Source organism: Isoptericola cucumis (assembly GCF_014635665.1).
Taxonomy (GTDB): domain Bacteria; phylum Actinomycetota; class Actinomycetes; order Actinomycetales; family Cellulomonadaceae; genus Isoptericola; species Isoptericola cucumis.
Window position 1 is genome coordinate 1 of record NZ_BMDG01000009.1, and the last position, 57,671, is coordinate 57,671.

General features: G+C 74.5%; 50 protein-coding genes (1 of these 50 running past the window's edge). 29 read left to right on the forward strand and 21 right to left on the reverse strand.

The features are described 5' to 3' along the window. From IEW03_RS13350 to IEW03_RS13380, 7 genes are all read right to left on the reverse strand, one after another. Positions 1-365: helix-turn-helix domain-containing protein (locus IEW03_RS13350; RefSeq protein WP_229738011.1), on the reverse strand; the 365-nt coding region annotated here is incomplete at its 3' end. 312 nt (positions 366-677) lie between these two features. Then, positions 678-1,460: a DUF3800 domain-containing protein gene (locus IEW03_RS13355; RefSeq protein WP_188524199.1), complete on the reverse strand. Its 783-nt coding sequence runs from the start codon at positions 1,458-1,460 to the stop codon at positions 678-680. 279 nt (positions 1,461-1,739) lie between these two features. After that, positions 1,740-2,666, reverse strand: coding sequence for a glycosyltransferase family 2 protein (locus tag IEW03_RS13360; protein WP_268236093.1), 927 nt, complete (start codon positions 2,664-2,666; stop codon positions 1,740-1,742). Then, positions 2,666-3,490 (reverse strand): ABC transporter permease, encoded by an 825-nt coding sequence (locus IEW03_RS13365; protein WP_188524201.1) that lies wholly within the window; start codon positions 3,488-3,490, stop codon positions 2,666-2,668. Before IEW03_RS13365 ends, IEW03_RS13360 begins: the two co-directional genes overlap by 1 nt. Before the next feature lie 5 nt (positions 3,491-3,495). Further along, positions 3,496-4,719: an ABC transporter ATP-binding protein gene (locus IEW03_RS13370; protein ID WP_188524202.1), complete on the reverse strand. Its 1,224-nt coding sequence runs from the start codon at positions 4,717-4,719 to the stop codon at positions 3,496-3,498. 31 nt (positions 4,720-4,750) lie between these two features. Beyond that, positions 4,751-5,836: a glycosyltransferase family 2 protein gene (locus tag IEW03_RS13375; protein ID WP_188524203.1), complete on the reverse strand. Its 1,086-nt coding sequence runs from the start codon at positions 5,834-5,836 to the stop codon at positions 4,751-4,753. Next, positions 5,829-6,740 (reverse strand): glycosyltransferase family protein, encoded by a 912-nt coding sequence (locus tag IEW03_RS13380; protein WP_188524204.1) that lies wholly within the window; start codon positions 6,738-6,740, stop codon positions 5,829-5,831. Before IEW03_RS13380 ends, IEW03_RS13375 begins: the two co-directional genes overlap by 8 nt. Before the next feature lie 212 nt (positions 6,741-6,952). Between IEW03_RS13380 and IEW03_RS13385 the strand changes: the two genes are divergently transcribed. Then, the gene (locus tag IEW03_RS13385; RefSeq protein WP_188524205.1) at positions 6,953-8,071 is read left to right on the forward strand and encodes a glycosyltransferase WbsX family protein; all 1,119 of its coding nucleotides are present in this window, start codon (positions 6,953-6,955) and stop codon (positions 8,069-8,071) included. Further along, positions 8,068-9,123 (forward strand): glycosyltransferase family 4 protein, encoded by a 1,056-nt coding sequence (locus IEW03_RS13390; protein WP_188524206.1) that lies wholly within the window; start codon positions 8,068-8,070, stop codon positions 9,121-9,123. The genes IEW03_RS13385 and IEW03_RS13390 overlap by 4 nt, the downstream gene beginning before the upstream one ends. On the opposite strand, the gene IEW03_RS13395 is transcribed toward IEW03_RS13390, so the two are convergent. Then, positions 9,086-9,784 (reverse strand): phosphatase PAP2 family protein, encoded by a 699-nt coding sequence (locus IEW03_RS13395; protein WP_188524207.1) that lies wholly within the window; start codon positions 9,782-9,784, stop codon positions 9,086-9,088. The two genes, IEW03_RS13390 and IEW03_RS13395, sit on opposite strands and share 38 nt — an antisense overlap. A gap of 228 nt (positions 9,785-10,012) precedes the next feature. Here IEW03_RS13395 and IEW03_RS13400 point away from each other — a divergent pair, with 228 nt between their 5' ends. Further along, the gene (locus tag IEW03_RS13400) at positions 10,013-13,336 is read left to right on the forward strand and encodes a hypothetical protein (RefSeq protein ID WP_188524208.1); all 3,324 of its coding nucleotides are present in this window, start codon (positions 10,013-10,015) and stop codon (positions 13,334-13,336) included. Positions 13,337-13,372: 36 nt separating this feature from the next. On the opposite strand, the gene IEW03_RS13405 is transcribed toward IEW03_RS13400, so the two are convergent. Then, positions 13,373-13,630, reverse strand: a complete 258-nt coding sequence (locus IEW03_RS13405) for a PqqD family protein (protein ID WP_188524209.1) — start codon at positions 13,628-13,630, stop codon at positions 13,373-13,375. 219 nt (positions 13,631-13,849) lie between these two features. Between IEW03_RS13405 and IEW03_RS13410 the strand changes: the two genes are divergently transcribed. The 3 genes from IEW03_RS13410 to IEW03_RS13420 all read left to right on the forward strand — a co-directional run bounded on the left by IEW03_RS13410 (position 13,850) and on the right by IEW03_RS13420 (position 15,631). Continuing rightward, positions 13,850-13,963: a lasso RiPP family leader peptide-containing protein gene (locus IEW03_RS13410; RefSeq protein WP_188524210.1), complete on the forward strand. Its 114-nt coding sequence runs from the start codon at positions 13,850-13,852 to the stop codon at positions 13,961-13,963. A gap of 73 nt (positions 13,964-14,036) precedes the next feature. Next, positions 14,037-15,194 (forward strand): asparagine synthase-related protein, encoded by a 1,158-nt coding sequence (locus IEW03_RS13415; RefSeq protein WP_188524211.1) that lies wholly within the window; start codon positions 14,037-14,039, stop codon positions 15,192-15,194. Then, positions 15,191-15,631 carry a lasso peptide biosynthesis protein gene (locus IEW03_RS13420; RefSeq protein WP_188524212.1) on the forward strand — a complete coding sequence of 147 codons (441 nt, stop codon included), beginning with the start codon at positions 15,191-15,193 and terminating at the stop codon, positions 15,629-15,631. Before IEW03_RS13415 ends, IEW03_RS13420 begins: the two co-directional genes overlap by 4 nt. A gap of 829 nt (positions 15,632-16,460) precedes the next feature. Here IEW03_RS13420 and IEW03_RS13430 read toward each other — a convergent pair. Continuing rightward, on the reverse strand, positions 16,461-18,440 hold the full coding sequence (locus IEW03_RS13430) for an ABC transporter ATP-binding protein (RefSeq protein WP_229738013.1): 1,980 nt from the start codon (positions 18,438-18,440) through the stop codon (positions 16,461-16,463). Between the two features lie 160 nt (positions 18,441-18,600). Between IEW03_RS13430 and IEW03_RS13435 the strand changes: the two genes are divergently transcribed. Beyond that, the gene (locus IEW03_RS13435; RefSeq protein WP_188524214.1) at positions 18,601-19,749 is read left to right on the forward strand and encodes a nucleotidyltransferase domain-containing protein; all 1,149 of its coding nucleotides are present in this window, start codon (positions 18,601-18,603) and stop codon (positions 19,747-19,749) included. Positions 19,750-19,764: 15 nt separating this feature from the next. Here the strand turns inward: IEW03_RS13435 and lhgD are convergent, their stop codons facing one another. Then, positions 19,765-20,982 (reverse strand): L-2-hydroxyglutarate dehydrogenase, encoded by a 1,218-nt coding sequence (lhgD, locus tag IEW03_RS13440; protein WP_229738015.1) that lies wholly within the window; start codon positions 20,980-20,982, stop codon positions 19,765-19,767. A 253-nt stretch (positions 20,983-21,235) separates the two neighbouring features. On the opposite strand from lhgD, the gene IEW03_RS13445 reads away from it, so the two are divergent. From IEW03_RS13445 to mfd, 5 genes are all read left to right on the forward strand, one after another. After that, positions 21,236-21,925 carry a DUF4190 domain-containing protein gene (locus IEW03_RS13445; RefSeq protein ID WP_188524215.1) on the forward strand — a complete coding sequence of 230 codons (690 nt, stop codon included), beginning with the start codon at positions 21,236-21,238 and terminating at the stop codon, positions 21,923-21,925. Between the two features lie 129 nt (positions 21,926-22,054). After that, positions 22,055-22,711 carry a DUF4190 domain-containing protein gene (locus IEW03_RS13450; protein ID WP_188524216.1) on the forward strand — a complete coding sequence of 219 codons (657 nt, stop codon included), beginning with the start codon at positions 22,055-22,057 and terminating at the stop codon, positions 22,709-22,711. A 17-nt stretch (positions 22,712-22,728) separates the two neighbouring features. Continuing rightward, entirely contained in the window at positions 22,729-23,292 is a 564-nt protein-coding gene (locus tag IEW03_RS13455; protein ID WP_188524217.1) for a GrpB family protein, read from the forward strand. A 139-nt stretch (positions 23,293-23,431) separates the two neighbouring features. Further along, positions 23,432-24,427: a DUF4190 domain-containing protein gene (locus tag IEW03_RS13460; protein WP_188524218.1), complete on the forward strand. Its 996-nt coding sequence runs from the start codon at positions 23,432-23,434 to the stop codon at positions 24,425-24,427. Positions 24,428-24,754: 327 nt separating this feature from the next. Continuing rightward, the gene (gene mfd / locus IEW03_RS13465) at positions 24,755-28,375 is read left to right on the forward strand and encodes a transcription-repair coupling factor (RefSeq protein ID WP_188524219.1); all 3,621 of its coding nucleotides are present in this window, start codon (positions 24,755-24,757) and stop codon (positions 28,373-28,375) included. Positions 28,376-28,407: 32 nt separating this feature from the next. On the opposite strand, the gene IEW03_RS13470 is transcribed toward mfd, so the two are convergent. After that, entirely contained in the window at positions 28,408-28,827 is a 420-nt protein-coding gene (locus IEW03_RS13470; protein WP_188524220.1) for a TIGR03618 family F420-dependent PPOX class oxidoreductase, read from the reverse strand. A gap of 154 nt (positions 28,828-28,981) precedes the next feature. Between IEW03_RS13470 and IEW03_RS13475 the strand changes: the two genes are divergently transcribed. Continuing rightward, on the forward strand, positions 28,982-31,348 hold the full coding sequence (locus IEW03_RS13475) for an arylsulfatase (RefSeq protein WP_188524221.1): 2,367 nt from the start codon (positions 28,982-28,984) through the stop codon (positions 31,346-31,348). Positions 31,349-31,357: 9 nt separating this feature from the next. After that, entirely contained in the window at positions 31,358-31,891 is a 534-nt protein-coding gene (locus IEW03_RS13480; RefSeq protein ID WP_188524222.1) for a hypothetical protein, read from the forward strand. A gap of 16 nt (positions 31,892-31,907) precedes the next feature. Here IEW03_RS13480 and IEW03_RS13485 read toward each other — a convergent pair whose 3' ends face one another. Then, a complete protein-coding gene (locus IEW03_RS13485) occupies positions 31,908-32,195 on the reverse strand; it encodes an SHOCT domain-containing protein (protein ID WP_188524223.1) in 288 nt (95 codons plus the stop codon). 28 nt (positions 32,196-32,223) lie between these two features. Next, the gene (locus tag IEW03_RS13490; RefSeq protein ID WP_188524224.1) at positions 32,224-32,670 is read right to left on the reverse strand and encodes a DUF6325 family protein; all 447 of its coding nucleotides are present in this window, start codon (positions 32,668-32,670) and stop codon (positions 32,224-32,226) included. Between the two features lie 179 nt (positions 32,671-32,849). Here IEW03_RS13490 and IEW03_RS13495 point away from each other — a divergent pair, with 179 nt between their 5' ends. Next, positions 32,850-35,561, forward strand: a complete 2,712-nt coding sequence (locus IEW03_RS13495) for a cation-translocating P-type ATPase (RefSeq protein WP_188524225.1) — start codon at positions 32,850-32,852, stop codon at positions 35,559-35,561. 105 nt (positions 35,562-35,666) lie between these two features. On the opposite strand, the gene IEW03_RS13500 is transcribed toward IEW03_RS13495, so the two are convergent. Next, positions 35,667-37,295: an MFS transporter gene (locus IEW03_RS13500; protein ID WP_188524226.1), complete on the reverse strand. Its 1,629-nt coding sequence runs from the start codon at positions 37,293-37,295 to the stop codon at positions 35,667-35,669. A gap of 122 nt (positions 37,296-37,417) precedes the next feature. Here IEW03_RS13500 and IEW03_RS13505 point away from each other — a divergent pair, with 122 nt between their 5' ends. Then, complete coding sequence (locus tag IEW03_RS13505) at positions 37,418-38,044, forward strand: SHOCT domain-containing protein (RefSeq protein WP_188524227.1); 627 nt, start codon at positions 37,418-37,420, stop codon at positions 38,042-38,044. Here IEW03_RS13505 and IEW03_RS13510 read toward each other — a convergent pair. Beyond that, positions 38,017-40,731, reverse strand: coding sequence for a winged helix-turn-helix domain-containing protein (locus IEW03_RS13510; RefSeq protein ID WP_188524228.1), 2,715 nt, complete (start codon positions 40,729-40,731; stop codon positions 38,017-38,019). The genes IEW03_RS13505 and IEW03_RS13510 overlap by 28 nt on opposite strands. Before the next feature lie 141 nt (positions 40,732-40,872). Here IEW03_RS13510 and IEW03_RS13515 point away from each other — a divergent pair, with 141 nt between their 5' ends. Beyond that, positions 40,873-42,312, forward strand: a complete 1,440-nt coding sequence (locus tag IEW03_RS13515; RefSeq protein WP_188524229.1) for a hypothetical protein — start codon at positions 40,873-40,875, stop codon at positions 42,310-42,312. On the opposite strand, the gene IEW03_RS13520 is transcribed toward IEW03_RS13515, so the two are convergent. After that, a complete protein-coding gene (locus IEW03_RS13520; RefSeq protein WP_188524230.1) occupies positions 42,290-42,670 on the reverse strand; it encodes an SHOCT domain-containing protein in 381 nt (126 codons plus the stop codon). The genes IEW03_RS13515 and IEW03_RS13520 overlap by 23 nt on opposite strands. 206 nt (positions 42,671-42,876) lie before the next feature. Between IEW03_RS13520 and IEW03_RS13525 the strand changes: the two genes are divergently transcribed. Next, positions 42,877-43,197, forward strand: a complete 321-nt coding sequence (locus IEW03_RS13525; protein ID WP_188524231.1) for a carboxymuconolactone decarboxylase family protein — start codon at positions 42,877-42,879, stop codon at positions 43,195-43,197. A gap of 41 nt (positions 43,198-43,238) precedes the next feature. Here IEW03_RS13525 and IEW03_RS13530 read toward each other — a convergent pair whose 3' ends face one another. Continuing rightward, complete coding sequence (locus tag IEW03_RS13530) at positions 43,239-45,488, reverse strand: helix-turn-helix transcriptional regulator (protein ID WP_188524232.1); 2,250 nt, start codon at positions 45,486-45,488, stop codon at positions 43,239-43,241. A gap of 204 nt (positions 45,489-45,692) precedes the next feature. Here IEW03_RS13530 and thpD point away from each other — a divergent pair, with 204 nt between their 5' ends. Further along, a complete protein-coding gene (gene thpD / locus IEW03_RS13535; RefSeq protein WP_188524233.1) occupies positions 45,693-46,601 on the forward strand; it encodes an ectoine hydroxylase in 909 nt (302 codons plus the stop codon). Positions 46,602-46,750: 149 nt separating this feature from the next. Then, a complete protein-coding gene (locus tag IEW03_RS13540) occupies positions 46,751-47,419 on the forward strand; it encodes a DNA alkylation repair protein (protein WP_188524234.1) in 669 nt (222 codons plus the stop codon). A gap of 45 nt (positions 47,420-47,464) precedes the next feature. On the opposite strand, the gene IEW03_RS13545 is transcribed toward IEW03_RS13540, so the two are convergent. Beyond that, positions 47,465-48,181, reverse strand: coding sequence for a hypothetical protein (locus tag IEW03_RS13545; RefSeq protein ID WP_188524235.1), 717 nt, complete (start codon positions 48,179-48,181; stop codon positions 47,465-47,467). Between the two features lie 169 nt (positions 48,182-48,350). On the opposite strand from IEW03_RS13545, the gene eno reads away from it, so the two are divergent. Further along, positions 48,351-49,634, forward strand: a complete 1,284-nt coding sequence (gene eno / locus IEW03_RS13550; protein ID WP_188524236.1) for a phosphopyruvate hydratase — start codon at positions 48,351-48,353, stop codon at positions 49,632-49,634. A gap of 135 nt (positions 49,635-49,769) precedes the next feature. Here the strand turns inward: eno and IEW03_RS13555 are convergent, their stop codons facing one another. After that, positions 49,770-50,030 (reverse strand): hypothetical protein, encoded by a 261-nt coding sequence (locus IEW03_RS13555; RefSeq protein WP_188524237.1) that lies wholly within the window; start codon positions 50,028-50,030, stop codon positions 49,770-49,772. Between the two features lie 91 nt (positions 50,031-50,121). Here IEW03_RS13555 and IEW03_RS13560 point away from each other — a divergent pair, with 91 nt between their 5' ends. Then, complete coding sequence (locus IEW03_RS13560; protein ID WP_188524238.1) at positions 50,122-50,538, forward strand: FtsB family cell division protein; 417 nt, start codon at positions 50,122-50,124, stop codon at positions 50,536-50,538. A 6-nt stretch (positions 50,539-50,544) separates the two neighbouring features. On the opposite strand, the gene IEW03_RS13565 is transcribed toward IEW03_RS13560, so the two are convergent. Further along, the gene (locus tag IEW03_RS13565; protein ID WP_188524239.1) at positions 50,545-51,327 is read right to left on the reverse strand and encodes an IclR family transcriptional regulator; all 783 of its coding nucleotides are present in this window, start codon (positions 51,325-51,327) and stop codon (positions 50,545-50,547) included. Between the two features lie 70 nt (positions 51,328-51,397). On the opposite strand from IEW03_RS13565, the gene IEW03_RS13570 reads away from it, so the two are divergent. The 7 genes from IEW03_RS13570 to IEW03_RS13600 all read left to right on the forward strand — a co-directional run. After that, positions 51,398-52,420: a 2-dehydro-3-deoxygalactonokinase gene (locus IEW03_RS13570; protein WP_188524240.1), complete on the forward strand. Its 1,023-nt coding sequence runs from the start codon at positions 51,398-51,400 to the stop codon at positions 52,418-52,420. Then, on the forward strand, positions 52,417-53,049 hold the full coding sequence (locus IEW03_RS13575; protein ID WP_188524241.1) for a 2-dehydro-3-deoxy-6-phosphogalactonate aldolase: 633 nt from the start codon (positions 52,417-52,419) through the stop codon (positions 53,047-53,049). The genes IEW03_RS13570 and IEW03_RS13575 overlap by 4 nt, the downstream gene beginning before the upstream one ends. A gap of 63 nt (positions 53,050-53,112) precedes the next feature. Then, complete coding sequence (gene dgoD, locus IEW03_RS13580; protein WP_443093550.1) at positions 53,113-54,246, forward strand: galactonate dehydratase; 1,134 nt, start codon at positions 53,113-53,115, stop codon at positions 54,244-54,246. 5 nt (positions 54,247-54,251) lie between these two features. Beyond that, complete coding sequence (locus IEW03_RS13585; protein ID WP_188524243.1) at positions 54,252-55,601, forward strand: MFS transporter; 1,350 nt, start codon at positions 54,252-54,254, stop codon at positions 55,599-55,601. Between the two features lie 64 nt (positions 55,602-55,665). Continuing rightward, positions 55,666-56,214, forward strand: a complete 549-nt coding sequence (locus IEW03_RS13590) for a DUF501 domain-containing protein (protein WP_229738017.1) — start codon at positions 55,666-55,668, stop codon at positions 56,212-56,214. 81 nt (positions 56,215-56,295) lie between these two features. Further along, positions 56,296-57,267, forward strand: a complete 972-nt coding sequence (locus IEW03_RS13595; protein WP_188524244.1) for a Ppx/GppA phosphatase family protein — start codon at positions 56,296-56,298, stop codon at positions 57,265-57,267. Between the two features lie 62 nt (positions 57,268-57,329). After that, positions 57,330-57,671 carry the 5' portion of an NAD(P)/FAD-dependent oxidoreductase gene (locus tag IEW03_RS13600; protein WP_188524245.1) on the forward strand. It continues 1,122 nt past the right edge of the window, so the window shows 342 of its 1,464 coding nt (coding positions 1-342); its start codon is at positions 57,330-57,332; its stop codon lies off the right edge, out of view.

Genomic DNA, 57,671 nt, shown 5'->3' on the forward strand with positions numbered 1-57,671 from the left:
TCGGTGCAGCCATGACTCTCATCCTTCCGTGGAATGAGAGCCTCCATCAGACCCGGGGCGGGACAGGTCGAGGGCGCGACCCCGGTCAACGCTGCCAGTTGGACCGGACCCAGCCGCTTACGCAGCCGCAACGACACGATCCGCCGCGTGGTAGCCGGGCTGGTCTTGGCCGGCATCCGTCGCGGCCGGCTGGAGCGGTCTGCCATCGGCTCACCCGCGGCGTACCGATCGGCCCACCGCTTGACCGTCGGCCACGAGCACTGGAATCGGGCCGCGACCTCCGCGATCGGAACGTGCTGATCGATCACGAGCCGGGCGACCGTGAGCCGAGCCCGGGGAGTCAGAGCAGCGTTAGCGTGGGACACGAGGGCCTCCTGTGAGCAGAGCGGATACCTAGGCAGTTCCACTCCACCGCGGGAGGCCCTCGTGCGCCATCAGTCAGATCAGCGCGTCACACTCTCTCGACCAACGTGCCCGGTCAGTACAACTAGCCGTCCCTCGCAGTCGGGCGCGACACGGGGAAGCTGTCCACGCTAGCCCAGCCCGGCCGGCACCTTCACAACTCCACCCCCGCTCCAGGAAGATCCACTACTCGGATCCTGTTAGCCTCTATGTCTGCAAGGCCCTATGTGATCTTCGTGGTCACTCAGAGGGTCTTGCACCTCGCGGACCCCCGGCTACGCCGGGGGTTCTTGCGTTGTGGGATCAAGCCACACGATTCCCTTCTCGGCGCCCGGAACCCACCGGTCGTGGGTGCGCATGTATGCCCGGATCGCATCGGCCTGGACGCGGTTCTTCGTGCCCCAGATCTCCGGGTGGTCTTGCCTGTGCAGGTGGTACGCGCCGTAGGCAATCAGGTCGACAGCCTGGATCAACTGGCTGTACTGGCTGTCCTGCATGATCACGTCCTCGACGACGCGACGTGTGCTGAGGTCGAGGTCGCGGTGGGCTCGCCTGTACGGGGTGGCGTTGCGCACTGCGGTCTTCCAGAGTTCGCTGAGTTCCTCCGGAGAGGGGTCTGTCGCCCCGTGGTGCAGGCCTTGCTGTCCGTCGTAGAACACCATCAGATGGGCATCCAGGCGTTCAGCCCAGTCCTCGAGCCATGCGATGAACTTGGCGTAAACGGTGGGCGTGGTAGTCAGCGGGCTCGCGACGGTCACCACCTGAAAGTGCTCGAAGCGCGAGAGGTGACTGAGCATGATGCGCCCGGTCGCTGCTCGCTGGGATGTCCCGAACGACCGTTCCTGCTCGGACGTCTCGCAGTACTTGCCACGCCCCTTGTAGAGCTGGTTGGCGTGGAGCTCCGCATGCTTGCGGACGCCGAACGTGCGGTGGATCTCGCGGCGCCCGGTAAGCCAGGCATCCAGCAAGCCACTCCAGTGCTGGGCCTCGACGATGAGCGCGCTGAGCGTTGTCCCGCGCCGGGAATCGCCAGAGTCGTCGACGTAGCAGAGGTACACGGCTACGAGCGTCCCAGCAGCCACGGGATACTCGGCGAGCGAGTCGCTGACATCGACGCGTGATCCAGCGCAACAGGAGGTGCCCACCCACTGCTGGCCCGGCTGGCACCTCGGTGTTCGCCGCGCGCCGCGCGGAACTGTGTCGCGCGCACCCGCATCTTCAGCTTGGCCAACGGTTGCCCGCCTGGATCCGACACGTTGCCCGACGACGTCATGCGCGACATCCTGCCGTATCCCGCCCACGGGGCTCAGATAGTGGGTTGATGCGATGGGCCGGCTTCAGGCGCGGCCGAGGCGGTGCCGCACCCGGTGCGTCGCCTCCCGCGCCGCGGCGCGCGCGTCGAGCCGCACCGCCCGGCCGAGCATGCGAGCCGCTCCGGGCAGGTGCCCGTGCCGCAGGCGGTCGAGGCCCTCGCCCACGGAGTCCGCGGCGTCGCGGGCGTCGAGCGCGGCGAGGTTCGCGCGGACGTCGGCGAGCACGTGGGGGTCCCGGTGGTGCTCCGCCCCCCACAGCTGCATGCCGATCATGCGGCGGGCCCAGTCGTGCACCAGGGTCGGGTTGCCGTGAGTCGTGTTGGAGCCGTGCCGCCGGTAGAGCGTCAGCACCGCCGGGACGCCGACGAGGCGTGAGTACTGCAGCAGCCGGAAGGTGAGATCGGTGTCCTCGGCATAGGCGAGAGCGGGGTTGAACCCGCCCACGCGGAGCAGAGCCGTACGGCGGTAGAGGAAGGCGACGACGTTGGGGAAGGGCACGCGACCTGACAGCAGGTCACGGGCAGATTCGCCGGACACCACGTAGTGCGGGCCCTGACGCGCGCCCTGGGCGTCGATCGTGTCGATCGACGAGTACGCGGCGCCCGCGCCAGGGTCCGCATCGAGCGCGTCGACCAGCACCTGGAGCCGGTCGGGCAGCCACACGTCGTCGTCGTCCAGGAACGTCACGTACTCGCCCCGGGCGAGCGCCGCCCCGTGGTTGAGCGGTACCGACACGACGTGCCCCGCCTCGCGGACGACGACGGCACCCGGGACGGCGGACGCGGCCTCCCGCACGCCGTCGGGGTCGGGCGAGCCGTTGTCCATGACGACCAGCCGCCAGTCGGTGAACGACTGTTCCTTGACGCTCCGCAGCGCCTCGGCGAGGTACGGGGAGACGCGGTTGGTCGACATGACCACCGTCACGCGGGGTCGGTCGGTCGGCGCGCCCATCAGATCAGGTCCGCGAACTCGCGCTCGCGCCGCTGGAACACCAGCAGCCCGCCGACCACCGCCACCGCCGACGCCCCCAGCAGCCCGGCCACCTGCCACGCCGGTGGCGCGGCGGTGCCGAGCATCGACCAGCGGAAGCACTCCATGAGCCAGGTCAGCGGGTTCGCCTCGAACCACCACGACAGCCCCGCGGGGACGGCGTCCAGCGAGTATGCCACCGGCGTCGCGTACATCAGCACCTGCACGAGCCACGGGAGCACGTACTGGACGTCGCGGTACTTGACCATGATCGCGGAGGCGGCGAGGCCGATCCCGGACCCGAGCGCGAGGGCGCAGAGCGTCCACAGCGGCAGGGCGAGCACCGCCCAGCCGGGATTGACGCCGTTGACGGCGAGCAGCACCGCGAACAGCGCGAGCGAGACGACGAAGTCGAGCAGCACCGACATGACGACAGACAGCGGCACCACGACGCGGGGGAAGAACACCTTCGACACGAGCGCCTGGTTGGCCACGAGCGAGGGCGCGGCCCGCGTGAGCACGCCCGAGAACACCGTCCACGCCGCCGTGCCGGCGAAGGCGAACAGGAAGTAGGGCACGCCGCCCGTGGGCAGGCCCGCCACCCGGCCGAAGACGATCGCGAAGATCGCCGCCGTGACGAGCGGCTGCAGCACCACCCAGGCGACGCCGATCGCCGTCTGCCGGTAGCGCAGCACGATGTCGCGGACGCCGAAGCTGTAGAAGATCTCCCGCGCCTCCCACACCTCACGCCACCGGGGCACGTTCAGCCGCCGGGGCGGCGTGATGACGATCCTGGCCGTCGTCATGGGGCTCACCACGCCTCGTAGTCGAAGTCGCACAGCACGGCGCCGAAGATGCCGTCCTCGATGACGACCTCCGGGTACGGCAGGTGGGGGAGCACTTCGAACGTGGCCGCAGCCTGCCACTCGTCGAACACGCCGGCCTGGCACAGGTACATGTCGACGGTGTAGAGCCCGGGCTGCAGCCAGAGGTCCTTGATGCGGACCTCGCCGCCGTGGGGCTCGGACGGGTCGAACCACTGGCTCACGAGCCGGGAGTCGCACTGCGTGACGATGACGCCCCGCTGGTCGCGGACGTGGCAGGTGACGAAGTACTTCCCGACGATCTCCGGGTTGGCGCCGACCTCGAACGTGATCACCGTGTCGTCGACGGGTTCACGCACCTCGGGCGTCGTGACCCGCGCGAAGCGGATCAGCCCGCTCCCTGGCCGCCGCCGGACGTCCTCCTGGCTCTCGCGGAAGCTGGTGAAGCTGTCGCGGTAGGCGGCCATGACGTCGTCCACGGTGCCGTGGTGCACCAGGCGGCCGCGGTCGAGGAACATCGCCGACGTGCACAGCGTCGTCACCGTCTGCATCTGGTGGCTGACGTAGAGGACCGCCCGGCCGTCCTTCGCGACGTCGCGCATCTTGTCCAGCGACTTGCGCTGGAACTCGGCGTCGCCCACCGCGAGCACCTCGTCGATGGCGAGGATCTCGGTCTCGAGGTGGGCGGCGACGGAGAACGCCAGCCGCACGTACATGCCGGAGGAGTAGCGCTTGACCGGGGTGTCGAGGAACTTCTCGACGCCGGAGAACCGCACGATGTCGTCGAACCGCCGCTTGATCTCGCTGCGGCCCATGCCCAGCAGGGAGCCGTTGAGGTAGATGTTCTCGCGGCCGGTGAGCTCGGGGTGGAAGCCCGTGCCGACCTCGAGCAGGCTGCCCACCCGTCCGCCGAGCTCCACCCGGCCGCCGCTCGGGGCCGTGATCCGCGTGAGGATCTTCAGCAGCGTGCTCTTGCCGGCGCCGTTGCGCCCGACGATGCCCACGGCCTCGCCCCACGGGATGTCGAACGAGAGGTCGTGCAGCGCGTCGAACGTCTCGAACTCGCGGCGGTGGAACGGGCGCCGGACCCGCGCGACGAGCGCCTCGGACAGGCGGTCGTGCGAGCGCCCGGACGTCGCGATGCGGTACGACTTCGCCAGCCCGCGGCTGGAGATCGCGGTGTCCGGGGGGCTGCTGGTGGTGGCGCTCATGCGGTTCCCTCGAGGTAGGAGTGCGGTCACGCTAGTCCGGCGGGGAGGGCGCGCCGAGGGGTTCGAGGGCGTTTTCACCCCGGTCAGGGGTGGATTCCACCCGGCCCTCGCCGGCCGCCGGCTCGGCTGCCTGGTCGGCCTGGTCGGCCCGCTGGCGGGCGCGGGCGGCCCAGGTGGCGGCGAGGGCCTCGAGGGCGCGCGGGGCCCTGCCGTGGGCGCCCACGACGTGGGCGGCCAGGGCGGTGGCGACGACGACCGCGGTGCGCAGGCCCTCCCGCGGCCCGTGGTCCCGCCAGGTGCGCACGGGCCGGGGGAGCACCCGGTGCCGCAGCACCCCCCAGCGGCGGACGCCGGACGCGTGCCAGCGCCCCGCGAGCAGCAGCGCGTTGCGCGCGTAGTAGAACGTGCCGAGGTACGACGCCGGCCCGGTGAACGACGCCGAGACCCGGTGCCGCACCACGGCGCCGGGGTCGACGACGAGCCGCACGCCGCGCTGCCGCGCGCGCAGGCTCCAGTCGGAGTCCTCGAAGTCGAGGAAGTACCGGGCGTCGAAGCCCCCGACGCGGCGCCACGTGGCGGCCGTGGCGCACACGCAGCAGCCCGTGAGCAGGTCGGCGCCGAACGGCTCGCCGGCGGCGAGCTCGGCGGCCGCCTCCGCCGCGCTCCGGTGTCGGGGGAGCCCGTCGACGTCGTCGAGCACGGCGCCCGCGAACCAGAGGTCGCCGTCGCCCGCCCCGCCGGGGCCGGCGCCGAGCCGCACGATCCGGGGGCTCGCGGCGACGGCGCCCGCGGTCGCCAGGGCGGCCAGGCGGTCGAGGGCCCCGGGGTCCACGAGCGTGTCGTTGTTGAGGACGGTGAGCAGGCCGTAGCCCCGCTCGAGCCCCCACGCCAGCCCGCGGTCCATGCCGCCCGCGAAGCCGAGGTTGTCGCCGGTCTGCAGGGTCGCGACGTGCGGCCAGCGTTCGGTCACCGCGTCGAGGACACCGTCGTCGGAACCGTTGTCCACCACGAGCACGTCCGTGGCCGGCGACCCGGCGACGAGGGAGTCGACGCAGCGGAGCGTGTCGTGGCGGCCGTGCCAGCTGAGGACCACCACCAGGTGCTCCCGCTCAGGCACGGGGGGCCTCCGTCCCGGCCAGGGCCGTCGGGTCGCCGGGAGGCGCCTCCTGCCGGGCGGGGAGCACCTCGGCCTCCGCGACCGGGCGCAGGCGCGGCCAGACGGCGCCGAACAGCGGGTGCACGTCGCGCTGCACGCGCCACGCCACCGGGGACGGCCACCAGACGAGCCACAGGTACCGCCCGGCCGCGAAGTCGCGGGCGTGCCCCCACCCGCGGACCTTCGCGCGGACGTGCCCCAGCGTCCGGGCCCACGAGTTGTGCACGATCGCGTCCTGCGGCCGCGCGCCGAGCACCCGCACCTCGCCCGGCTCGGCGGGCCGCCGGACCGCCGGCGACGCGGTGTCGCCGTGCACGAGCACCCGCAGGTGCCGGCCGTCGGTGCGGCGGGCGGACGCGAGCCGCGTGCCGCGGCGCACGGCGACCGGCCCCGGGTACTCGTACGCGGGGGTGCCGGCCGCCGTCGTGACCTCGAGGTAGCCACGGCGGGTGCGCCGGTACAGCACGCGCATCGGCCACTCGACGGCGTCGCAGCCGTGCACCTGCGCCGTGCGGAGCGCGGCCAGCAGCGCCTCCGGGCGGGGGAGCAGCTCGTCGCCGTCGAGCTGCAGCACCCAGTCGACGTCTCCGGAGAACGCGTCGAGCGCGGCCTGCCGCTGCGCGGTCTCGCCCCGCAAGGGGTCGGCGACGTCCCGCCAGGTGCCGGGCACCACGCGCAGCACGCCGCGGGTGTCGACCGCCCGGACCACCTCGAGGCACTCCCGGGCGGGCACCGGCCGGCCGTTCCACCCCAGCCCGTCCTCCGGGTAGGGCACCACGAGCTCGTCCACCGCCGGGTAGGAGGCGCGCAGCGTGGCCTCGAGCCACGTCAGGTCGCCGGGCAGGACGTACGCGCCGATCCTCATGACCCTCCCCGTCGGTCGTCGTCGGGAGGCCAGCTCGGCCACGTGCGGGCTCGCCTCCTACGGCGAGGCTAGGCGGGTGCGGGCCGTCCGCCGGGGTGAAGTTGGGCCCCCGGAGCCCGCCGCCGGGGTGAAATACCGCCACCGTCGTTGAGCCGGACCGGATCGCTGCACAGACTCGGGACGACCGACGACGACGGCGAGGGGAGGCGACGATGGCGACGGCGCGCGCGGTGGCGTTCTACCTGCCGCAGTTCCACCCGATCCCCGAGAACGACGCGTGGTGGGGGCCCGGGTTCACCGAGTGGACCAACGTGGCGCGGGCGCGCCGGCTGTACCCCGGGCACGCCCAGCCCGACCTGCCCGCCGACCTGGGCTTCTACGACCTGCGCCTGCCGGAGGCACGGGCCGCGCAGGCGGAGCTCGCGCAGCAGCACGGCGTGGAGGCGTTCGCGTACTGGCACTACTGGTTCGGCGACGGGCGCCGCATCCTCGAGCGCCCGTTCACGGAGGTGCTCGCCACGGGGGAGCCCGGCATCTCGTTCTGCCTCGCGTGGGCCAACCAGACGTGGAGCGGCATCTGGCACGGGGACGCCGACCGGGTGCTGATGGAGCAGCGCTACCCCGGCCGGGCGGACCACGTGGCGCACTTCGAGGCGGTGCTGCCCGCGTTCCGCGACCCGCGCTACCTGCGCGTCGGCGGGCGGCCGGTGTTCTACGTCTTCCGGCCCGAGGAGCTGCCGGACGCGGCGGGGTTCGTCGACCTGTGGCAGTCGCTCGCCCGCCGCGCCGGCCTGGAGGGCCTCTACCTGGTGGCGGAGATGAGCGACCTCGTGGGCCGCGGGGTGCGGTACGACCGGGTCAAGGAGGACGGGTTCGACGCCGGGGTGTACATGCGGATGCCGGCCGGGACGTCGCGGGCGGACGTGCTGCGCATGCGCGCCGTCCGCAAGCTCGCCGGCGGGCCGGAGATCCACCCGTACACGACGACGTGGGCCCGGCAGAACCGCACCGGCGACCTCGTGCAGCCGTGCGTCTACCCGAACTGGGACAACACGCCCCGCTCCGGGCGGCGCGGCATCGTGCTGCGCGGGGCGACGCCCGACGGCTTCCGCGAGAACGTCCGCCAGGCGGCCGCGTCCGTGGCCCACCGGCCCGCCGACGAGCGCCTGCTGTGGGTCAAGTCGTGGAACGAGTGGGCCGAGGGCAACCACCTCGAGCCCGACCAGCGCTTCGGCCGCGGCTGGCTCGAGGCGCTGCGCGACGGGCTGAGCGACGGTGCGGGCGAGGGTGCGGGCGAGGGTGCGGGCCACGAGCCGGAGGGGGCGCCGTGAGGATCGCGATGGTCTCCTACTACCTGCCCAGCGCCAGCAAGCAGGGCATCGGCTACCAGGTGCACGAGCTGGCCACCGAGCTGGTGCGGCGCGGCCACCACGTCGACGTGATCAGCGAGTGCCCGCCCGTGCCCGGCGCCGTCTACGGGCACCGGCACGTGGAGCTGTCCGGCGCGCTGCGCACGTTCCGGTTCGCGACCGCGGTGCGACGGCTCGGCCTGTCCGGCTACGACGTGCTGCACGCGCACGGCGACGACTACTGGCTGTGGCGCCGCCGGGTGCCGCGACACGTGCGCACCCTGCACGGCTCGTGCTTCGAGGAGGCGCGCCGCATCCGGGGCGCCAAGGAGCGCCTGCGGATGGTGCTGCTCGGGTGCTCCGAGCTGCTGGCGAGCGTGGTCGCGGACCGCACCGTCGTCGTCTTGCCCGCCACGCGGCGCTGGTACCCGTGGGTGCACGACGTGGTGCCGAACGGGGTCGACACGTCCCGCTTCGCTCCCGGCGCCGCCGGCGCCCGCGCCGGCCACCCGGTCGTGCTGTTCGTCGGCGCGTGGCACGGCCGCAAGAACGGCGCCGAGCTCGCGCGCCAGTTCGTCCGCGACGTGCGCCCGCGGCATCCCGACGCGGAGCTGTGGATGGTCTCGCGCGACGTGCCCGACGACGCCGGCCCCGGGGTGCGGGCCCTCGGGGCGCTCGACGACGCGGCGCTCGCGGACGCCTACCGGCGGGCCTGGGCGTTCTGCCTGCCGTCCGACTACGAGGGCTTCGGCATCCCGTACGTGGAGGCGATGGCCAGCGGGCTGCCGGTCGTGACGACGCCGAACGTCGGCGCGCGCTACGTGACCGACGAGGGCCGGGCCGCGGTCGTCGCCCCCCTGGAGTCGGTCGGGGGAGCGCTCGCCGACCTGCTCGCCGACGGCCCCCGCCGGGCGGCGTTGGCCGACGCCGGCCTCGCGCGCTCCCGGGACTTCTCCCTGCCGCGGGTCGTGGACCGGTACGAGGAGCTGTACCGGCCTACGGCGCCCGCACGGGCGGCCGCCGCCGCACGCTGACCGGCGGGACGTCCCCGAGGCGCAGCGCCCACCAGGTCGCGCCGGTCACCGCGCCGACCAGCAGCAGCGAGCCCAGGACGTCGGCCGGCCGGTGCGCGAACGACACGACGTTCGCCGCCCCGGCCACGAGCGCGACGACGGACCAGCCGGCGACGACGGCGCGCGACGCGCCGCCCGGCCACAGCAGCACGACGGCGACGCACAGCGCCGTCACCGCCGCCACGTGCCCGCTGGGGTAGGAGTTCTCGGGGATGGCCTGGTGGCCCAGGTCGGGCCGGTCGAGCAGCACGTGCTTGAGGAGCTGCGACCCGAGGGCCGAGACGCCCACGACCAGCGCCGCCGCCGCGAGCCGCCGCCACGCTCGCGCTCCCACGGCGCGCGCCAGCGGCACGAGCACCACCGCGGCCAGCAGCAGCGGGAGGGCGGCCCGCACGAGGCGGGTCACCGGGACGGCGGCGTCCCACAGGCTCGCCGTCGCGGCGAGCGCCTCGTCGTCCAGCCGCTGGCCCGCGTCGGTGCGGACCGCGAGCAGGTACAGCGCGGCGAAGGCGAGCCCCAGCACGACGCCCACGAGGGCGGGCGTGCCCGAGGCGTGACCCGGGGTCGCCGCCGTCTCGCCGTGCTCCACGACGCGACCGTCCGCGGGGGCGTCGTCGCGCATCGTCACTCCTCGGTCTCGTCCCGTCTCGTCCCGCGGTCTCGTCGGGCCGGCGCCGGGGCAGGCGGGCGACGGCAGACGTCCTGGACAGTGTTTCGGGCACCCGGCGCGCCTGTCCCCGTGCGGCCCGGGTGAAACGGTCCCGGCCACGGGTGAACTGCCCTCGCGGCCCCGTCGCCCGTGCCCTGCGGTGCCTAGCCTGGCCGGACGCACGCGTTCCCGGGAGGACCAGTGTCGCGACGAGTGGTGGTGACGGCGTCGGCGCTCGCGGCGTGCCTCGTCGTCGTGCTCGTCGTCGCGCTCGGCGTCGCCCCGGCGCTGCTCCGGGGGAAGGACGAGGGAGGCGCCGCACCGGCCCCGTCCGCCGCTCCGGCCGTGGCGGTCACCGGTGACGTCCCCGTCTGCGGGGTCCCCGACCTGGCGCGGGTGGTCGACGACGGCCTCGACCACGCCGCGTCGGGCGGGGTGCGCACCGTGGTCGACGACGTCCGGCCGACGACGGGGGAGGTGATCACCGCCCGGGTCTCCGGCGGGACGGCGTACGTCCTGTCCCGGGTCGACGCGACGTACACGGTGGCGAGGTTCGCGCTCGCCGACGGCGAGGCCGAGGGCGAGACGGTCGTCGAGCTCGACCGGGACGGGGCGGCCGAGACCTTCGGCACGGATTCCTTCGAGGTGGCCGCGGACGGCTCGGTGTACCTGCTCGACACCTTGATGGGACGCCGTGACCTCGTCAAGGTGGCGCCGGACGGCACCGAGACGTGGCGCACGACGCTGCCCGAGGGACCGCAGACCACCGGCGCCGTCCTCGACCTGGAGGGGACCGTCCGGTGGGACGACGCCGGGCAGGAGGACGCCGGGCACCGCGAGGTCGTGGGGGTGGCCGACGCCGGGGCGGTGCTGCACCGCGTGGGCGGGGACGGCGCCCTCCTCGACCCGTTGGCGATCGACGGGGCCGTGCTCGGGCAGCTCGCCGGCGGCGCCGCCGTCCTCGCCGCCGCGCGGCCGGCCGCGGGCGGCGACCGGACCGACCTGCGGATGACGGTGGTGGGGCCGGACGGCGGGGTGCGGGCGCGCCTCGGGTCGTCGGCCCCGGCGGGGCCGACTTTCGGCGTGCCGACGCTGCCGTGGACGGACGCGACCGGTGCGGGGGCGGCCCCCGGCGGCGGGCTGCTGCTCGCCGAGCCGGGCACCGGGCTGCGCCGGTACGGCACCGACGGCGTGCTGCTCGGGACGTGGCCCGACGCCAGCATGGACGCGGAGCAGCCGTTCACCCTGGCCGCCCGCACCCCGGTGCTCCAGGACGGCGACACCTCCTACGTGCTCACGGACGGCACGGACGGCGCGCTGTCGCTGACGGCGATCTCCGCGGACCGGATGGCCGCGGGACTGCGCGCGCCGATCACGCTCACCGCCGACAGCGAGAGCCTGGTCGCGGACCTGGGCCTGGGGGCGGGCCTGCTCGTCGACCGCCCGTACGGGGTGTTCGCCGCCGACGAGGAGCCCCGGGTGGTCGCGGCGTTCGACGAGGCGTGGGGCGCGCACGCGGACCGCTACCGCCTGCGCTACCAGGTGCGCGGCGACCCGCGGGTGCCGGACCCCGTCGTCGGCGAGGAGCACCTGGCCGAGCTTCCCGCGGACGGCGGCAGGATCGAGCTCGACCTCCCGCCGTCGCGCCCGGGCGTCTACGAGGTCGACGCGGCGCTGGTGGACGACGACGGGACCGCGGTGTCCGGGGACTGCCTGCGCTACACCGTGACCCCGGCGGGCAGCGCGCTCGACCCGGCGTCGCTCGCGGACGGCGCCGACTGGGGCGGCGCCCAGCCGCTGCGCGGCGCGCAGCTCGCCGACCAGCTCGGTGTCGGGTCGCACCGCGTGCAGCTCGACTTCGCCGCGCTCGTGCCGGACCCCACGGCCGACCCCGGCCCGGCCGGGGTCGCGTGGGAAGGGCTGCCCGGCGCCACCGTGGGCGCCGACGGCGCGGCGGACGGCGAGCCGGAGGAGACGACCGACCCGTTCGCCGACCTCGCCGCCGCGGCGCGGGAGGCCGAGCGCACCGGGGTGCGGCTCGTCGTGCAGGTGGGCCAGGGCGGCGACGCCGAGCGCGCCGCCGCGGAGGCGGGCACCTGGGAGGGCTGGGTGCGGCAGGTCGTCGCCGGCCTGCGGGACCGCGCGCCGGGGATCGTGCACTGGTCGCCGTGGAACGAGCCGAACGGCACGGGTTACGACGACCCCGCCCGGTACGAGCGCGAGGTCGGCGCGCCCTTCGCCCGCGGCGTCCGCGCGGCCGACCCGGACGCCGTCGTCGTCGGGGGCAACACGCTGGGGTTCGCGCTCGACTGGTGGGAGGGTCTCGTCGCCGCGGGCGGCTGCGAGTCGCTGGACGTCGTCGGCATCCACCCGTACACGGGGCACAACAGGTCGTGGGAGGAGGAGGGGTTCTCGGCCGACGGCGCCGAGCTGGACCAGCTCCGGGAGATCCTCCGCCCGTGCGGCGACCGGCCGGTGTGGGACACGGAGACCGGATGGTGGTCCGACGGCGTCGTGAGCTTCTGGGCGTCCGGCTGGGACGTGGCGCGCAAGCTGTGGTGGTACGCCCTCGAGGACGTCGAGGAGTGGACGTACTTCTTCAGCGAGGGCGGCTTCGGCGAGGCGGGCAACTCCTGGTCGCTGCTGCAGTACGACGCCTACGTGAAACCGGCCGGCGCGGCGATGGCGGCGACGGCCCCCGTCCTGGCGGGGCTCGACGACGTCGCCGCCGTGGGCACCGGGACGCCCGGGGTGCACGCGATGCAGGGGCGCGCGGACGACGGCACCACGGTCCTGGCGCTGTGGTCGGAGGAGCTGTCGACGTCGGTCGTGGTGGCGCCGCGCGGCGGGCGGGAGGTCGAGGTCACCCGCCGCGACGTCTACGGGGCCGAGCAGGACCTGACCCTCGCGGCCCGGGGCACCGAGGTGCCCGTGACGGGCAGCCCGGTGCTGCTGCGCGTCCCGGCGGGCGCCCGGCTCCAGGTGCGTGCCACCGAGCCGTTCGGCGAGGACGTGCTCGCGGGACGCCCCGTGACCGTGTCGTCCACCCACCCGGACGCGGGCGAGGCGGCCACGATCACGTCGGGCACCTTCGACGTGCGCGAGCCGTGGCGCTCCGGCCGGCTCGCGGACGGCTCGGTCGACCCGGCCCCGACCGTGGAGATCGAGACCGGCGGCCCGGTCACGGTCGACCGGATCGCCGTGGCCACGGCGGGCATCAGGTGCTGCACCGCCGGCCTGCGGGACTACACGGTGGCGGTGCGCGTCGCGGACGGCGGCTGGCGCACCGTGGCGGCGCCCTCCGACCAGCTGTGGGACCGGGTGGCGCTCCTCGAGGTCGACCCGGTGGAGATCACCGCCGTGCGCGTCTCGGTGCCGTGGACCGAGATCCGCGGCACGCGGGTGCTCGACGTCAACTACTCCGGCGTTCTGGGCGGCCCGCCGACGCCGTTCATGCCGCTGGTCACCGAGAGCGACTGGCTGGTCGCCGTCAGCGCCGTGCGGGCGTGGGAACCTGCCGGCTGACCAGGCTTCGGCTCAGGCCCCGGCTCAGGATTCGACTCAGGCCTCGACCAGCAGCTCGCGCCGGCGCAGCTCGGCGAGGAACGCCTCCGTGTCGCGGGCGGCGACCGCACGATCGACCCCGTACTCGGCGACGAGCGCCGCGGTCAGGTCCTCGGCGGACCGCTCCGCCTGGAGGAGCTTGGCGACGAGCGCGCCGCTGCCGTTCGTCGTGAGATATGTCGACGACGCGAGGTCGAGGATGACCAGCTCGCCGTCGATCTCCTGCCAGGTGACGCCGTCCTCGCGCAGCCGCATCGTCGTGCCTCTCGTCGTCGGCGGGTCCGGCCTCGCGCCGGACGTCGAGTCGAGGATAGGCAGCCGACGGGCCGCTCGACGGTGCGGGGCCGCGGTTTCACCCGGCGCCGGGTGAAAGGCCGCGGGCCAGCGGGTGACATCGCCGCGGAGCGCTTGACCGGCCGTGCGGGCCGGGCGACGTTGAACGCGTCCTGCACGCACGAGAGGAAGGAGCCTCCCATGTACGAGGCACCGCGCATCACCGAGGTGGGTTCGGTCAAGGACGTCACGCTGGAGCAGCAGTGGGCCTTCGACTTCGACGGCGACCTGTTCCACAAGGGCAACGCGTCCTGACCCCAGGCGCGGTGCCGGCCCTCCGACGGTGGAGGGACCGGCGCCGTGTCGTCTCGACAACATCGGCTGGGACATGACGACCTTTTACCGTCCGACGGCGTTCGAGACCGCGGCGTGCTGGCTGCCGGGGCTGGTCGAGCCCGCCGCCCCCGCCGGCGCGGTCAGGCGCGACCCGCTCGACGAGCTCAAGGACGCGGTCCGGCGGTCGAGCGACGGACGGCCCGTCGCCGTCACCTTCTCGGGCGGCCGCGACTCCTCCGCCGTGCTCGCCGTGGCCACCGCGGTCTCGCGCGAGGACGGGCTCCCGGACCCGGTGCCCGTGACGTTCTGCTACCCGGGCGTCGCGGAGGCGGACGAGACCGACTGGCAGGAACGCGTCGTCGCGCACCTGGGCCTGTCGACGTGGCGGCGCCTCACCGTCGAGGACGAGAACGACCTCCTGGGGCGCGAGGCGCAGGCGAGCCTGCTGCGCCGCGGTCCGCTGTTCCCCGCGACGATGCACGTCAAGGACGCGATGCTCCGGGGGCTCGCCGGCCGCGTGGTGCTCACCGGCGAGGGCGGTGACGAGGTCTTCGGCGACCGTCGTGCCCGCGCACTGCTGCGCACCGCACGTGAGCGCGCGCGGCCGGGGACGCCCCGGCGCGCCGCCCTCGGCTCGCTGCTGCCCGCGCCGGTGCGCCGGCGCCGCGAGCACGCCGAGGTCCGGCGGAGCGTCGCTGCGCTGCCGTGGCTGACGGGCGCGACCGGTGAGCGCCTCGCGGACGCGATCGCCCGGGACGCCGCCGCCGAGCCGCTGTCGTACGCCGGTGGGCTGCGCTGGGTGCGCCGCCGCCGGGCGGGCCGGGTGTTCCTCCGCACGTACGGGCAGGTGGCCGCCGAGCACGACGTGGTGCTCGCGCACCCGCTCCTGGACGACGGCTTCCTCCGTTCGCTGGGGCGTCGCTTCCCCTGGGGGTTCACCGACCGGACCGCCGGCATGCGGGCCGTCTTCGGCCCGCTGCTGCCCGACGCCGTCTGCGCCCGGTCGAGCAAGGCGTCGTTCAACCGCGCGTACCTCGGCTCCGCGACCCGCGAGTTCGCCGCCCGGTGGGACGGCGAGGGCGTCGACCCGGAGCTGGTCGACGTCGACGCGCTGCGGGCCGCCTGGCTCTCCGGGTACCCGCCCGGCCCGACGAGCCTGCTGCTCCAGCAGGCGTGGCTCGCGTCGGTCGGCGCCCCGGTGCCGCCGTGACGGCGGCGGGAGCGTTCCGCCGGCTCGGCGCCGTCCCGCTCGCGGTGTGGTTCCTCGCGTCCGCGCTGGTCCTGGAGGCACGGCTGCGGCGCTGGGACCTGGCCCGGGTCGCGCAGCACTACGGGCTCGGCCTGCTGTCCACCCCGGGGGAGTCCCTCGGGGACCTCGACCTCGCCGGCCTCGGCGCCCGCGAGGTGCGGGAGCTGCGGGTGCTGCGCCGCGTCCTGCGGCTGCCCGGGGTCAACGGCACCTGCCTGCGCTCCACGGTGCTCGCGGGCCGCGTGCTGCGCGCGCGGCACCCGGCGCTCGTGCTGGGCGTCGCCAAGACCGGCGGCGTCGTCCGCGCCCACGCGTGGCTGCGGATCGGCCGCCACGACCTCGACCTGGACCGTGGGACGGGATTCCGCCCCCTCGTCGTCGACCACCAAGGAGCGTGACCGCCGTGGACCGCCAGCTGCTGTACGGCCTCGTCGTCGAGGCGCCGTTCGACCTGCACCAGGACCGGCGCGACGGCGGCGCGCGACCGGCGGACGTCGTCGTCACGACGGGCCCGGGCACCGACCAGCGCACCGTGCCGACGGGTCGGGAGATCCTGCACCACGCCGTCGCCGACGACCCCTGGTACACGGCGTGGGACCTCGGCGCGGACGGCCACCTCCTGCGGTTCCACGGCGCGTGCGACTTCGAGGTCTCCGCGGACCTCCGCGACGTGGTGCTCCGGGAGTCGGACGGCGTGGACCCCGGCCTGAGCCGGGTGCTCACGACGGGCGGGATGCTCGCCTTCCAGCTCGCGCTGCGCGGCGAGATCGTGCTGCACGCCAGCGCCGTCGAGGACGACGAGGGTGTCCTCGCCTTCGTCGGGTACTCGGGCATGGGCAAGTCGACGATGGCGACGCTGATGTGCGCCGACGGTGCCGCGCTCGTCACGGACGACGTCCTGCGGCTGGACCGCGACGGCGACGGCTTCGCGGCCCGGCTGGGGGCGACCGAGGTCCGCCTGCGCAAGGGGGCCGACACGCTGGTCGACCGCTTCGCCGGCCGCGCGCCGGGCCGGCGGGTCAGCGCCGACGCCCGCCACGTGCTGCAGCTCGGGGCCGGCGCGCGCGACGGCCGGCGCCTGCGCGCGATCGTCGTGCCGCGGCCCGACCGCGGCGGCGGCGACCTCGCCGTGTGCCGTCGCACGGGGACGGCGGCGCTCCTGGAGCTGCTCCACTACCCGCGCCTGCACGGCTGGCGGGACGCACGGCTGCAGAGCGAGCAGCTGGGTCACATGGCCGACGTCGCGCGCGGCGTGCCCGTGCTCGTCGCCGACGTGCCGTGGGGGCCGCCGTTCGGCCCGACGCTGGGGGCCCGGCTGGCCGAGGCGGTGTCGCGCGCGGTGGCGCCGTCGTCGGACCCCGCGCTGGTGGGCGCGGACGTCCCCGCCAGGTAGGACCGCGCCTGGACGGTGAACATCTCGGCGTAGGCGCCGTCGAGCGCCATCAGCTCGTCGTGGCTGCCCTCCTCGACGACGGCGCCGTCGTCGAGGACGACGATGCGGTCCGCGGAGCGCACGGTCGAGAAGCGGTGCGAGACGAAGAGCGCCGTCCGCCCGTCGAGCGTGGCCCGCAGCGACGAGAACAGGTCGTGCTCGGCCAGCGGGTCCATCGCCGCCGTCGGCTCGTCGAGGATGACGAGCGCGGCGTCGCGGTAGAAGGCGCGGGCGATCGCCACCCGCTGCCACTGGCCGCCGGACAGCTCCGTCCCCCCGGGGAACATCCGCGACAGCCGGGACTCGTAGCCGTCGGGGAGGCTCGCGAGCGCGGCGTCGACGCCCGCGACCCGGGCGGAGCGTCGCACGCGCTCGTGGTCCACCGGGACCTCGGAGCGGCCCAGCGCGACGTTCCACGTGGCGGTGTAGGCGTAGTGGACGAAGTCCTGGAAGATCACCGCGACCTGGTCGCGCACCGCCGCCCGGCGCAGCTCGGCCAGAGGACGCTCACCCCAGCGGACCTCGCCCGACGTCGGCACGTACAGCCCGGCCAGCAGCTTGGCGAGGGTGGTCTTGCCCGAGCCGTTGGCGCCGACGAGCGCCACGACCTCGCCCGGACGCAGGGCCAGGTCGACGGCCTGCAGCGCCGGCCGTTCCGCTCCGGGATAGGTGAACGACACCTTGCGGGCGAAGACGCCGGGGAACTCCGCGGGCGGCTCGGCGACGCCCTCGGCCGTGGCAGCCGCCGCGCGCCCCTCGTCCAGGAACTCGTGCACGTCGTCGAGGAACAGCCCGGACTCGAAGATCTGCTGGACGCCGCCGAAGATGCCCTGGATCTGACCCTGCAGCATCCGCACCGCGACGACGGCGGCGCCCGCCTCCGAGAACGAGACCGCGCCACGGGTGATGAGCCAGGCGAGCACGAGGAGCACGCCGGCCAGGACCACCGCGGCGGCGAGGTTCCCCACGCCGTGGGTGAGGGCCCGCCGGCGGACGTGCCGGCCCAGCGCGACCAGGTACGTCGCGTACAGCTCCCGGTAGCGCGACTGCAGCCACGGGGCGGACCCGAACGCCCGGATCTCCTTGGCCTCGTCGCGGGTGCTCTGCACGTAGTTGGTGTAGATGCGCTCGCGCTCGTTCGTCGTCTGGGCGACCTTGAACCCGAACTCCAGCCTGCCCTCACGCCGCCCGGTGACCAGCAGGGGCAGGCCCCCGACGGCGAGGAGCGGCAGCAGCACGGGGTGCAGCGCCACCAGGGCGGCGCCCACGCCCACCGTCGAGATCGTGGAGCCGACGAGGTCGAACACCCCCTGGGTGACCTGGAACGGCCGGGAGAGGGCGTTCACACGCACCCGTTGGAGCCGGTCGTAGAACACGGCCGACTCGAACTGCTCGAGCGGGACGCTCGTCGAGACGGCCTGGACGTCTTCGGCCATCAGCCGCGCGACGTGCTCGCCGAGCACCCGGCGCACCGAGACCTGGAGCCCGCCGGCCACCGTGGTCACGGCGGTGAGCGCGGCCAGCGCGATCACCGGCCCCACGACCGACCGCAACGTGCCGGAGCCGTCCGAGAGGCCGAGCAGCACGTCGAGCAGCGACGCGACGACCAGCACCTGGCCCGCCAGGGCGGCGGCGACGAGGACCTGCAGGGCGAGCATGACGACGAACGACGCGCGGCTCGCGCGCCACGAGACCGCGAGCGACCCGCGGACGTGGCGCAGCAGGCGCCGCGACCTCGCCTCGCCCGCGTCCCCGCCCGCCGTCGTCTCCGACACTGCGATCGCTCCGTCCCGGCCGTCGCCCGAGGGCGCCCGCGCCGGCGGATGCCGGCGCCACTCACGCTAGCCGCGACCGGGCGGCCGGTGGGCGGTCCCGGCGGGATTTCGCCCGCTGGCGGGGGTCCGCCGGGCTCGGTGCGCGCCTATCGTGCCGAGGGTGGACGGACGAACGACGGCGCGTCGACCGCTGGCCCAGCTGCTGGTCGACTCCGTCGCGCCGTCGGCCGCGCGGGGCCTCGCACCGCTCGAGAGCATCTCGCTGGAGCTGCTGGCCGACGCGGCGCAGGACCACCGGGTCCTCCCCGCGGTCGCCAAGCACGTCTCCGGGCGCCCGGACTGCCCGGAGGCGTGGCGGGCGCCGTTGCGCAGGGCGCGCGACGAGCAGGTGGTGCGGCACCTCGGGGTCCTCGCGGAGCTGTCCCGGCTCGGGGCGGTGCTCGACGGCGCCGACGTGCCGTGGGTCGTGGGCAAGGGCCCGACGGCCGCAGCGCTGTGGCCGGCGCCGGACATGCGGGAGTACTACGACCTCGACCTCTACGTGCCGCGCGCGATGTTCCGGCGTGCGGTCGGAGCGCTGGAGGACGGCGGGTGCACGGGCGAGGACCGCAACTGGCCGCTCATGGCGACGTCGCGCCGCGCCGAGTACGCGATGCGGGGCCCGCTGGGGGTGCACCTCGACCTGCACTGGGACGTCGCCGTCCCGCGCGGCACGCGACGTACCTATCGGACGGACCCGGACGCGATGATCGGCCGGCGCCGGGCGGTCGACCTGGGCGGGGGCCGGACCGCTCCTACCTTCGACCCGGTCGACACGGTGCTCGTGCTGGCGTTCCACGCCGCGCAGTGCGGCGCCGGTCGGCTCATGTGGCTCGTGGACGTGGCGCGCGCGGTCGAGGCCTGCGGTGCGGCGCGGGCCGGGATCGGGGCGCGTGCCCGGGCCATGCGGATGGAGGCGCCCGTGGGCCTCGTGCTGGACCGCGCGGCCCGGGTGCTCGGGGACCTGGGGGAGACCGGCCTGCGTCGCCGAGGCGCCCTGGGGGCGGCGACGGCGGCGCTCGACGCGCGGCACGGCTTCCCGGACCTGCCGGGGGACCGGCACCGCGCCGGCCGGCTCTACTCGAGCGCTCGGCCGCGGGCGTGGGGGACCGCGGCGGCCCTGGTGCGCGACGCGGTCGCGGACCGCAGGATCGAACGAGCGATCCGGCGCGGTGTGCCGGGCGCGGACGAGAAGGCCCTGCGGCACGACGTCCCCGACCCCGCCGCGCGGGCGGACTACTTCCGGTTCGTGGACTCGGGTGCCGGCTGACCCGCGGCGACGGCCTCAGCGCACTCCCACCAGCGTCCGGTCCAGCTCCGCCTGGACGTGCGCGGCGATCTCGAGCGACGCCGTCGCGGCGGGCGACGGCGCGTTGACGACGTGCACCTGCCGCGGCGCGGTGCGCAGCAGGAAGTCGTCGACGAGGGAGCCGTCGCGGTGCAGCGCCTGCGCCCGGACGCCGGCGGGCGCGGGGTGCAGGTCGTCGGCGGTGGTGCCGGGCAGCATGCGGGCGACGGCGGAGGCGAACAGGGTGCGCGACATCGAGCGCGCCACCTCCTCGGCGCCCGGCACGAGGTTGCGGCCGGCGAGCCGCCACAGGCCGGGCCAGGAGAGCGAGTCGGCGACGTCGCGCAGGGAGACGTCGCGGCGGCGGTACCCCTCGCGGGCCAGGGCGAGCACGGCGTTCGGCCCGGCGTGCACCCCGCCGGTGACGCCGCGCGTCAGGTGCACGCCCAGGAACGGGAACCGCGGGTCGGGCACCGGGTAGACGAGGCCGCGCACGCGGTCCGCCGCGGCGGGCGCGAGGTCGAAGTACTCGCCGCGGAAGGGCACGATCCGCGCGCCGGGGTCGACGCCGCAGGCGAGCGCGAGCCGGTCGGCGTGCAGGCCGCCGCAGACGACCAGCGCGTCGGCGACCAGCTCGGACGTCCCGTGCCCGCCGCCCGCGGTGGTCTCCACCTCGGCGCGTACCTCCTGACCGACGGTGCGCGCGCGGCGCAGGGCGCGGCCGAGCAGCAGCGTCCCGCCGGCGTCGGTCACCTGGCGGGCGAGGACGTCGCAGACGCCGCGGTAGTCGACCACGCCGGTGGTCTCGACGCGCAGCGCCCCCACGCACCTGATCTCCGGCTCGTGCTCCCGCGCCTCGGCGGGGCTGAGCTCCCGCACCGGCACGCCGTTCGCGGCCCCCCGCGCGGCGAGCGTGCGCAGCCGGTCGAGCTCGTCCGCGGCGGTCGCGACGACGAGCTTGCCGGGGGTCGCGACGGCGACGCCGTGCTCGGCGGCGAAGCGCGTCATGGACGCGGCGCCCGCGGTGCCGAGCCGGGCCTTCAGACTCCCGGGCGCGTAGTAGAGGCCGGAGTGGATGACGCCGGAGTTGCGCCCGGTCTGGTGGTGGGCGAGGCCCGGTTCCTTGTCGATCACCGTGACCTCGTCGCCGCGACGCGCGAGGCGTGCCGCGGTGGCGAGCCCGATGATCCCGGCGCCGACGACGAGTACCCGCACGATCCCTCCAGGTGCTGGCAGGAAGCTGGTGGCGGGCCGGGTCCCAGGCCGGGCCCGCCGGCATCAGGATGTCACCGGCCGCGGGGCCGGCGGGAGTGCCGGACGGGGTGAACGGACGGGTGAACAGCGGTCCATGGTGACGAAACGGTCACGAGAGGGCGAGGCGTCTTGTGGCGGCGTCGTCCGCGGTGCGACTCTCGGCGCTGCACGCGCGGGGGACGGCTCTCGTCGCGACGGACGGAGAGTGGTGGGCATGGACCAGGGTGACGGGTTCCGGGGCACGGGCGCGACGGACGGGTGGAACCCGTACGAGCCGGTCGCGGACGACCAGGGCGGGTCGACGACGCCGCCCGGTCAGGCCCACGGCCCGGCGACCTCCACGGTCGCGGAGCCCTACACGGGCTACACGACGCAGGAGACCTCGCCGTACGCGCAGTCGCCGTACGCGCAGTCGCCGTACGCGCAGTCCCCGTATCCGGCCGCGGCGCCGGCGCCGCAGGGCACCGACGGCGTGTCGATCGCGGCGCTCGTCACCGGGATCCTCGGGCTCGCGCTGGTCCCGCTGGTCCTCGGCATCGTGGGGGTGTCGAGGACGACCAGGTCCCAGCGGCCGGGCAAGGGGCTCGCCATCGCCGGCATCGTGCTCGGCGCGCTCTCGACCGTCGGCTGGCTGATCGGGGTGCTGGTCCTCGTGGCGACGTTCGGGGCGCTGGAGCAGCAGGGCGTGCTGGACGACCTGAGCTCGGAGATCTCGCAGGGCACGGCCCAGTCCTACGGTGACGACGCGACCCTCGACGGCCTCTACGACTCCTGCGAGGGCGGTGACGACCTCGCCTGCGACGAGCTCTACTGGGAGTCCGCCCCGGGTTCCGAGTACGAAGACTTCGCCCTGACCTGCGGCGGGCGCGGCGACCGGTGCCTGTTCGACGTGGGCGAGGACTGACGGGGCTCGCCGACGCGCGGGCGGCACGACAGGTCCCTCCTCGCCGCGCAGACGGTGCAGGTCGGGCATAGTGGGAGGTCACAGGGCGCCGCGGGTCTCGCGGCGGACGCCGACGAGGGAGGAACGGCCATGAGCCAGGACGACGGCACGCAGCCGAACCCGGACGAGCGGACGCCGGGGGAGTCGCAGCCGCCGCAGCCGGGCACGCCGGCGTCGCCGCAGCAGCCCGACCCGTACGCGCAGCCCGACCCGTACGCGCAGCCCGACCCGTACGCGCAGCCCGACCCGTCGGCCGGGCCGGACCCCGCCGCCCGGCCGGACCCGTACGGGCAGCCGCCGGCGGCACCGCAGGTCTCGTACGGCCAGCAGCCCCCGGGTTCCCCGCAGGACCCGAACCAGCCGCCCGGCTACGCGTCCGGCCAGCCGGAGGGGCAGTATCCCCAGCAGTACCCCCAGCAGCAGTACGCCCAGCCGTACGGGCAGCAGTACGCGCCGCCGTCGGCCGGCACGGACGGCTTCTCTATCGCGGCGCTGGTCACCGGCATCCTCGGCCTGGCGATCATCCCGGTGGTGCTGGGCATCATCGGGCTGTCGCGGGTGAAGCGCACCGGCCAGTCCGGCAAGGGGCTCGCGATCGCGGGCATCGTGCTCGGCGCGATCGGGATCATCGCGTGGATCGTCTTCATCGTGCTGGCCGCGGCTCTCGTCAGCCAGGTCGACCCCGACGACATCCAGCGCATGTACGACTCGTCGGCGCAGCTGTCCGGCGTGCTCCAGACGGTGTAGGGCGGCCCGGGGCAGCCGTGGTCGAGGTCGTCGACCACCAGCCGGCCTGGGCGGAGCGTTTCTCCGAGCTGCGGGCCGCGTACGCCCGTGCCCTCGACGCGGCCGGCGCGCCCTACCGGAGCATCGAGCACGTGGGCAGCACCGCGGTCCCCGGCCTGGCGGCGAAGCCGGTGGTCGACGTCGACGTCGTGGTCGCCGAGGCCGGCGTCGACGGCGCGACGGCGGCGCTGGCGGGCCTCGGCCTCGTCCCGCGCGGTGACCTCGGGGTGGCCGGCCGCTACGCCTTCGGCGTCCCCGAGCGCTTTCGGCCGAGCAACACCTACGTCGTGGTCGACGGCTCCCTGGCGCTGCGGAACCACCTGGCCGTGCGTGACACCCTCCGGTCGGACGCCGCGCTGCGGGCCGAGTACGACGCGGTCAAGCGCCGGGCCGCCGCGGTGGCCGCCGACATCGACGAGTACCTCCTGCTCAAGAGCGAGGTCCTCGGCCGCATCCTGGCTCGGGCGGGGCTGTCGGACGACGAGCGGGCCGCGATCGCCGACACCAACCGTCGCATCGCCACCCGCGGCGCGCACGGCTGAGGCACCCCGGGGACGGGCCCGGCGGCACCGGGCGACGTGCCGGTTCGGTGGAGGCGTCGTGACGCCGGCGGACCGGGGCTGACTCCGACCGGTCGGGTTGCGTAGCATCGGCGTCTCGTCGACTCGACCCGGGAGCCTCATGAGCCAGCAGCACGGCGCCGACCAGCACGGATACGACCCGCGGTCGGAACCGCACACCCAGGTGCTGCCCGGGCAGCGGGACGTGCCCCCGCCGCCGGCGGACCACACGCAGGTGATGTCGCCGGCGGCCTCGGACCACACGCAGGTGATGTCGCCGGCCGCCTCGGACCGCACGCAGGTGCTGCCGCCGCACCAGCAGGCGCCGGCGCCCGAGGCCACCCAGGTGCTGCCCGCGTCCGCCCCGGAGCGCACGCAGGCGCTCCCGTCGCGCGGCACCGACGCACCGTTCGGCGGGCAGACGCCGCCCCCGGCGCCGCGACAGGACCCGTGGGGCGCGGCGCAGCCGTACCCGCAGGCGCAGGCACCCGCGCCGGCGCCCGTGCACGGCGCGCGCCCCGGTGGGGACGGCTACGGGCAGGGCGGCTACGGGCAGGGCGGCCACCAGCCCGCGCCGACGCCGCCGCGCGAGCCCGCGCGACGCGGCACGGAGCCGACGGCGGTCGCGGCCCTCCTGTTCGGGCTGCTGGGCATCGTCGTCCCGCTGGTCGGGATCCTGGCGATCATCCTGGGCAGCATCGGCCGCGACCGGACGCGCCGGCGCGGCACCAGCGGCCGGGGCATGGCCACGACGGGCGTGGTGCTGGGCACCATCCAGCTGATCCTCACCACGCTGCTGGTGGTGGGGGGCCTGCTGTTCTGGAACGCCTACGGCGACCAGATCGAGGCGGCCCTGGACTCCGCGAGCGAGCTGGCCGGCACGGACATCTCCGTGCCCGAGCTGCTGCTGGGCGGGATCACGGGCGACTTCTCCCTCGACGACCTGCAGGAGCTCGGCGGCCTGGTCGGCAACGCGGGCGAGCTGCAGGAGCTGGGCGGCCAGTGCCAGGCCGGCGACGCCGCGGCCTGCGAGGACCTGCTGCAGAACGTGCCCGAGGACCTGATCCCGGAGAACCTGCCCGAGAACCTGCAGGACTACCTGCCCTCCGGGAGCTGACGGCGCCCGACCCCGGCGCCCACCCGACCCGGTGCCCACCCGCCCTGGCGCCCGCGAGTGCTGGCCCGGGGGCCGGTCGCCGCGGGCGGGGCGTCGGAGGGTCGGCGTAGTCTGGTGCGGCACGCCCGGCCCCCCCGCCGGGCGCACGGTGCCCGCCCCAGGCCCGCCCGCACGGTCGGTGCGCTCACGGTCGGTCCACCTCGTGCGTCCCGGGGAGAGCTGGGCCTGTCGTCGTGCCTGCGCCCGTCGAGCCGCGTGCTCGTCGAGGCGCCCGCCCGGCGTGACCGCCGTTCGACAGACGCGCCCAGCCCGCCCCGAAGGACCCGCATGAACCTCACCGGCATCGTCCCCGCCCTGCTCGCCGACCCCGGCGCCGCGGCCGCCCTGGACCACGTGACGGCGGGCGGCGAGGCCGACGTCGTCGGGCCGGCGGGCGTGCGCGCGCCCCTGCTGGCCGCGGCCGCCGAGCGGCGCCCGCTCGTCGTCGTCACCGCCACGGGCCGCGAGGCCGACGAGCTCGCCGCGGCGGTGCGGGCGTACCTGCCCGACGAGCACGCCGACGACGTCGCCGTGCTGCCCGCGTGGGAGACGCTGCCGCACGAGCGCCTGTCGCCCCGCGCGGACACCGTCGCCAAGCGGCTCGCCGTCTTCCGGCGGCTCGCGCACCCCGCCGCCGAGCGGGGGCAGACCGGCCCGATCCGGGTCCTCGTCATGCCTGCCCGGGCGCTGCTGCAGCCCGTCGTCGACGGCCTCGGCGAGCTGGAGCCCGTCGAGCTGCACACCGGCACGTCGGCGGACCTCACGGACGTGGCCGACCGCCTCGTCGGCGCGGCGTACACGCGCGTGGACATGGTGGAGCGGCGCGGGGAGTTCGCGGTGCGCGGCGGCATCCTCGACGTCTTCCCGCCCACCGAGGACCACCCGCTGCGCGTCGAGTTCTGGGGCGACGAGGTCACGGAGATCCGCTGGTTCGCCGTCGCCGACCAGCGCTCCCTCGAGATCGCCGAGCAGGGTCTGTGGGCGCCGCCGTGCCGGGAGATCCTGCTGACCGACGCCGTGCGCGAGCGCGCCGCCGCCCTCACCGAGCGCCTGCCCGGCGCCATCGAGATGCTGGACCGGCTGGCCGCGGGCGTCGCCGTCGAGGGCATGGAGTCGCTCGCTCCCGTGCTGGTCGACCGCATGGTGCCGGTGCTCGACCTCGTGCCCGACGACGCGCTGCTGATCCTCGACGAGCCGGAGCGCGTGCGCAGGCGCGCGCACGACCTCGTCGCGACCACCGAGGAGTTCCTCGCCGCCGCCTGGACGGGCGCCGTCGCGGGGGGCGCGGCGCCGATCGACCTCTCCGCCGCGTCGTTCGAGACGTTCACCGAGGTGCGCGACGTCGCCGCCCGCCGCGGGCTCGGCTGGTGGACGCTGTCGAGCTTCGCGCTCGACGCCGGCGCGCCCGAGGGCGAGGACGTCGACGCCGTGCCCGCCCAGGGTGCCGCGGTCGACGGCGTCGCGACGTTCACCGTCGGCGCGCGCGACGTCGAGCACTACCGCGGCGACCTGCAGCGCGCGCTGGACGACGTGCAGACCCTGCAGCGCGCGGGCTGGCGGCTCGTGCTCACCACGGAGGGCCACGGCCCGGCGCGGCGCATGGTCGAGCAGCTCGCGTCCGTCGACACGGCCGCCCGGCTGGTGACCGAGCTGGGCGAGGAGCCGGAGGGCGGCGTCGTGCTGGTCGCCCCGGCGCTGGTCGGCAAGGGCTTCGTCGCCACCGACCTGCGGCTCGCCGTCTTCAGCGAGTCCGACCTCACCGGCCGGCAGGGCTCCACGACGCGCGACATGCGCAAGATGCCGAGCCGGCGGCGCAACGTCGTCGACCCGCTGCAGCTCAAGGCCGGCGACTTCGTCGTGCACGAGCAGCACGGCGTCGGCCGGTTCGTCGAGATGGTGCAGCGCACCCTCGGCGCGGGCGCGAACGCCGCGACGCGTGAGTACCTGGTGATCGAGTACGCGTCGTCGAAGCGGGGCCAGCCGGGCGACCGGCTGTTCGTGCCCATGGACCAGCTCGACCAGGTCACCAAGTACACGGGCGGCGAGTCGCCGTCGCTGTCCAAGATGGGCGGCGCCGACTGGAAGAACACCAAGGCGCGGGCGCGCAAGCACGTGCGGGAGATCGCGAGCGAGCTCATCCGCCTGTACTCGGCCCGCATGGCCACGCAGGGGCACGCCTTCGGCCCGGACACGCCGTGGCAGCGCGAGCTCGAGGACGCGTTCGCGTACGTCGAGACGCCCGACCAGCTCGTCACCATCGACGAGGTCAAGGCCGACATGGAGAAGGCCGTCCCGATGGACCGGCTGATCTGCGGCGACGTCGGCTACGGCAAGACGGAGATCGCCATCCGCGCGGCGTTCAAGGCGGTGCAGGACGGCAAGCAGGTGGCCGTCCTCGTGCCCACGACGCTGCTGGTGCAGCAGCACTTCGACACCTTCTCGGAGCGGTACGCCGGCTTCCCCGTCACGGTCCGGGCGCTGTCGCGCTTCCAGTCGGAGAAGGAGTCGAAGGACACCATCGAGGGGCTGCGCCAGGGCACCGTCGACGTCGTCATCGGCACGCACCGCCTCATCACCGGGCAGGTGCCGTTCAAGGACCTCGGCCTGGTGATCGTCGACGAGGAGCAGCGCTTCGGCGTCGAGCACAAGGAGACGCTCAAGCAGCTGCGCACCAACGTGGACGTGCTCGCGATGAGCGCCACGCCCATCCCGCGCACGCTGGAGATGGCGGTCACCGGCATCCGGGAGATGTCGACGCTGGCCACCCCGCCGGAGGAGCGCCACCCCGTGCTCACGTACGTGGGCGCGTACGAGGAGAAGCAGATCGCCGCGGCCCTGCGGCGCGAGCTGCTGCGCGAGGGCCAGGTCTTCTACGTGCACAACAAGGTCGAGACGATCGACCGCACGGCGAGCAAGCTGCGCGAGCTCGTGCCCGAGGCCCGCGTCGGCGTCGCGCACGGCAAGATGAGCGAGCACCAGCTGGACCAGGTGATCCGCGCCTTCTGGGAGAAGGAGCTGGACGTGCTGGTCTGCACCACGATCATCGAGACCGGCCTGGACATCTCGAACTCGAACACGCTGATCCTGGAGCGGGCGGACGTGCTCGGCCTGTCGCAGCTGCACCAGCTGCGCGGCCGCGTGGGCCGCGGCCGCGAGCGCGCGTACGCGTACTTCCTGTACCCGCCGGAGCGCCCGCTCACCGACACCGCGCACGACCGGCTCGCCACCATGGCGGCGCACACCGACCTCGGGGCCGGCATGCAGATCGCGATGAAGGACCTCGAGATCCGCGGGGCGGGCAACCTGCTCGGCGGGGAGCAGTCGGGGCACATCGCGGGCGTCGGCTTCGACCTCTACGTGCGCATGGTCGGCGAGGCGGTGGCCGCCTTCCGCGGGGACCGCGAGGAGGAGCAGCCCGACGTCACCATCGAGCTGCCCGTGGACGCGCACCTGCCCGAGTCGTACATCGCGACCGAGCGGCTGCGCCTGGAGGCGTACAAGAAGATCGCGGCGGCGCAGGACGCCGCGGGCCTCGCGGAGGTGCGGGCCGAGCTCGTCGACCGCTACGGCGCGCTGCCGGACGTCGCGTCCGCGCTGTTCGAGGTCGCCGACTTCCGCAACCACGCGCGCCGCGCCGGGCTCACCGACGTCACCGCGCAGGGCAAGTTCGTGCGGTTCGCGCCGGTCGACCTGCCCGAGTCGGCGCAGCTGCGGCTCAAGCGGCTGTACCCGGGCACGATCCTCAAGCCCGCCATCCGCGCCTTCCTCGTGCCGTTCCCGACGACGGCGCGCATCGGCGGCCGCCCGCTGCGGGGCGCCGAGGTGCTCACGTGGGCGCGTCAGCTCATCGACGCCGTGGTGCTGGGGGAGGTCTCCGCCGCCGCGACGGTGGGCACGTCGTCCCGCTGACGGATCGGCCGGGGCACATCAGCCGGAGGTCGTCAGCCGAACGACATCGCCGTGGCGTGCTCGACCTCCGCCAGGAAGACGACGCGGTCCTCGTCGCGCGAGTACGGCGCGCCCGTGTAGGCGCACGACATCCGGTCCACGACGACCCACGCCGTCGCGCCCACCAGGACCTCGACGACGCGGCCGCGCAGCATCGCCATCTCCCACGGCCGCTCCGCGTGGGTCACGGACACCGCCACCCGGGGGTCGTGGTCGACGTTGCGCGCCTTGCGCGAGCGGGGGCCGGTGAGGAACGCGAGCCGCTCGCCCTCCCACGCGACCCAGACGGGCACGGAGTGCGGCGACCCGTCCGGCAGCAGCGTCGCCAGGTGCGCGACGTGCGGCTCCGCGACGAGCGTGCGGGCGAGGTCCGGGACGTGGGCGGGGCCGGGGACGTGCGTGGCGGTCGTCATGCGGGTGTGACCCCGCGGGCCGGCGGGACTCATCGACGGTCGCACCGGCGCGAGCTGCGCCGGGCGTTCACCCGGTCTGGGTGATGTGCCGGGGGCGGACCTCTCCCTAGCGTCGATGCTGTCCGTTCCCCGAGCCCGACCGGCGGAGTCCCTGATGCGTCCTGACGTGCACGCCCGCACCATGCTGCCCATCCCGGACCGCCCGGCACCGGGTCTCACCACCTACGACGCGAAGGACCCGGACACCGCGTACCCGCCGATCGAGCCGCTGCTGCCGCCGGAGGGCGCGCCGAACGTCGTCGTCGTCCTGCTGGACGACGTCGGGTTCGGGGCGTCGAGCGTGTTCGGCGGGCCGTGCCGCACGCCCACGGCCGAGCGGCTCGCCGCGAACGGGCTGCGGTTCAACCGGTTCCACACGACGGCGCTGTGCGCCCCGACGCGCCAGTCCCTGCTCACGGGACGCAACCACCACTCGGTCGGCATGGGCAGCATCACCGAGACGGCGACGTCCGCCCCGGGGAACAGCTCGCTGCGGCCCAACACCAAGGCCCCGCTGGCGACGACCCTGAAGCTCAACGGCTACTCGACGGCCCAGTTCGGCAAGTGTCACGAGGTGCCCGTCTGGCAGACGTCGCCGATGGGCCCGTTCGACGCCTGGCCCACGGGCGGGGGCGGGTTCGAGACCTTCTACGGCTTCATCGGCGGCGAGAACAACCAGTGGGACCCGGCGCTCTACGACGGCACGACGCCGGTCGAGCCGCCCGCGACCGCCGAGGAGGGCTACCACCTCACCGAGGACCTCCTCGACCACGCGTGCGCCTGGGTGCGCCAGCAGAAGGCGCTCATGCCGGACCGGCCGTTCTTCGTCTACCTGGCGCCCGGAGCGGCGCACGCCCCGCACCACGTGGCCCCCGAGTGGATCGAGAAGTACCGGGGCGACTTCGACGACGGGTGGGACGTGCAGCGCGAGCGGACGTTCGCCCGCCAGCAGGAGCTCGGCGTCGTGCCGCCCGACGCGGCGCTCACCGCACGGCACGACGAGATCCCCGCGTGGGACGACATGCCCGACGACCTCAAGCCCGTGCTCGCCCGGCAGATGGAGACGTACGCGGGCTTCCTCGAGCACACCGACGTGCAGGTGGGCCGGCTGATCGACACCCTCGCCGACCTCGAGGTCCTGGACGACACCCTCGTCCTGTACATCATCGGCGACAACGGCGCGTCGGCCGAGGGCACCGTCCAGGGCGCGTTCAACGAGATGGCGAACTTCAACGGCATGGCCGCGCTCGAGACGCCCGAGTTCCTGCGCTCCAAGATGGACGAGTTCGGCTCCCCGTCGTCGTACAACCACTACGCCGTGGGCTGGGCGTGGGCCATGGACACCCCGTACCAGTGGACCAAGCAGGTCGCCTCGCACTGGGGCGGCACCCGGAACGGCACGCTCGTGCACTGGCCGCGAGGCATCGCCGAGCGCGGCGGGCTGCGCTCGCAGTTCACGCACGTCGTCGACGTGGCGCCCACGGTGCTGGAGGCCGCGGGGATCCCGGAGCCGGTCATGGTCAACGGCGTGCAGCAGGCGCCCATGGAGGGGACGTCGATGCTGTACGCCTTCGGCGATGGCGACAGCCCCGAGCGGCACGACCTGCAGTACTTCGAGATGTTCGGCAACCGGGGCGTCTACCACCGGGGCTGGAGCGCCGTCACCAAGCACCGCACGCCGTGGGTCATGGTCGGCGGCATCGTGCCGGCGTTCGACGACGACATGTGGGAGCTGTACGACGGGACGAGCGACTTCAGCCAGGCCCACGACCTCGCGGCCGACCGTCCGGACGTCCTCGCGCGGCTGCAGCGGCTGTGGCTCATCGAGGCCACCAAGTACAACGTGCTGCCCCTGGACGACCGCACGTCCGAGCGGCTGGAGCCCACGATGGCGGGGCGCCCGACGCTCGTGCACGGCACGTCGCAGCTCTTCTACCCCGGCATGGGCCGGCTGAGCGAGAACAGCGTGGTGAGCGTGAAGAACCGGTCGTTCTCCGTGACCGCGGAGGTGGAGGTGCCGGGCTCCGGGGCCGAGGGCGTGCTCCTCGCACAGGGCGGGCGGTTCGGAGGGTGGAGCGTGTACGCCCACGACGGCCGGCTGACCTTCGCGTACAACGTGCTCGGCATCCACCTGTACCGGGTGGTGGCCGACGAACCGGTCCCCGAGGGCACGCACCAGCTGCGGGCCGAGCTCGCGTACGACGGGGGCGGGCTCGGCAAGGGCGGCGACGTGACGCTCTACCACGACGGTGTCCTGGTGGGGTCGGGCCGGGTCGACGCGACGCAGCCGCTCGTCTTCTCCGCCGACGAGACGACGGACGTCGGGTACGAGTCGGGCACCACCGTCTCGCCGGACTACACCGCGCACGACAGCAGGTTCACCGGCCGGCTCCGCTGGGTCCAGCTCGACGTGGGGAAGGACGACCACGACCACTTCATCAGCCCGGAGGAGCGCCTCCGGGTCGCGATGGCACGGCAGTAGCGACCCGCCGTGCGGACCGACGAGCAGGGGCCAGGAGCCGGGGCGGGCACGCAAGGCCCCGGCGTCGACGAGCGCGAGGAGTTCGAGCACCGTTCCGCGTACCTGTACGGGCTCGTGATCACGGGCTCCGTCCTCGCGGCGGCGCCGGACGGCACGCCCCTCCTGAGGGTCGCGGCCCTCCTCGCCGGGACGCTCTTCGTCTACTGGTGCGCCGAGGCGTACGCGCACCTCATCGCGGCCCGGGCACACCTGCGCCGCACCCTGCGCGCGCACGAACGGCGGGCCGTCGTCGCCGCCGGCCTGCCGCTGGTCGCGGCGTGCGCCGTCCCGGTGCTCGTGATCCTGCTCGAGGCCGTGCTGCGGGTGGACCCGTCGGTCGCCGTCGACGTCGCCCTCGTGGTCAACGTCCTGCTGCTCGTGGGCGTCGGCTGGCGGATGAGCACCGCGAGCGGACTGACGGGGATCCGCCGGCTGGCGTCGACCGCCCTGTCGGGGCTGCTGGGTGTCGTGATGATCGTGCTCAAGCTGTCGTTGCACCACTAGCACGAGCTCGGACAGCTCAGGATCCGAGCAACCTGGCCTTCTGCGCGGCGAACTCGGCGTCGGTGAGCACCCCGTTGTCGCGCAGCTGCCCGAGCCGCTCCAGCTGGGCGATCACGTCGCCGCCTCCGGTCGTCGGGGCAGGGGCCTGCAGCGGCGGGGGTGGCGCGTACTGCTGCGGCGGGGGCGCCGTCTGGTCCTCCTGCGCCGCCCAGCGCCCGGCCTGGCGCCGGGACACCCGGTTCGACACCGCTGTCGCCGTCCCCGCGACCACCGCGGTCCGTGCCATGCCTCGGATCAGTCCCATCTCGTCCCTCCATCAGGTCGGTGGCGCCTCACGCCGGCGCCTCGCTGGCCTCGAGCGTCTCGAGCGCCGCGACGACGTCGTCGGCCGGGATCCGGCCGCTCGCGACCATCTCGGCGCCGGCCTCGCGCATCGCCGTGACGAACGGGCCCGCCCACGTGTTCTCGTACACGATCAGGCCGACCGCGTTGCCGGGGGCGACCAGACGGGCGCTCTCGGCGAGGTCGTCGTCGTCCAGGAGACCGGATCGGGCGCCCTCGAAGACGGCCAGGTCGAGCTCGCCGTCGTCGTCGAGGTCTGTGAGGGCGACACCCATGACGTCGCCGGACTCGGTCACCGTGGCCACCCGGAGGTCCAGGATCCGGATGATCCCTCGCTCGACCAGGTCCAGCAGCGCGGCCAGGCCCTTGCCCCGCAGCCTTGCGCCCGGGAACTCCACGGCGAGGTAGTCGATCGGTCCTACGTCCTGCGTGGTCATCGGTGGTCCTCCTGAGGTGGTGGTCCTCGAGCGCCGGGCGCCGTCGCGTCGCGCCGCGACTGGAAGGCTGACACCGGGACGGGTGGTCGCACCCCACCCCGCGAGGGGTGGAGCCCCACCACCCGGACTCCGGACAGGATCGGTCGTGATGCTGCCCCGCCCGACGACCGGAGCCGACGATGACGAGCACCGCACCGAGATCCCGCCCCGTGGTCGACCCGGTTGGCGCTGCGGCCCAGGACGTGGCGCGCGGCCTCGGCGTCGACCCGCCGCGGGGGCTGTCGGCCGACCAGGTGCGGTCCCGGCTCGCCGAGCACGGCCCCAACGAGCTGGCCGCGGCGAAGGGGGAGCCGGGGTGGCGTGCGTTCCTGCGCCAGTACGAGGACTTCATGCAGGTGGTGCTGCTGGTCGCCGCGGCGGTGAACCAGCTCGTCACGGGTGACGCCGGGACGACGGCGGTGCTGGCCGGGCTCACGGTGTTCAACGCGGTGATCGGTCTCCGGCAGGAGGCCAAGGCCGAAGAGAGCGTCAAGGCGTTGGCACAGATGATGCGGACGGTCTGCCGGGTCCGCCGTGACGGCCAGGCGGTCGAGATCGACGCGGCCCGGCTGGTGCCCGGCGACGTCGTCCTCGTCGAGGCGGGCGACCGGGTGCCCGCCGACGGCCGCCTGTGGCTGGCGGCCTCGCTCGAGGTGGAGGAGGCGGCGCTCACGGGGGAGAGCCTGCCGGTCGCGAAGTCGGTCGCCCCCGTCCCCGGGGACGACGTCCCCCTCGGCGACCGGCTCTGCATGGTCTACATGAACACGTCGGTCACGCGGGGTCGGGGAGAGCTGGTCGTCACGGCGACCGGGATGGACACCGAGATCGGGCACATCGCCGACATGCTGGCGGGTACCGAGACCGGCAGGACGCCGTTGCAGCGCCAGCTCGACTCGCTCTCCAGGATCATCGCGTCGATCGCGGCCGTCGCCCTCGTGCTCGTCGTGATGCTCGGCCTCGCCCAGGGGCAGCCGTTCGACGCGCTCTTCATCACCGGCGTCGCGCTCGCCGTGGCGGCGATCCCGACCGGCCTGCCCGCGGTCGTCACCGCTCTGCTCTCGATGGGCACGCGCGAGATCGCCCGCCGGCACGCCATCGTCAAGCGGCTCCCGGCCGTCGAGACCCTCGGGTCGACGTCGGCGATCTGCTCGGACAAGACGGGCACGCTGACGCTCAACAAGATGACCGCCCGCCAGCTGGTCGTCCCTGGCGAGGGACGCTTCACCGTGACCGGGGAGGGATACGGCACCGACGGGGAGATCCGGCACGTCGGGGGGCAGGGCTTCGACCTCGACCCCTACCTGCTGCCGATGGTCCTGTGCGCGGACGCCGTCCTCGACGGCGAGAGCCTCGTCGGCGACCCGACGGAGGGCGCGCTGGTCGTGCTGGGCGCGAAGGGCGGGCTGGACGTCGACGCGACCCGGGCTGCGCTCCCGCGCGTCGCCGAGGTGCCGTTCGACTCCGCGCACAAGTTCATGGCGACGTTCCACGAGATGACGACCGGCGACGGGCGCCGCGTGGTCCGCTGCTACGTGAAGGGCGCCCCGGACGTCCTGATCGCCCGGTCCACCACGGTGCGGCGCCCGGACGGCACCGTGTCGCCGATCACCGACGACGAGCGGGACCGCGCGCTCGCCGCCAACGACGCCATCGCGAGCGCGGGCGAGCGGGTGATGGTGGTCGCCCAGCGCGACCTGGAGCCCGCGGCCGTCCGCGCCGGCGGGGAGCTGATCGACCTCGTCGACGAGCTCACGCTGCTCGCGATGGTCGGCATCGTCGACCCGCCCCGGCCGGAGGCGAAGGCCGCCATCGCCGAGTGCCGCGAGGCCGGGATCCGCGTGCGGATGATCACCGGCGACCACGTGACGACGGCCGCCGCCATCGCGGCCGAGCTCGGGATCGAGGGTCGGGCCGTGACGGGCCGGGAGTTCGCCGCGGCGAGCGACGAGCGGCTGCTCGACGAGCTCGACGACGTCGGCGTCGTCGCGCGGGTCGCCCCGGAGGACAAGGTGCGGCTGGTGCGGCTCCTCCAGCAGCGGGGCGACGTCGTCGCGATGACGGGCGACGGCGTCAACGACGCCCCAGCGCTGAAGACGGCGGACATCGGCGTCGCCATGGGCATCACCGGCACGGAGGTCTCGAAGGAGGCCGCCGTCATGGTGCTCACCGACGACAACTTCGCCACGATCGTCGGGGCGGTGTCCTACGGCCGCGCCCTCTACGACAACCTCGTGAAGTACCTGCGCTTCCAGATGTCGACGCTCGTCGCCTACATCGCGATCTTCCTCGGGGCCGGCACCCTGGGCATCGCCGCCGGGGTGCCGTTGAACCCCCTGCAGATCCTGTGGCTCAACATGGTCATCGACATCCCGCTCGCCATCGCGCTGGGCTTCGACCGGCCCGCGCGAGGGCTGATGTCGCGGCCCCCGCGACCGGTCTCCGCCCCGGTGCTCTCGCGGGCGAGCTGGTTCCGGCTGTGCGCGCAGGGCGCCGTCATGACCGTCGGCGCGCTGGTCGCGTACCAGATCGGCGCGGGCGACGGTGGTGCGCTCGTCGCGACGACGATGCTGCTCACGACGCTGTCGCTCTTCCACCTCGCCGGCGCCCTGCTCTCGCGTGACCCGCAGGGCACGATCTTCGACCGCGAGGCCCTGCCGGGCGCAGTCCAGCTGCGTCGGTACGGCCTCGCGCTGCTCGCGATCGTCGCCGTGACCGGGGTCGACCTGCTCGCGCGGATCTTCGGCACCACCGGCCTGTCGTTCGAGCAGTGGTCCGTCTGCGTCGGCCTCGCGTGCACCCTGGTCGTGCTGGAGGAGCTGTGGAAGCTCGTCGCCCGCCGGAGGTCCCGATGACCGCGCTCCCGTCGTACGACACCGATCAGCTCGCCGGGCTGCTCGACGACACGCAGCGGACGATGCTGGGCGGGGCTCGCCGGGCGGTTGAGCGTCGTCTCGGCCCTATGCGGAGGGCTCGGGCTCCCTTCCGCCGGCGGGCTCGGTCGGCAGCAGCCGGGTGAGGACGACCGCCACCGCGGCCAGGACGGCCAGCACCGCCAGGCTCGTGCGGAGCCCGTCGATCCGGGCCGCCGCGTTCTCCTCGACCACGGCGTCGACCTGGTCCGCCGGCAGCCCTGCCTCGGCCAGCCCGGTCTCCAGCTGCGCGTCGGACAGGAACGGGATGCCGCCGGCCAGCTGGACCGTGGCGGTCGCGGCCAGGTCGTCCGGCACGGCGGGGTTGTCCTCGACGCCGAGGAGGAAGCTCGTGGTGAGCGCGCCGATCAGCACCGACCCGGCCAGCGCGGTGCCGAGCGACGCCCCGAGGTTGGTCGAGGTGTTCTGCAGGCCACCGACCTCGCCGCTGAGCCGGTCGGGGACCGCGGAGACGGTGACCGCGCCGAGCTGGGAGGCGAGGGCCCCCACCCCGAGCCCCGCGAGCAGCAGGGGGACCGAGACGATCTCCGGGCCGGCCCCGAGGTCGAGCGCCAGGATCAGGGAGACGATGCCGGCCAGCAGCGCGACGAGACCGACCGTGACGACGCGGCGCGGAGAGGCCCGCGGCCACAGCTTCGGGACCGCGACGGCGGCGAGGAGCAGCGTCACCGACAGCGGCAGCAGCCGCAGCCCGGTCTCGAACGCGCTGAGCCCGAGCGCCACCGAGAGGTACAGCGGGATCGTGAAGAACAACCCGGCCTGGAGGAGGAACTGGAAGCCGAACATCACGAGGCCGCCGACCAGGCGCGCGTCGTGCAGCAGGGTGACGTCCACGAGCGGCTCCTGGCCGCGCGCCACCCTCCGCGCCTGCCACCAGAAGAACACCCGGAGCACCAGCAGGCCCGCGACGATCAGCAGCAGCGTCGCGGAGATCCCCCCGATCCCCGGCGCGCCCGGCTTCGCCCGGACCCACCCCCACTCGCTCGAGCGGAGCACGCCGAACACCGCGACCCCGAGCCCGAGGGCCGAGAGCACGACGCCGACGAGGTCGATCCGGGACCGGGCGGCCGGCACCGCGTCCTGGATCCGGCGCGTGAGCACGAGGATCGCGGCGACGACCACCACCTCGCCCGCAAACACCAGCCGCCACGTCCAGAAGGTGGTCACCGCGCCGCCGACCAGGGGTCCGACGGCGACGGCGATCGCGCCCGCGGAGGCGACCAGTCCGTAGGCGCGGGGTCGTCCGTCGGGCGCGAAGTTGGACGCGACCAGCGCGACGATGGCGGGCATGATGAGCGCGGCGCCGAGCCCTTCGAGCACCGACCACCCGAGGATCAGCACGCCCAGGTTGGGGGCGAGGGCGGTGATCAGCGAGCCGGCCCCGTAGATCACGCAGCCGATCGAGAAGGCCTTGCGTCGGCCGATCATGGTGCCGATCTTGCCGCCGGTGATCATCATCGTGGCCATCACGAGCGTGTAGAGCGTGATCGCGGTCTGCACCCCGGTCACGGTGGTCCCGACCTCCTCGGCGACCTGCGCGATCGAGACGTTCATGACCGAGCTGTCCAGGGTCATGAGGAACTGGCCCGACGCCAGCGTGAGCAGCACGATCCCCGCGCCCGCGGCCGTCCGTCCCGTCGTCGGCTCCGTCGCCATCGCACGAGCATCCGACCGTGCCGGGTGGTCCCGCGCCATCCGCTCGGGGGTGGTGCCCGCCCACCCGCGCCCGGGCCAGCATGGCGCGTGCGGGAGGCGACGACGGCGGGACAGGAGATCCCATGACCGAGGTGCCGGTGGTGGACGCGGCCGCGGGGCCGGACGCCGACCTGCTCGAGTACCTCCTGGTCGCCGTTCCCACCGCCGGTCGGCTCGACGGCGTCGTCGCGACGGTGGCCGGGCTGGTCCGGTCGGGACGGATCGGGCTGATCGACGTGGTGCTGCTGCACCGCGCCGAGGACCAAGCATCTGTCGCGGTGCGGTCGTGGCAGGAGTCCGGGCTGCTCGCGCCGCTCGCCGGGCTCGCGGACCCGAGGGCGCGGCTCAGCGCGCACGACGTCGCGCTGGCCGCCGTGGCGGTGGAGCCGGGCGTGTCCGCCCTCCTGCTCCTGGTCGAGGACCGCTGGGCCGCCGCGCTCGCGGCCACCGCGCGTGAGGCCGGGGGAAGGGTCCTCGGCGGTGAGCGGGTGGGCCGCGACCGCTTCCGGTCGGCGGTCGGGGCGTCGGTCGACGGTGCGGACCGCTGGGCGATCGCCGACCTGCTGGTACGGGGCCCCGCCACGAGCCTCCGACCGGAGCTCGCCGTGGACCCGGCGGCGCAGCTGCAGACGCTCGCGGAGCTCGTGGACCGCGGCGTCCTCACGCTCGAGCAGTACGAGGCTCAGCGGCGCCGGGTGCTCGACGGCTGATCGTGCCGGTGCGGGCTCACGAGCGCGCGCGCGACCTCGGCCGCCTCGGCACGCGACGCGCACCCGAGCTCGCGGTAGACCGCCTTGAGGTGGAACTTCAGCGTGTTCACGGAGATGAACAGCTCGTCGGCGATCTCCCGCAGCGTGAGCCGGCTCGGCAGCATCCGCAGGATCCCGAGCTGACGCTCGGTCAGGGTCCGGGCGAGCTCGGCCGCCGATGCGCCCCACGCGGTTGCGCCGTGCGCGGGGGCGCGCCGTAGCCGGGCCAGCCACGTCTGCGGAACGCGCCACGCCAGCCGTTCGATCGACTCGACGACGTCCGGACCCTCGGCGGCGACGGTCTGGACGAGGCCGTGCGCGGCGGCGAGCTCGGCTGCCCGCAGGAGGAAGGACTCGCCGTCCGCCGCGCTCGTCACGGTCCTGCTGAGCAGCAGGTCGCGGACCACGTGGTGGCGCACGCACCGGGGCTCGACCTCGCGCAGCTCGGCCGCGACGGCCTCGGTGTCGCCCTCGGCCAGGTGTATCCGCGCGGCCTTGACGCCCGCCCAGAACGGGTCGTCCACCTGGGCCACCCAGCGCCATGCTTCGTCCGTCCGTCCGGCGGCCAGGGCCAGGAGCGTGCCCGTGCGGGCCAGCCAGCTGCGGCCCCCCGGTCCCGACACCTCGGTGTCCACGATCTCGGCCGCCTGGCCGAACGACCGCTCGGCCGCTTCGAGGTCGTCCCGGTCGAGCCACGACCGGGTGAGCTCGAGGCACGCCAGCAACCGGCAGTGCGGCGCCAGGTCGCAGCCGGTCGCCGCGAGTCGCAGCAGTGCCGGGAACGCCGCAGGCATGTCGCCGATCTCGCGGTGGGCGATCGCCTCGGCGGTCAGGAGCTCCGCGCGCAGCATGGTGAGGTTCGACTCCTCGGAGCCCTGCCGGGCACCCGCGACGAGACGCAGGGCGTCGACCGGGTGCCCGGCCAGAGCGTCGCCGAGGGCCCGCGTGCCCTCGAAGCCGAGCCGCCGCTCAGGCGCGGCACTGATCGTCGACGCGACCTTGCGCACCTCCGCGCTCGCGTCGTCCCAGCGTTCGGTGAGCGCGATCTCGCGGGCCACCAGGTTCCAGCCGTACCGGACGACGGGGTCGAGCAGCCAGGGCTCGCCGATCGTCGCGAGCGCGGCGCGAGCGAGCCCGGCGCCGTCGGCCCAGTCGCCGCGGACGGTGGCCCCGACCGCCTGCAGCATCCGGAGCCGTGCGCTCGGGACCGGACCGCTGCTTGCGCCCGTGTCGAGGTCGGCGCCTTCGTCCGTCCGGGTGACCAGGTCGTCGACGGTCCGGAGGAACTGGTCCCGGTCGACGTACAGCCGGCACCAGGCGAGGTCGACGACGGCGGCGAGGTCGTCCCCGGCGACGCCCTCCGGGATCGCGGCGACCGTGCGCCGGACGGTGGCCTCGAGCCCGTTGTCGTAGAGCTCAGCGACGCACGACGCGAGCAGCCGCAGCGCCTCGCGGTGCGCGCCCGCACGCAGCAGCTGCTCCAGGGCCGGCACCGGCCGGCCGTGCTCCCCGTACCAACCCGCGGCGCTCCGGTGCAGCGCCGCGACCCGCTCGGGTGACCGCCGGCGCTGCACCGCGACGAGGGACTCCCGCACGAGGGCGTGCGTCTCGTACGCCCCGGAGGGCTCGATGCGGGCGGTGAACAGGCCGCTCTCCTCGGCGCGGGCCAGGAGGTCGGGCGCGTCGGCGCGACCCGTGAGCGCCTCCGCGAGACCCGGGTCGACGCGCTCCACGACGGCGGTCGACTCCAGCACGCCGACCACGTCGGGCGGCTCGCCCTGCAGGATCTCGTGCCAGACGTAGTCCTCCAGGTTCCGGGCGCCGTCGTCCGGCGGCGGGGCGCCGGGACCGGCAGCGGTGTCGGCCGCCCGGGCCTCGGCCGCCCGGGCCGCGAGCGCCGTGAGCTGGATGCTGGCGGCCCAGCCGCCCGCCCGCACGGCCGCGGCGTCCACCTGGTCGGCGGGCAGCCCGGGTGCCAGCCGGGCGAGCATCTCGGCCGCCTCGTCGAACGAGAACCGCAGCTCCGGAAACCGGACCTCCCCGAGCATCCCCCGGGCCCGGAGCCGGTCCACCGGGAGCCGCGGGAGCCGCCGGCTCGCCACGACGACGCGCAACCAGCCGGGCAGGTGCTGGAGGAAGACCGCGAGGGAGGCGTTCACGTCGTCCTCGTCGTCGACGAGCTGAAGGTCGTCGATCACCAGCACGCGGGCGTCGTACGGGCGCTTCTCGAGGTCGTCGAGGAGCACCCCCACGGCGTCGAGGAGCGCCCCCTGGCGCCGCAGCAGGGGCGTCGCCTGCGTCGCGCACCCGGGCGCGATCCCCTCGAGCGCGGCGAGGATCCCCGCCCAGAGCTGCGCGGCGTCGCGGTCGGGCTCGTCGACGGAGAGCCACGCGTGCGGCAGGGCCGTGCCGGCGACCCACTCGCGCAGCAGGGACGTCTTGCCGGAACCGGCCGGGGCGACGACGAGCGTCACCGGCGCGCGCACCGCCGCGTCGAGGAGCGTGACGAGGCGTGGCCTCGCCACGAGGTACTCGGGGTTCACCGCCGGGCGCAGCTTGGCCTGGTGGACCGTCGAGACGAGTCCGCGCGCGGGGGCGGGCACGGTGTCGAGGTCCGTGGTCGCGAACTCGTCGTGGTCACCCGTCATCTGCGGCTCCGCCGGTCGTGTTACCAGCAGCCTCGGGCCTGCCGCGCACGGAGCCATCACCTGTTCTGGGTGATGTCGTGCAGCGATCGCCTCCCTAGCGTCGACGGTGTCCGTGCGACGAGCACGGCATCGGAGGGCAACGTGGAGCACAGACCGTCCGCCGCGGTGGCCGCGGGAGTGGACGCGCACACGGCAGGGGCGGCCGGCGGCCCGCCTGACGTCGCCGCACGGCTCGCGGACCTGGAGCGGGAGAACGCGGACCTGCGTCGGCGGCTTCTCGAGCTGTCGGACGACGGACGACGGCCACCGGCGTCGGGCGGTGGGCCACGTACGGCCCGGCACCGGTGGCGCAGCGCCACAGCCGTCGTCCTCCTCGTGCTGGGCACGCTGCTGGCGCCGGCGGGGGCGATCGCGGCGTGGGCCAAGGGCCAGCTCACCGACACCGACGCCTACGCCGCCACGGTCGCGCCGCTCGCGAGCGACCCCGTCGTGCAGTCCGCCGTGTCCGGGCGGCTCACGGAGGCCGTGATGTCGCGGATCGACGTGGGCGCGCTGCTCGACGACGTCGTGACAGGCCTGGACGAGGCGGACGTCGCACCGCGTGCCGTGACGGCGCTCGGCGCCCTCGAGGCGCCGCTGACGAGCGGCGTCGAGTCGTTCGTGCGCAGCGCCGCCGACCGCGTCGTGACCAGCGACGCGTTCGTCACCGCCTGGGAGCGGGCGAACCGGGTGGCGCACGAGGAGCTCGTCGCCGTGATGGAAGGACAGGGCGGCGACCTGGTCCAGGTCGGCCGGGACGGCCAGCTGACGATCCAGCTCGCGGGGATGATCGAGCTGCTCAAGGAGCGGCTCGTCGAGCGTGGGCTGGACGTGGCCGCGAACATCCCCACGGTGGACGCGACGTTCGTGATCATGGAGACGACCCAGCTGGTCGAGATCCAGAACCGGTACGGGCAGCTGGTCACCCTGACCACGTGGCTGCCGTGGGTCGCGCTGGGCCTCCTGGCCGCCGGCGTCCTCGTCTCGACGCACCGGCTGCGCACCCTGATGGTGGCCGGGCTGGCGCTGGCGGCGGCGATGGTGGCGCTGGGCATCGCCCTCGCGCTGGCGCGGAGCCTGTACCTCGGCGCCCTCAGCGACGTCGTCGTCCGTCTCGACGCCGCCGAGGTGGTGTTCGACCAGGTCGCGTCACCTCTGCGGGGCACGCTGCGCACCGCCGGCGTGCTCGGGCTGGTCGTCGCGCTGGCGGCCTTCCTCGCCGGCGGGAGCGCGTCGGCACGGAGCCTGCGCGCCGGGGCCGGCCGAGGCTTCGCGTCCGCCCGCACCTGGGGCGAGACACGGGGCTGGACGACAGGCGCGGTGGGTCTCTGGCTCGGGCGGCACCGCAGCTTCGCCCGGGCGGTGGTGATCGCCGTCGCGGCACTGGTCCTGCTGCTCGCCGCCGACCCGACGGCGGGTCTGGTGATCGGCACCGCCGTCGTCGCGGGGGCGGTGGTCGCCCTGCTGGAGCTCCTCGCCCGACCGGCCGACGAGGCCCGACCGGGCGAGGACCTGCCCGTCAGCCCAGCGCCTTCTCCTTGAGCGCGACGAACTCCTTGTCGTCGATCACGCCGGCGTCGTACAGGCCCTTGGCCTCGGTGATCTGCGAGGCGGCGGTCGGCCCGCCGGCCGTCGCGCGGATGTAGGCGTCGGTGTCCTCGCGGGTCCGCGTCATCCTCGCCGACTGCCGCTCGGCCATCCCGCGGCCGCGGACAATGAGGTACACCAGCGCGGAGAGGAACGGGAGCACGATCAGGGCGACCAGCCACAGGGCCTTCCACCACCCGTTCAGGTCCCGGTCGCGGAACAGGTCGCCGATGATGTGGAACAGCACCATGAGGTACATGACGAACGCGAACCACCACAGCATGAGCCAGAACCAGTCCATGAAGCTGTCCATCAGACCTGCCTCCTCGCACGTCGTGGGCCTCGACCGTCACGGCCCTGACCGCAGCGTGCGCCGGAGGCCCGGCCGCCGTCGTCACGCAGACTGCGTGAAATCGCGCAGGTCGCGGGGCAGGTTCACCCGATCAGCGTGATGCGTCCCGCCGTGCTCCGGCGTGTCAATGGACGGGCAGGTCGACCGACGCCGGAGAGGCGAGCCTCGTGGACTACATCGACCGACTGCGGCGGTTCGCCGTGAACGACCCCAGCCTCGACGTCGACCAGCAGGTCGAGCCCACCGCGCTCGACCCCCGGACCGTCGCCGTGGCCCGCCTCGCCGCCCTCGTCGCGGTGGGCGGGGCCGAGCCGACGTACGGGAGCCTGGTCGACGAGGCCGTCACGGCGGGGGCGACGACGTCCGAGATCGTCGACGTCCTCGCCGCCGTCGTGCCGATCGTCGGGCTGCCCGGCGTCGTCGCGGCGGCGCCGAAGCTCGCGCTGGCGCTGGGTCACGACCCGTTCGGCGCGGACTCGCCCGGCTGAGGCCGCCACGCCGACGAGCGGCCACGAGCGGCCACGAGCGGTCACGAGCCGAGCAGGCCCATCGCGAGGGCTCGGTCGACGGCTCCGCTGCGCGAGGTGGTCCCGAGCTTGCGGTAGATCGAGCCCACCTGGGAGCTGGCGGTGTTGCGGGTCACGAACAGCCGCTCCCCGATCTCCCGGATGGTCAGGTGCGTCTGCAGGTACGGCAGGAGCCGCAGCTCGGCGGGCGTGAGCGGCGCACCCGGGCTGCCGTGGACGGGGAGATGCTCGTCGGTGCCGAACGCCTTGCGCAGGTCGTGCGCCTCGTCGACCAGCGACCCCAGCGCCGGCCGGTGCAGCAGGACGTCGTCGACCTCGCGGAGCAGGTGCCGGACGGCGGCGACGTCCCCGGTCGACCAGCTGGCACGTGCGAGCTGGAGCCGGACGCGGACGGCCAGCGTCGGGAAGGCGTAGGTGCAGAAGGCACGCGCCCGCATCCCCTGCGTCAGCCGCCGGCGCGCCTCGTCCACGTCCCCGCGGTGGAGCGCGAGGCGCGCGCCGGCCGCGTACCCGAGGGCGCTCGTCGCGTAGTCGTCCATCCGGTGGGCCGCGACGGCGCCGAGGGCCTGACGGACCCGCTCCGCGGCGAGGTCCCAGCGGTCGTGATCCATGTCGAGCTGCGCGAGCAGCGACTGGCTGAACACGAGGGTGTCCGTGTTGCGGAGGGCGCGCGCCGTGGCGACCGCGTCCTCCAGGTACCGCGTCGCGCCGACGACGTCCCCGGCCAGCAGGAGCGCGTCGCCGGCGAGCGTGAGCGCGGTGTCGCGCCACGGGCTCCACACCGGCTCCTGGCCGAGCGCCAGGCGGGCGTCGTCGATCATCCGCTGCGGCCCGTCGGGGCAGCGCAGCGCCCGGAACATCGCGCGGGCGGAGGTGAACGAGGCGGAGCCGTCGACGGTCTCGCCGTCGAAGGACGCGGCGTCGGCCACGGCGCCCCAGCGCTCGGCCTCGAGGGTGTGCCCCTCGTACACCGCGACGTATCCGGCGAGCACCACGAGCGGGGGGTAGCCGGAGACCGCGTCGTCGCCGAGGGCGTGCAGCCACCGTTCCACTGTCGTGATGCGCCCGGCCTGGAAGTTCGCGGCGACGATCCGTGTGACGAGCCGGACGCAGCGGTCGTGCTCGGGCGTCGCGAGCAGGTGCTCGACCGCCTGCTCGGGGGAGCCGTGCGCCTCGAACCAGTCGGCGGCGCGGACCCGCAGGGTGTCGGCGAGACCAGGCTCGGCGTCCTCCAGCTCTCCGAGGAGGAACTCCCGGAAGAGGGCGTGGTAGCGGTAGAGCTCGCGACTCCGGTCGAGGGGGACGAGGAACAGGCTCGACGCCTCGAGCCGCCGCAGCAGGCGCCGTGACGAGCCCTCCCCGGTGACCACTTCGCACAGCGGGCCGGACAGGGTGTCCAGCACGGCCGAGCGGCGCAGGAAGCGCCGCATCGACGCGGGCAGCCGGCGGAACGTCTCGCGCTGCAGGTAGTCGGCGATGTACGGGTCCGCGCCCGTGACGGGCAGCTCCCGCGGGTCGCGGTGCCGCGCGACGAGCGAGGCGAGGTACACGCCCGCCGGCCAGCCCTCGGTGCGCTCCGTCACCGCGGCGGCCACCTCCCGCGAGACAGGGACGTGCGAGGCCTCGAACACCCGCTCGGTGCCGGCGACGTCGAGCACGAGGTCGACGGCGGTGAGCTCGAGGGCGTCGCCCGAGGCGCGGAGCCGCGGCAGGTGCGGCTGCTCGGCACGGCTCGCTGCGACGAGCTGCGACCCGGTGGGCACGCCGGCCAGCACGACCCCGAGCACGTCGTGGCAGGCGGGGGAACGGATCTCGTGCAGGTCGTCCAGCACCAGAAGGAACGGCCGGGTGCCGGTGCGCAGGGCGGAAGCCAGCCGCGGCGCCGCGCGGGCGAGCGCGGCCGCGTCGGGACCGACCATGTCCTCGGACAGGTCCGGGTACCGCGGGTCGATGCGGGAGAACGCGGACGCGAGGACGACGAGGAGGGGCAGCGGGCTGTCGTCGGCCCGGTCGAGCGTGACCCAGGCGACCGGCCGGTCGTCGCGTGCCGCCCACTCGGCCAGCAGCGTCGACTTGCCGTAGCCGGCGGGCGCGGTCACGCCGACCACCCGGCGGCGGCTGGCGCGGGCGGCGTCGACGAGACGGGCCCGGCTCACCGTGCCCGGTCGCGGGCGGGGCACGGCGAACTTGGCCTCGAGGAGCCGATGGTCGAGCTCCGCGGACACCCGTGCCGTGCCCGGCTCGTGGCTCACGCCTTCGACTGTAGGAACGGCGCCGGCGCCGGACAACCGCCCGCGGCGTCATTCACCCGCTCGCCGCCGTCGTTGACAGTAACGCCCCTGGTCACGTAGGGAGGGAACTCGTGCGGAGCCGCGCGATCGTCCGCGGACGACGTGCGCCCGCAGCGTGCATGACGACACCACGAACCCGGGACCTCCCGGGAGAGAGGACGAGACATGACCGCGACCATCGACACGACGACGGACGTCTTCCCGACCCGCCTCAGCGCTCCGGGAGAGATGATCGAGCGTCGGCAGCCCACGGTGTGGGGCACGGCCGACGACGGACCGTTCGACGCCCCCGCGCTCGAGGCGCACGCCACGCGCGGGTTCACGATCCTCGAGGACTTCATCACGTCCGAGGAGGTGGCCGGGTACACCGCCGAGCTGGACCGGCTCGCGACCGACAGCTCGCTCGCGGGCGACCCGCGGGTGATCACGGAGCAGGCGTCCGGCGAGGTCCGCTCGGTCTTCGAGGTGACGGCCCTGAGCCGAGCCATCGACGCGCTGAGCCGCGACCCGCGGCTGCTCGACCGGGCCCGGCAGCTCCTCGGCTCCGAGGTCTACCTGCACCAGTCCCGGGTGAACTACATGCCGGGCTACAAGGGCACCGGCTTCTACTGGCACTCGGACTTCGAGACCTGGCACGCGGAGGACGGCATGCCCGCCCCGCGCGCGGTGAGCTGCTCCATCGCGCTCACGCCGAACTTCCCGTACAACGGCGGTCTGATGGTGATGCCGGGCTCGCACCGCACGTACGTCCCGTGCGTGGGCGAGACGCCCGAGAACTACCACGAGGCCTCGCTGAAGGAGCAGCGGATCGGCGTGCCCTCCGAGGACGCGATCACCGACATGGCCCACCGGTACGGCGTCGAGCAGTTCACGGGCCCCGCCGGTTCGGCACTGTGGTTCGACTGCAACATCATGCACGGGTCGGGAAACAACATCACGCCGTTCCCGCGGTCGAACATCTTCCTGGTGTTCAACAGCGTCGAGAACGCGCTGACCGACCCGTACGCGGCCCCCGCGCCGCGGCCGGACCACATCGGCAACCGGGACGTGACACCGCTGCGTCCGCTGTCCTGACCACGGGTCCCTGACGGCGCGGTCCTGAACCGGGCCGGCGCGACGACGACCGGGCCCTGGCCGGCGCACCCCCTGAGGTGCGCGGGCCAGGGCCCGGCCGCGTCCCGGAGCCACCGGTACGGAGCGGGACGACGGCGTACGGTGGCGGCGTGGAGCTCACCGCCGCTGCCCTCGTCGCCGACCTGCGCGCCGTCGCGGACCCTGTCGCGCAGCCGAACCACCACTACGGGGGCGACGGCGAGGTGCTCGGGGTGCGGATGGGGACGCTGTTCGACATCGCGAAGCGGTACACCACGATGCCGCTGGCGGAGGTGCACCGGCTCCTCGACGAGCCCGCGTACGAGCCGCGGATGGCGGCGTTCTGCGTGCTCGACTTCTTCGTGCGCCGCCGGTCGGCGACGGACGGGGAGCGCGCGGCGCGCTACCGCCTCTACCTCGACCGGCACGACCGCATCGACAGCTGGGGGATGGTCGACCGGGCGGCCCCGCGCGTCGTCGGCGGATACCTGAGGGACCGTTCCCGGGAGCCGCTGTTCGACCTCGCCCGCTCGGCGGACCCGCTGCGTCGCCGCACGGCGATGACTGCGCCCCTCGCCTACACGCGGCCGCCGCACCCGGCGGGGATCGCCGACCTCCTGCGGCTGGCGGAGCTGCTCGCCGGCGACCCCGACCCGGTGGTGCGCAATCCGGTCGGCATCGCTCTGCGGCATGCGGGCGGGGCGGATCCCGAGGCCGTGCGTGCCTTCCTCGACCGGCTCGGCGACCGGCTGCCCGCGCCGGTGCGGAGGATGGCGGGCGACAAGCTGCCGGGCACCTGACGACCGCCGGTCCGGCGGCCGAGTGCGGCAGTTGCGACGCAGCGGTCAGGGCCGAGCGGGCCCGGCCCCGGGATCGCCGCCCTCGTGCTCGGCGCCCTGGCCGAGCAGCCCGGCGATGCGCTGCTCGAGCGCCTCGGTCGCGGCGTCGGGCAGGGCGACGATCCCCTCGAGCTCCTTGACGGCCCGCCGGTAGGCCGACTGCCGCTCGGCGTGGGTGGCCCCCTCGTCGTCGGCGAGCGCGAGGAGCGTCTTCGCCCGGTCGAGGGCCTGGCGCTCCGCCGGGGAGAAGTCGGAGGCGCGGCGTCGCTTCGCCTCCCGCTCGGCGACGTCGAAACGCGTCTGCAGCTCGCGGACCGCGGCGCGGTACCGGTCCAGGCGGGGGCGGTCGCGGAGCTCGTCCGGGTCCTGCGGACGCAGCCCCTCGGCGTCCCGCCTGGCGCGGTGGAAGTCGACGGTCACCTGCTCGCGCATGTCCGTCATGACCGGGTACTCGAGGACCTTGACGGCGTCGAGCTCGTAGTCGAGCCAGCGGCGCTCGACCTCGTCGTGCTCGGCCAGCGTCCGCTGGATCTCGCTGGTGAGCGCCTCCTCGGACTCCTTCGCGGCCTGGGCGCCGGCGTGCTTGATCCGGTACATCTCGATCTTGTCCCGGCGGCGGCGCTCGTCCCACTTCTGGGCGCCCTTGACCCAGCCGCCGACGATGCCGCTGAGGGGGAAGACCAGCCACCAGTAGGAACCGACGAAGTCCCAGAATCCGTCCACCTCCCTCACGGTAGCGGTGGGCGCCCGCCCTGTGGTCGCGGGAGACCCTGGGGCCGGCCCGGTCTAGGCTGGGGGCGTCAACCCAGCAGCGTCGCGGGCGTCCGCGGTCCCGGGTACTCGCCTGGGCCGGCCGCGAGGTGCCTGCGAGCCCCCGTCTGAAGGAGCACCTGTGGCAAGCATCGAAGCCGTTGGAGCACGCGAGATCCTGGACTCGCGCGGCAACCCCACCGTGGAGGTGGAGATCGCGCTGGACGACGGCACGTTCGCCCGCGCCGCGGTCCCGTCGGGCGCCTCGACCGGTGCCTTCGAGGCCGTCGAGCGTCGTGACGGCGACAAGGGTCGCTACCTGGGCAAGGGTGTCGAGGGCGCCGTGAACGCCGTCATCGACGACATCGCCCCCGAGCTCATCGGCTACGACGCCGAGGAGCAGCGCATCATCGACCAGACCCTCATCGAGCTGGACGGCACCCCGAACAAGGGCAAGCTGGGCGCGAACGCGATCCTCGGCGTCTCGCTCGCCGTGGCCAAGGCCGCCGCCAAGAGCGCGGGCCTCGACCTGTTCCGCTACGTCGGCGGCCCCAACGCGCACGTGCTGCCGGTGCCGATGATGAACATCATCAACGGCGGCTCCCACGCCGACTCCACGGTCGACTTCCAGGAGTTCATGATCGCGCCGATCGGCGCGCCCACGTTCAAGGAGGCCCTGCGCACGGGCACCGAGGTCTACCACGCCCTCAAGAGCGTGCTGAAGGCCAAGGGCTTCGCGACCGGGCTCGGCGACGAGGGCGGCTTCGCCCCCGACCTGCCCTCGAACGTCGCCGCGCTCGACCTGATCGTGGAGGCGATCGAGAAGGCCGGCTTCGCCCCGGGCTCCGATGTCGCGATCGCGATGGACGTCGCCGCCACCGAGTTCTTCAAGGACGGTGCGTACCGCTTCAAGAACGGCGAGGTGCACTCGACCGAGGACATGATCAAGCTCTACGAGAGCATGGTCGCCAGCTACCCGATCGTGTCGATCGAGGACCCGCTGTCCGAGGACGAGTGGGGCGCCTGGTCGCAGTTCGTCACCGAGGTCGGCGACAAGGTCCAGGTCGTCGGCGACGACCTGTTCGTCACCAACCCGGAGCGCCTCGCCAAGGGCATCGAGCTCAAGGCCGCGAACTCCCTGCTGGTCAAGCTCAACCAGATCGGCACGCTCACCGAGACGCTCGACGCCGTCACGCTCGCGCAGCGCAACGGCTTCACCACGATGACCTCGCACCGCTCCGGCGAGACCGAGGACACCACCATCGCGGACCTGTCCGTGGCCACCAACGCCGGCCAGATCAAGACCGGCGCCACCGCCCGCGGCGAGCGCATCAACAAGTACAACCAGCTCCTGCGCATCGAGGAGGCCCTCGACGACGCCGGCCGGTACGCCGGCCGCAGCGCCTTCCCGCGCTTCCAGGGCTGACGCCCGGAGCGCCAGCTCCCCGCACGTCCGACGACGGCCGGTCACCCCACGGGGGTGGCCGGCCGTCGTCGCCCCACGTCGGGGAGGGGGCGCGCCGACGACCCTCCACGGCGGTGGCGTCCGGTATCGGCAGAATCAGGGGGTGCCCTCCCGTCGCCCGACCCCGCCGCCCTCGCGCCGCCCGGCGTCGCGACCCGGCGGCGCGCGCGGAGGTGCCGGGTCGCGCCCCACCGGTTCCCGTGCGGCCCGCCCCACGACCACGGCGAACGGTGCGGTGGGGGCGCCGCCCGCCTCGAAGACGACCAAGAACACCAAGAGCGGGTCGAAGTCGTCGAAGACGTCGACGTCATCGTCGCCGAGGTCCACGAAGTCCACCAAGGCGACCGGGTCCACCAAGGCCGCGACCTCGCGGGCGTCGTCGGGCCGCGGCTCGAGGCGGCCGGCCGGCCCCGCGAGGGACGAGCGTCGCCGCAGCCGCTACGGGCTCGTGCTGCCCGAGGTGCTGACGGTCCGGCTGCTGGTGCTGTCGGTGGTGGTGCTGCTCGCGGTGGTGCTGCTGCTGCCGACGGTGCGCGGGGCGGTGCAGCAGGCGGGCGACCTCGACCGGCTGCGCGCCGAGCTCGCCGCCAACCAGACCGAGCGCGAGCGGCTGACGGTCGAGCTCGACCGCTGGGACGACCGCTCGTACGTGGAGGAGCAGGCCCGCTCGCGGCTGAGCTACGTCATGCCGTCGGACCGGGTGTGGCGCGTCGTGGACCCGGACGCGGCGGGCCCGGACGACGTCGACCCCGTCACCGGCGAGGCGGTGGACGCCGGCCCGGTGGGCACGTCGGCGGGGCCGGGAGTGCCCTGGTACCAGTCGGTCTGGGAGTCGGTGCAGGTCGCCGACGGCGCCGGCGGCTGACGGCGCTCAGGCCCGCGACCCGCGGTACCCGAGCCCGGTGGAGATGCGGCCGGCGGCGTCGAGCACGACGGGCGCGAGGGTCTCGAGGCGTTGCGGCGGCATGTACGGGCGGGTCGCGGAGACGCTGACGGCGGCGACGATCGACCCCGACGTGTCGCGCACGGGGGCGGCGACGCAGAGGATGCCCGGCTCGTTCTCCTCCAGGTCGAACGCCACGCCGCGGGCCGCGGAGGCCTGCATGACGGTGACGAAGGCGTCCGGGGTGAGCACGTCGTCGGCCGGCGCCAGGTCGGTGTCCACCACGCGACGCTCGGCGACGAAGGTCTCGCTCCACCGGCCGGGGCTGTCGAGCAGCAGGGCCTTGCCGATCCCGGTGCGGGTGAGGGGCATGCGGTGCCCGACCTGCGAGCGCATCTGGGCGCCGCGCGTGCCGGGGATCTTGTCCAGGTAGAGCACCTGCCCGCGGTCCTCGATGGCGAGGTGCACGGTGTCGTGCACCTGCGCGGCGAGGGTCCGCAGCACGGGTGTCGCGACGGACGTCACGGGGTTCTCCTGGAGGGCCTGGTAGCCGAGCTCGATGAGCGCGGGTCCCAGGGCGTAGGCGCCGTCGTCGAGCTGGCGGAGGTACCCCGACGACCGCAGCAGCTGGAGCAGCCGGTGGGTGGTGCTGCGCCCGACGCCGACCTCGGCGGAGATGTCGCGCAGGCGGGAGTGGCCGCGGGCGACCGCGTCCACGACGGCGATGCCGCGGGCGAGCGTCTGGGTGCCGGGCGGTGGGGCGGGGTTCATGGGCGTCACCGTATCCCTATTATCGGGACGCGGTTCTCAATATCGGGACGGTCGTCCTAGCGTCCGGGGCATGTCCGACGACGTACGGCGGCCCGACGCCGCGCTCGTGGCCCTCGACTGGGGCACGACGACCTTCCGCGCCTGGCTCCTCGACCCCGAGGGGCGGGTGCTGGAGCAGGCCCGCACCTCCGACGGCACCCTGCGGTGCTCGGAAGGCACCGACGACGCCCGGGAGCGGGCGGCCGCCTTCGAGCGGACGTTCCTGCGCCTGGTCGGCCCCTGGCTGAGGCAGCACCCGGCGGCGCCCGTGCTGTGCGCGGGGATGGCGGGCTCCAACCACGGCTGGGCCGAGGCCGGGTACCTCGACGTCCCGGCCGATCTCGGCGACCTCGCCGGCCGGCTGACGACGGTCGCCACGACCGGACGCGCCGTGCACCTCGTCCCCGGGCTGCGGGTCACGGGGCCGGACCCGGACGTCATGCGGGGCGAGGAGGTCCAGCTGGTCGGCGCGCTCGACGCCCCCGAGCCGGTGACCACGGTGGTGCTGCCCGGCACCCACTCCAAGTGGGTGCGGCTGGACGGCCGGCGCGTCACGGGCTTCAGCACCGCCATGACCGGCGAGCTGTACGGCCTGCTGATGCGCGACAGCATCCTCGCCCGGCTCTCCGACGGCGGCCCGGGTGCGGCGTCGCCGGACGGGCGCGGCTCCGGCGCGTTCGTCCGCGGGCTCGAGGTCGAGGCGGCCCGCGGGGACGAGCGCGGGCTGCCCGCCCTGCTGTTCACGGCACGCACCCTCGTCATGGCCGGCGACCTGCGGCCGGACGAGGTGGCCGACTACGTGTCGGGCCTGCTCGTGGGCGCCGAGGTGCGGCACGCGCTGCGCTCCGCCGGCCCGCCCGGCGAGGCCCTCGGCGGCGTCGCCGTCTGCGGCTCCGGCTCGACCGCCCCCCGCTACCGGCTCGCGCTCGAGCGTGCCGGCGTCCCCGTCCGCACGGTGGACGAGGACGCCGCCGCGCGCGGCCTCTGGCGAGTCGCCCTGGACGCCGGCCTCGTCGCACGCACCGCACCACCGATCCTGGAGGACCAGCCATGACCCACCGAACCGTCGGCCTCGTCGCCATCCTGCGGGGCGTCACACCCGCCGAGGCCGGCGACGTCGCGACCGCGGTCCTCGCGGCCGGGTTCGACGCCGTCGAGGTGCCGCTCAACTCGCCCGAGCCGCTCGAGTCCGTCCGCCGCATCCGCGCCGCCGCGGGCCCGGACGCCCGGGTGGGAGCGGGCACCGTGCTCACGCCCGACGACGTGCGCCGGGCCGCCGACGCGGGCGCGTCGCTCGTCGTCTCGCCGAACACCCGGCCCGACGTCGTCGCCGAGACCGTCCGGCTCGGGCTGGAGAGCTACCCGGGGGCGGCGACGCCGACCGAGGCGTTCGCGGCCCTGGACGCCGGGGCCGACGCGGTCAAGATCTTCCCCGCCACCGCGGTCGGCACCGCCGGCATGCGCGCGTGGGCGAGCGTCCTGCCCGCCGGGGCCGCCCTGGTCCCCGTCGGCGGGGTCGACGCCGGGAACCTCGGCGACTGGGCGCGCGCGGGCGCGGCCGGCGCCGGCATCGGCACCTCGCTGTACCGGCCGGGCGACGCGCCCGGCACGGTCGGCGACCGGGCCGCCGCGTTCGTGCAGGCCTGGGTGAGCGCCACCCGGCAGAGCGCGACAGAGCGCTGACCGAGCACGACCTGAGACCGAACGAGCGACGAAGCTGAGAGAGATGCTGTGAAGATCACGTCGATGACGACATTCGTCGTCCCGCCGCGCTGGCTGTTCCTGAAGATCGAGACCGACGAAGGGATCGTCGGCTGGGGCGAGCCGGTCCTGGAAGGGCGCGCGGCGAGCGTCGCAGCCGCCGTCGAGGAGCTGGCCGACTACCTGGTCGGCAAGGACCCGCGCCAGATCGAGGACCACTGGACGGTGCTGTACCGCTCCGGGTTCTACCGGGGCGGCGGGATCCACATGAGCGCGCTCGCCGGCATCGACCAGGCGCTGTGGGACATCAAGGGCAAGGCGCTCGGGGTGCCCGTGCACGAGCTGCTGGGCGGCCGCGTCCGCGACCGCATCAAGGTGTACTCGTGGATCGGCGGCGACCGCCCGGCGGAGACCGCGGCGGCCGCGAAGGAGGCCGTCGGGCGCGGGTTCAGCGCCGTCAAGATGAACGGCCCGGAGGAGCTGCAGTTCCTCGACACGCGCGACAAGGTCGAGAAGGTCGTGGCCAACGTCGCCGCGGTGCGCGAGGCCGTGGGCCCGGACGTCGGGATCGGCGTCGACTTCCACGGGCGCGTGCACCGGCCCATGGCGCGGGTGCTGCTCGAGGCGCTGGAGCCCTACCACCTGATGTTCGTCGAGGAGCCGGTGCTGTCCGAGCACGTCGACGGGATCGCGGACGTGCTGCGCAGCTCCAGCACGCCGATCGCGCTGGGGGAGCGGCTGTTCTCGCGCTGGGACTTCAAGGACGTCATCACCAGCGGCGTCGTCGACGTCATCCAGCCCGACCTCTCGCACGCCGGCGGCATCACCGAGGTGCGCAAGATCGCCGCGATGGCGGAGGCCTACGACATCGCGGTCGCGCCGCACTGCCCGCTGGGGCCGATCGCGCTCGCGGCCTGCCTGCAGCTCGACGCCGTCGCGTACAACGCGGTGATCCAGGAGCAGAGCCTGGGCATCCACTACAACACCTCCAACGACCTGCTCGACTACGTCGCCGACCCGACGGTCTTCGCCTACGCGGACGGCGCGGTCGAGATCCCCCGTGGCCCGGGCCTCGGCATCGAGGTGGACGAGGACTACGTCCGCGAGCGGGCCGCCGTCGGGCACCGGTGGCGCAACCCCGTGTGGCGGCACACCGACGGCTCGTTCGCGGAGTGGTGAGGCGGATGTCGATCGGCAACGCCCAGCGCACCGTCGCCCCCGCGGTCCGCCGCCAGGCGTCCCGCGCGCGCGTGCTCATCGCCGTGATGCTCTTCGTCACGGTCGTCATCAACTACCTCGACCGGGCGAACCTCTCGGTCGCCATGCCGGCCATCGCGGCCGAGCTCGAGCTCACGCCGCAGATGCAAGGCCTGCTGCTCAGCGCCTTCGGCTGGACGTACGCCGCGATGCAGATCCCGGGCGGCTGGCTCATCGACCGCGTCCCTCCCCGGGTGCTGTACCCGGTGTGCCTGGTGCTGTGGTCGCTGGCGACGGCGTTCATGGGCGTCGCGGGCGGGTTCGTGGCGCTGATCTGCCTGCGCCTGATGGTCGGGATGCTCGAGGCGCCCGCCTACCCGATCAACAACCGGGTGGCCACGACGTGGTTCCCCGACCGGGAGCGGGCGACCGTCATCGGGTTCTACACGTCGGGCCAGTTCATCGGCCTGGCGCTGCTCACGCCGGTCCTGACCTGGCTGCAGACGGCCTTCAGCTGGCACTGGGTCTTCATCGCCACGGGCGGTGTCGGGGTCGTGTGGGGCGTGGTCTGGTACGTCGCGTACCGCGAGCCGCGCGAGTCGCGGGCCAACGACGCCGAGGTCGCGTACATCGCCGACGGCGGCGGCCTGGTCGACGTCGAGGCGCAGACCCGGGCGACGAACCGCAAGAAGGTCGACCTGCGCGACTTCGCCCACGTGCTGCGCTCGCGCAAGCTCTGGGGCATCTACCTCGGGCAGTTCTGCCTGACGTCGACCATGTGGTTCTTCCTCACCTGGTTCCCCACGTACCTCGTGGACTACCGCGGCATGGACTACATCCAGTCCGGGTTCCTCGTGTCGCTGCCGTACGTCGCGGCGCTGGTCGGGGTGCTCCTGTCCGGGGTGGTGTCCGACGCGCTGCTGAAGCGCGGCCGGTCGGTCGGGTTCGCGCGCAAGGCGCCGATCATCACCGGCCTGGTGCTGTCCACGGTGATCATCGGGGCCAACTTCACCGACAGCACGGCGCTGGTGATCCTGTTCCTGTCCGTGGCGTTCTTCGGCAACGGGTTCGCGTCCATCACCTGGTCCCTGGTGTCGGCGCTCGCGCCGCAGCGGCTGCTCGGCACCACGGGCGGGATGTTCAACTTCATCGGCAACCTGTCGTCGATCGCGACGCCGATCGTCATCGGGTTCCTCGTGAGCGAGACGAGCTTCGCGCCCGGCTTCGCGTACATCACGGCGGTGACGCTCGTCGGGATCGCGGTGTACGTCTTCATGGTCGGGCGGGTCGAGCGCATCGCCGACCGGCCGGACGTCGTCGCGGCCGACGCCGCGTGAGCCGAGCGGTCGCGGGTCGGGGAGAATGGGGCTGCTCCCGCCCGCGACCGCACCCGAGGTACCCGTGACCGACCCGACCCCCGGCAGCCCCGCCGTCGACCCGTCCACCGACCCGTCCGCCGGCTCGACCGCCGTGACCGACGGCGACCTCCAGGTGCTCGCCGAGCAGCTCGGCCGCACCCCGCGCGGGGTGGTCGGCATCGCCGCGCGCTGCGTGTGCGGCCGGCCGCTCGTCGTGCGCACGGCCCCGCGCCTGCCTGACGGCACGCCGTTCCCGACCACCTACTACCTCACGCACCCAGGCGCGGTGGCGGCGGCGTCGCGGCTCGAGGCCGAGGGTGTGATGAAGGAGATGACGGCGCGGCTCGGCGAGGACCCCGAGCTCGCGGCGGCGTACCGGCGGGCGCACGAGCACTACCTGGCGCGCCGCGAGGAGCTGGGCCACGTCGACGAGATCGACGGGATCTCCGCGGGCGGCATGCCCACCCGGGTCAAGTGCCTGCACGTGCTCATGGGGCACGCCCTGGCCGCCGGCCGCGGGGTGAACCCGCTCGGCGACGAGGCGCTCGACCGCGTCCGCGACCAGTGGCGGCCCGACCGCTGCACCTGCTGACGCACCGGCGGGCTCGACCGACCGGCTCGACCGGCCGGCTCGACCGGCGGACGGTCGGTGGTGGATGAGACAGTGTCGCCCGTGACTTCGAGCCCCACCACGCGCGTTGCCGCGATCGACTGCGGCACCAACTCCATCCGCCTCCTCGTCGCGGACGTCGCCGCCGACGGCACCCTGACGGAGGTGGACCGGCGCCTCCAGATCGTCCGGCTGGGGCAGGGCGTCGACCGCACAGGCGAGCTCGCGCCCGAGGCGCTGGAGCGCACGTTCGCCGCGTCCCGCGAGTACGCCCGCGTCATCGCCGAGGCGGGCGCCACGCGCGTCCGCTTCGTCGCGACGTCCGCCACCCGCGACGCGCGCAACCGGGCGGCGTTCGCCGAGGGAGTCCGCGACGCCGTCGGTGTCGACCCGGAGGTCGCGTCCGGCGACGAGGAGGCGGAGCTGTCGTTCCGGGGCGCGACGGCGGGAGTCGCGTCGCGGCACGCCGGGCCCTACCTCGTGGTGGACCTGGGCGGCGGGTCGACCGAGCTGGTGCTCGGCACCAGCACGCCCAAGGCAGCCCTCTCGCTGGACGTCGGGTCCGTGCGGATGACCGAGCGGTACCTGCACTCCGACCCGCCGGTGCCCGACGAGGTCGAGGCCGCGCGCGCGGACGTCCGGGCCGCGCTGGACGGCGCGGCGCGCACCGTGCCCTTCGGCGAGACGGTGACCCTCGTCGGCCTCGCCGGGTCCGTCACGTCCGTCACCGCGCACGCGCTGCGGCTGCCGAGCTACCAGCGGGAGCGGGTGCACGGCGCGGTGCTGCCGACGGACGACGTCCTCGCCGCCTGCGACGACCTGCTGCACCGCACGCGCGAGGAGCGCCGTGCGCTGGGGTTCATGCACCCCGGCCGGGCCGACGTCATCGGCGCCGGCGCGCTCGTGTGGGCGGAGGTCGTGACCCGCGTGCGCGACGACGTCGCCAGGTCGCAGGGCGCGGCGGGCGGTGCGTTGACGCAGGTCGTGACCAGCGAGAGCGACATCCTCGACGGCATCGCGCTCTCGCTCGCCTGAGCTCGCGGTCGCAGGGTGGACGGCCCGACTGCGAGCGCCGCGGGCGGTCGTAGACTGAGTGCATGCCTCAGAACGTTCTGTCGTCGGACACCCATGCCCAGGACGCGCCCGCACCGGCGTCGCGGCCCCGCAAGGTGCCTCGTGTCGTGGTCCTCGGCGGCGGGTCCGTCGGCCTCTACGTGGCGCGCCGCCTGCGCCGCAAGCTCGGGAAGCGCGACGCGGCGATCGTCGTCGTCGACCCGCGGCCGTACATGACCTACGCCCCGTTCCTGCCGGAGGCGGGTGCGGGCTCGATCGACGCCCGCGACGTCGTCGCGCCGCACCGCAAGGCGCTCAAGGGCGTCGACGTGCTGCAGGGCATGGTCGCGAACATCGACCACGCCGACAAGAAGGTCACGATCCAC

What these genes read in the sequence shown, in the direction of transcription:
- IEW03_RS13360 (WP_268236093.1), bottom strand. Translation starts at nt 2,666, where the DNA reads ATGGGCGCGCCGACCGACCGACCCCGCGTGACGGTGGTCATGTCGACC.
- IEW03_RS13365 (WP_188524201.1), bottom strand. Translation starts at nt 3,490, where the DNA reads ATGACGACGGCCAGGATCGTCATCACGCCGCCCCGGCGGCTGAACGTG.
- IEW03_RS13370 (WP_188524202.1), bottom strand. Translation starts at nt 4,719, where the DNA reads ATGAGCGCCACCACCAGCAGCCCCCCGGACACCGCGATCTCCAGCCGC.
- IEW03_RS13380 (WP_188524204.1), bottom strand. Translation starts at nt 6,740, where the DNA reads ATGAGGATCGGCGCGTACGTCCTGCCCGGCGACCTGACGTGGCTCGAG.
- IEW03_RS13385 (WP_188524205.1), top strand. Translation starts at nt 6,953, where the DNA reads ATGGCGACGGCGCGCGCGGTGGCGTTCTACCTGCCGCAGTTCCACCCG.
- IEW03_RS13395 (WP_188524207.1), bottom strand. Translation starts at nt 9,784, where the DNA reads ATGCGCGACGACGCCCCCGCGGACGGTCGCGTCGTGGAGCACGGCGAG.
- IEW03_RS13405 (WP_188524209.1), bottom strand. Translation starts at nt 13,630, where the DNA reads ATGCGGCTGCGCGAGGACGGCGTCACCTGGCAGGAGATCGACGGCGAG.
- IEW03_RS13410 (WP_188524210.1), top strand. Translation starts at nt 13,850, where the DNA reads ATGTACGAGGCACCGCGCATCACCGAGGTGGGTTCGGTCAAGGACGTC.
- IEW03_RS13415 (WP_188524211.1), top strand. Translation starts at nt 14,037, where the DNA reads ATGACGACCTTTTACCGTCCGACGGCGTTCGAGACCGCGGCGTGCTGG.
- IEW03_RS13445 (WP_188524215.1), top strand. Translation starts at nt 21,236, where the DNA reads ATGGACCAGGGTGACGGGTTCCGGGGCACGGGCGCGACGGACGGGTGG.
- IEW03_RS13450 (WP_188524216.1), top strand. Translation starts at nt 22,055, where the DNA reads ATGAGCCAGGACGACGGCACGCAGCCGAACCCGGACGAGCGGACGCCG.
- IEW03_RS13460 (WP_188524218.1), top strand. Translation starts at nt 23,432, where the DNA reads ATGAGCCAGCAGCACGGCGCCGACCAGCACGGATACGACCCGCGGTCG.
- mfd (WP_188524219.1), top strand. Translation starts at nt 24,755, where the DNA reads ATGAACCTCACCGGCATCGTCCCCGCCCTGCTCGCCGACCCCGGCGCC.
- IEW03_RS13470 (WP_188524220.1), bottom strand. Translation starts at nt 28,827, where the DNA reads ATGACGACCGCCACGCACGTCCCCGGCCCCGCCCACGTCCCGGACCTC.
- IEW03_RS13475 (WP_188524221.1), top strand. Translation starts at nt 28,982, where the DNA reads ATGCGTCCTGACGTGCACGCCCGCACCATGCTGCCCATCCCGGACCGC.
- IEW03_RS13485 (WP_188524223.1), bottom strand. Translation starts at nt 32,195, where the DNA reads ATGGGACTGATCCGAGGCATGGCACGGACCGCGGTGGTCGCGGGGACG.
- IEW03_RS13490 (WP_188524224.1), bottom strand. Translation starts at nt 32,670, where the DNA reads ATGACCACGCAGGACGTAGGACCGATCGACTACCTCGCCGTGGAGTTC.
- IEW03_RS13495 (WP_188524225.1), top strand. Translation starts at nt 32,850, where the DNA reads ATGACGAGCACCGCACCGAGATCCCGCCCCGTGGTCGACCCGGTTGGC.
- IEW03_RS13500 (WP_188524226.1), bottom strand. Translation starts at nt 37,295, where the DNA reads ATGGCGACGGAGCCGACGACGGGACGGACGGCCGCGGGCGCGGGGATC.
- IEW03_RS13505 (WP_188524227.1), top strand. Translation starts at nt 37,418, where the DNA reads ATGACCGAGGTGCCGGTGGTGGACGCGGCCGCGGGGCCGGACGCCGAC.
- IEW03_RS13510 (WP_188524228.1), bottom strand. Translation starts at nt 40,731, where the DNA reads ATGACGGGTGACCACGACGAGTTCGCGACCACGGACCTCGACACCGTG.
- IEW03_RS13520 (WP_188524230.1), bottom strand. Translation starts at nt 42,670, where the DNA reads ATGGACAGCTTCATGGACTGGTTCTGGCTCATGCTGTGGTGGTTCGCG.
- thpD (WP_188524233.1), top strand. Translation starts at nt 45,693, where the DNA reads ATGACCGCGACCATCGACACGACGACGGACGTCTTCCCGACCCGCCTC.
- IEW03_RS13565 (WP_188524239.1), bottom strand. Translation starts at nt 51,327, where the DNA reads ATGAACCCCGCCCCACCGCCCGGCACCCAGACGCTCGCCCGCGGCATC.
- IEW03_RS13570 (WP_188524240.1), top strand. Translation starts at nt 51,398, where the DNA reads ATGTCCGACGACGTACGGCGGCCCGACGCCGCGCTCGTGGCCCTCGAC.
- IEW03_RS13575 (WP_188524241.1), top strand. Translation starts at nt 52,417, where the DNA reads ATGACCCACCGAACCGTCGGCCTCGTCGCCATCCTGCGGGGCGTCACA.
- dgoD (WP_443093550.1), top strand. Translation starts at nt 53,113, where the DNA reads ATGACGACATTCGTCGTCCCGCCGCGCTGGCTGTTCCTGAAGATCGAG.
- IEW03_RS13585 (WP_188524243.1), top strand. Translation starts at nt 54,252, where the DNA reads ATGTCGATCGGCAACGCCCAGCGCACCGTCGCCCCCGCGGTCCGCCGC.